67 protein-coding genes (1 of these 67 running past the window's edge) are annotated in these 55633 nt (G+C 47.3%); 6 read left to right on the forward strand and 61 right to left on the reverse strand.

Annotated elements, in window-relative coordinates; genetic code table 11:
- The coding region (gene msrB, locus DW922_RS18000) for a peptide-methionine (R)-S-oxide reductase MsrB (protein WP_243032152.1) at positions 1-504 on the forward strand (504 nt) is incomplete at its 5' end.
- 79 nt (positions 505-583) lie between these two features.
- On the opposite strand, the gene DW922_RS08480 is transcribed toward msrB, so the two are convergent.
- Positions 584-802: a DUF6061 family protein gene (locus DW922_RS08480; RefSeq protein ID WP_118718824.1), complete on the reverse strand. Its 219-nt coding sequence runs from the start codon at positions 800-802 to the stop codon at positions 584-586.
- 45 nt (positions 803-847) lie between these two features.
- On the opposite strand from DW922_RS08480, the gene DW922_RS08485 reads away from it, so the two are divergent.
- Positions 848-1003 carry a hypothetical protein gene (locus tag DW922_RS08485; RefSeq protein ID WP_243032155.1) on the forward strand — a complete coding sequence of 52 codons (156 nt, stop codon included), beginning with the start codon at positions 848-850 and terminating at the stop codon, positions 1001-1003.
- A 197-nt stretch (positions 1004-1200) separates the two neighbouring features.
- Here the strand turns inward: DW922_RS08485 and DW922_RS08490 are convergent, their stop codons facing one another.
- The 20 genes from DW922_RS08490 to DW922_RS08585 all read right to left on the reverse strand — a co-directional run bounded on the left by DW922_RS08490 (position 1201) and on the right by DW922_RS08585 (position 21329).
- Positions 1201-2007: a class I SAM-dependent methyltransferase gene (locus DW922_RS08490; RefSeq protein WP_118718823.1), complete on the reverse strand. Its 807-nt coding sequence runs from the start codon at positions 2005-2007 to the stop codon at positions 1201-1203.
- A 24-nt stretch (positions 2008-2031) separates the two neighbouring features.
- Positions 2032-2847: a class I SAM-dependent methyltransferase gene (locus DW922_RS08495; protein ID WP_118540123.1), complete on the reverse strand. Its 816-nt coding sequence runs from the start codon at positions 2845-2847 to the stop codon at positions 2032-2034.
- A gap of 16 nt (positions 2848-2863) precedes the next feature.
- Complete coding sequence (locus DW922_RS08500; RefSeq protein ID WP_118726347.1) at positions 2864-4597, reverse strand: ABC transporter ATP-binding protein; 1734 nt, start codon at positions 4595-4597, stop codon at positions 2864-2866.
- A gap of 1 nt (position 4598) precedes the next feature.
- Complete coding sequence (locus tag DW922_RS08505) at positions 4599-6371, reverse strand: ABC transporter ATP-binding protein (RefSeq protein WP_118726348.1); 1773 nt, start codon at positions 6369-6371, stop codon at positions 4599-4601.
- A gap of 110 nt (positions 6372-6481) precedes the next feature.
- Complete coding sequence (locus tag DW922_RS08510; RefSeq protein ID WP_347560292.1) at positions 6482-7096, reverse strand: TetR/AcrR family transcriptional regulator; 615 nt, start codon at positions 7094-7096, stop codon at positions 6482-6484.
- Positions 7023-7262: a hypothetical protein gene (locus DW922_RS17635; protein ID WP_182436803.1), complete on the reverse strand. Its 240-nt coding sequence runs from the start codon at positions 7260-7262 to the stop codon at positions 7023-7025. Before DW922_RS17635 ends, DW922_RS08510 begins: the two co-directional genes overlap by 74 nt.
- 461 nt (positions 7263-7723) lie before the next feature.
- Entirely contained in the window at positions 7724-8113 is a 390-nt protein-coding gene (rpsI, locus tag DW922_RS08520; protein ID WP_118540145.1) for a 30S ribosomal protein S9, read from the reverse strand.
- 28 nt (positions 8114-8141) lie between these two features.
- Positions 8142-8576: a 50S ribosomal protein L13 gene (rplM, locus tag DW922_RS08525; RefSeq protein WP_118533980.1), complete on the reverse strand. Its 435-nt coding sequence runs from the start codon at positions 8574-8576 to the stop codon at positions 8142-8144.
- Between the two features lie 204 nt (positions 8577-8780).
- Positions 8781-9974 carry a tRNA pseudouridine(38-40) synthase TruA gene (gene truA, locus DW922_RS08530; RefSeq protein WP_118726349.1) on the reverse strand — a complete coding sequence of 398 codons (1194 nt, stop codon included), beginning with the start codon at positions 9972-9974 and terminating at the stop codon, positions 8781-8783.
- Positions 9975-10125: 151 nt separating this feature from the next.
- Positions 10126-10920, reverse strand: coding sequence for an energy-coupling factor transporter transmembrane component T (locus tag DW922_RS08535; protein ID WP_118726350.1), 795 nt, complete (start codon positions 10918-10920; stop codon positions 10126-10128).
- A complete protein-coding gene (locus DW922_RS08540) occupies positions 10917-11777 on the reverse strand; it encodes an energy-coupling factor transporter ATPase (RefSeq protein ID WP_118726351.1) in 861 nt (286 codons plus the stop codon). The genes DW922_RS08535 and DW922_RS08540 overlap by 4 nt, the downstream gene beginning before the upstream one ends.
- Positions 11778-11789: 12 nt before the next feature.
- Positions 11790-12665 (reverse strand): energy-coupling factor transporter ATPase, encoded by an 876-nt coding sequence (locus DW922_RS08545; protein ID WP_118726352.1) that lies wholly within the window; start codon positions 12663-12665, stop codon positions 11790-11792.
- Positions 12666-12794: 129 nt separating this feature from the next.
- A complete protein-coding gene (locus tag DW922_RS08550) occupies positions 12795-13385 on the reverse strand; it encodes a TIGR01440 family protein (protein ID WP_243032157.1) in 591 nt (196 codons plus the stop codon).
- A 294-nt stretch (positions 13386-13679) separates the two neighbouring features.
- Positions 13680-14351 (reverse strand): GntR family transcriptional regulator, encoded by a 672-nt coding sequence (locus DW922_RS08555; protein WP_118718818.1) that lies wholly within the window; start codon positions 14349-14351, stop codon positions 13680-13682.
- A gap of 19 nt (positions 14352-14370) precedes the next feature.
- Positions 14371-15789 carry a Sapep family Mn(2+)-dependent dipeptidase gene (locus tag DW922_RS08560; RefSeq protein WP_118726353.1) on the reverse strand — a complete coding sequence of 473 codons (1419 nt, stop codon included), beginning with the start codon at positions 15787-15789 and terminating at the stop codon, positions 14371-14373.
- A gap of 14 nt (positions 15790-15803) precedes the next feature.
- Positions 15804-16778 carry an oligopeptide/dipeptide ABC transporter ATP-binding protein gene (locus DW922_RS08565; protein WP_118718816.1) on the reverse strand — a complete coding sequence of 325 codons (975 nt, stop codon included), beginning with the start codon at positions 16776-16778 and terminating at the stop codon, positions 15804-15806.
- Positions 16765-17763 (reverse strand): ABC transporter ATP-binding protein, encoded by a 999-nt coding sequence (locus DW922_RS08570; RefSeq protein ID WP_118718815.1) that lies wholly within the window; start codon positions 17761-17763, stop codon positions 16765-16767. Before DW922_RS08570 ends, DW922_RS08565 begins: the two co-directional genes overlap by 14 nt.
- Before the next feature lie 38 nt (positions 17764-17801).
- The gene (locus DW922_RS08575) at positions 17802-19466 is read right to left on the reverse strand and encodes a peptide ABC transporter substrate-binding protein (protein WP_118726354.1); all 1665 of its coding nucleotides are present in this window, start codon (positions 19464-19466) and stop codon (positions 17802-17804) included.
- A gap of 17 nt (positions 19467-19483) precedes the next feature.
- Positions 19484-20365, reverse strand: coding sequence for an ABC transporter permease (locus DW922_RS08580; protein WP_118726355.1), 882 nt, complete (start codon positions 20363-20365; stop codon positions 19484-19486).
- Between the two features lie 10 nt (positions 20366-20375).
- Positions 20376-21329, reverse strand: a complete 954-nt coding sequence (locus DW922_RS08585) for an ABC transporter permease (RefSeq protein ID WP_118718813.1) — start codon at positions 21327-21329, stop codon at positions 20376-20378.
- A gap of 262 nt (positions 21330-21591) precedes the next feature.
- Between DW922_RS08585 and pepT the strand changes: the two genes are divergently transcribed.
- Positions 21592-22809 (forward strand): peptidase T, encoded by a 1218-nt coding sequence (gene pepT, locus DW922_RS08595; protein ID WP_118726356.1) that lies wholly within the window; start codon positions 21592-21594, stop codon positions 22807-22809.
- A 104-nt stretch (positions 22810-22913) separates the two neighbouring features.
- On the opposite strand, the gene DW922_RS08600 is transcribed toward pepT, so the two are convergent.
- The 37 genes from DW922_RS08600 to DW922_RS08780 all read right to left on the reverse strand — a co-directional run bounded on the left by DW922_RS08600 (position 22914) and on the right by DW922_RS08780 (position 47569).
- Complete coding sequence (locus tag DW922_RS08600; protein ID WP_118718811.1) at positions 22914-23879, reverse strand: uroporphyrinogen decarboxylase family protein; 966 nt, start codon at positions 23877-23879, stop codon at positions 22914-22916.
- A 261-nt stretch (positions 23880-24140) separates the two neighbouring features.
- Complete coding sequence (locus DW922_RS08605; protein ID WP_182436799.1) at positions 24141-25370, reverse strand: N-acetylmuramoyl-L-alanine amidase family protein; 1230 nt, start codon at positions 25368-25370, stop codon at positions 24141-24143.
- Positions 25371-25670: 300 nt separating this feature from the next.
- On the reverse strand, positions 25671-26207 hold the full coding sequence (locus DW922_RS08610) for a L17 family ribosomal protein (protein WP_118533408.1): 537 nt from the start codon (positions 26205-26207) through the stop codon (positions 25671-25673).
- Between the two features lie 211 nt (positions 26208-26418).
- Positions 26419-27378 carry a DNA-directed RNA polymerase subunit alpha gene (locus tag DW922_RS08615; protein WP_118540152.1) on the reverse strand — a complete coding sequence of 320 codons (960 nt, stop codon included), beginning with the start codon at positions 27376-27378 and terminating at the stop codon, positions 26419-26421.
- Positions 27379-27431: 53 nt separating this feature from the next.
- On the reverse strand, positions 27432-28025 hold the full coding sequence (gene rpsD / locus DW922_RS08620; protein WP_118726357.1) for a 30S ribosomal protein S4: 594 nt from the start codon (positions 28023-28025) through the stop codon (positions 27432-27434).
- A gap of 16 nt (positions 28026-28041) precedes the next feature.
- Positions 28042-28443 (reverse strand): 30S ribosomal protein S11, encoded by a 402-nt coding sequence (gene rpsK / locus DW922_RS08625; RefSeq protein WP_118533414.1) that lies wholly within the window; start codon positions 28441-28443, stop codon positions 28042-28044.
- Positions 28444-28530: 87 nt separating this feature from the next.
- The gene (gene rpsM, locus DW922_RS08630) at positions 28531-28899 is read right to left on the reverse strand and encodes a 30S ribosomal protein S13 (protein WP_118540154.1); all 369 of its coding nucleotides are present in this window, start codon (positions 28897-28899) and stop codon (positions 28531-28533) included.
- Between the two features lie 31 nt (positions 28900-28930).
- Positions 28931-29044 (reverse strand): 50S ribosomal protein L36, encoded by a 114-nt coding sequence (gene rpmJ / locus DW922_RS08635; protein ID WP_003497809.1) that lies wholly within the window; start codon positions 29042-29044, stop codon positions 28931-28933.
- Positions 29045-29237: 193 nt separating this feature from the next.
- Positions 29238-29456 (reverse strand): translation initiation factor IF-1, encoded by a 219-nt coding sequence (infA, locus tag DW922_RS08640; RefSeq protein WP_118533418.1) that lies wholly within the window; start codon positions 29454-29456, stop codon positions 29238-29240.
- Between the two features lie 14 nt (positions 29457-29470).
- On the reverse strand, positions 29471-29722 hold the full coding sequence (locus DW922_RS08645) for a KOW domain-containing RNA-binding protein (RefSeq protein WP_118718808.1): 252 nt from the start codon (positions 29720-29722) through the stop codon (positions 29471-29473).
- Positions 29723-29734: 12 nt separating this feature from the next.
- Positions 29735-30484 carry a type I methionyl aminopeptidase gene (map, locus tag DW922_RS08650; protein WP_118718807.1) on the reverse strand — a complete coding sequence of 250 codons (750 nt, stop codon included), beginning with the start codon at positions 30482-30484 and terminating at the stop codon, positions 29735-29737.
- A 1-nt stretch (position 30485) separates the two neighbouring features.
- A complete protein-coding gene (locus DW922_RS08655; RefSeq protein ID WP_118718806.1) occupies positions 30486-31130 on the reverse strand; it encodes an adenylate kinase in 645 nt (214 codons plus the stop codon).
- A 203-nt stretch (positions 31131-31333) separates the two neighbouring features.
- Complete coding sequence (secY, locus tag DW922_RS08660; protein WP_118718805.1) at positions 31334-32653, reverse strand: preprotein translocase subunit SecY; 1320 nt, start codon at positions 32651-32653, stop codon at positions 31334-31336.
- Position 32654: 1 nt separating this feature from the next.
- The gene (gene rplO, locus DW922_RS08665) at positions 32655-33095 is read right to left on the reverse strand and encodes a 50S ribosomal protein L15 (RefSeq protein WP_118533428.1); all 441 of its coding nucleotides are present in this window, start codon (positions 33093-33095) and stop codon (positions 32655-32657) included.
- A gap of 26 nt (positions 33096-33121) precedes the next feature.
- On the reverse strand, positions 33122-33304 hold the full coding sequence (rpmD, locus tag DW922_RS08670) for a 50S ribosomal protein L30 (RefSeq protein WP_118718804.1): 183 nt from the start codon (positions 33302-33304) through the stop codon (positions 33122-33124).
- Between the two features lie 13 nt (positions 33305-33317).
- Complete coding sequence (gene rpsE, locus DW922_RS08675) at positions 33318-33827, reverse strand: 30S ribosomal protein S5 (RefSeq protein ID WP_118718803.1); 510 nt, start codon at positions 33825-33827, stop codon at positions 33318-33320.
- A gap of 16 nt (positions 33828-33843) precedes the next feature.
- Positions 33844-34212 (reverse strand): 50S ribosomal protein L18, encoded by a 369-nt coding sequence (gene rplR, locus DW922_RS08680; protein ID WP_118540161.1) that lies wholly within the window; start codon positions 34210-34212, stop codon positions 33844-33846.
- A gap of 17 nt (positions 34213-34229) precedes the next feature.
- Complete coding sequence (gene rplF / locus DW922_RS08685; RefSeq protein ID WP_118726358.1) at positions 34230-34772, reverse strand: 50S ribosomal protein L6; 543 nt, start codon at positions 34770-34772, stop codon at positions 34230-34232.
- Between the two features lie 93 nt (positions 34773-34865).
- On the reverse strand, positions 34866-35267 hold the full coding sequence (gene rpsH, locus DW922_RS08690; protein WP_118540163.1) for a 30S ribosomal protein S8: 402 nt from the start codon (positions 35265-35267) through the stop codon (positions 34866-34868).
- Positions 35268-35527: 260 nt separating this feature from the next.
- Entirely contained in the window at positions 35528-35713 is a 186-nt protein-coding gene (locus DW922_RS08695; protein ID WP_002566501.1) for a type Z 30S ribosomal protein S14, read from the reverse strand.
- Positions 35714-35728: 15 nt separating this feature from the next.
- The gene (rplE, locus tag DW922_RS08700; protein ID WP_118533440.1) at positions 35729-36268 is read right to left on the reverse strand and encodes a 50S ribosomal protein L5; all 540 of its coding nucleotides are present in this window, start codon (positions 36266-36268) and stop codon (positions 35729-35731) included.
- Between the two features lie 23 nt (positions 36269-36291).
- Positions 36292-36591: a 50S ribosomal protein L24 gene (rplX, locus tag DW922_RS08705; RefSeq protein WP_118533442.1), complete on the reverse strand. Its 300-nt coding sequence runs from the start codon at positions 36589-36591 to the stop codon at positions 36292-36294.
- Between the two features lie 13 nt (positions 36592-36604).
- Positions 36605-36973: a 50S ribosomal protein L14 gene (gene rplN / locus DW922_RS08710; RefSeq protein ID WP_118533444.1), complete on the reverse strand. Its 369-nt coding sequence runs from the start codon at positions 36971-36973 to the stop codon at positions 36605-36607.
- Positions 36974-36997: 24 nt separating this feature from the next.
- Positions 36998-37258, reverse strand: a complete 261-nt coding sequence (gene rpsQ, locus DW922_RS08715) for a 30S ribosomal protein S17 (protein WP_118533445.1) — start codon at positions 37256-37258, stop codon at positions 36998-37000.
- A 16-nt stretch (positions 37259-37274) separates the two neighbouring features.
- Positions 37275-37481 carry a 50S ribosomal protein L29 gene (rpmC, locus tag DW922_RS08720; protein WP_118533447.1) on the reverse strand — a complete coding sequence of 69 codons (207 nt, stop codon included), beginning with the start codon at positions 37479-37481 and terminating at the stop codon, positions 37275-37277.
- Positions 37471-37908, reverse strand: a complete 438-nt coding sequence (rplP, locus tag DW922_RS08725) for a 50S ribosomal protein L16 (RefSeq protein WP_118540164.1) — start codon at positions 37906-37908, stop codon at positions 37471-37473. The genes rpmC and rplP overlap by 11 nt, the downstream gene beginning before the upstream one ends.
- Positions 37908-38564 (reverse strand): 30S ribosomal protein S3, encoded by a 657-nt coding sequence (gene rpsC / locus DW922_RS08730; RefSeq protein WP_118718802.1) that lies wholly within the window; start codon positions 38562-38564, stop codon positions 37908-37910. Before rpsC ends, rplP begins: the two co-directional genes overlap by 1 nt.
- A 12-nt stretch (positions 38565-38576) precedes the next feature.
- Positions 38577-38963 carry a 50S ribosomal protein L22 gene (gene rplV, locus DW922_RS08735; RefSeq protein WP_118533453.1) on the reverse strand — a complete coding sequence of 129 codons (387 nt, stop codon included), beginning with the start codon at positions 38961-38963 and terminating at the stop codon, positions 38577-38579.
- A 30-nt stretch (positions 38964-38993) separates the two neighbouring features.
- Positions 38994-39272: a 30S ribosomal protein S19 gene (gene rpsS / locus DW922_RS08740; protein ID WP_006782235.1), complete on the reverse strand. Its 279-nt coding sequence runs from the start codon at positions 39270-39272 to the stop codon at positions 38994-38996.
- Positions 39273-39293: 21 nt separating this feature from the next.
- A complete protein-coding gene (rplB, locus tag DW922_RS08745; RefSeq protein ID WP_118540166.1) occupies positions 39294-40139 on the reverse strand; it encodes a 50S ribosomal protein L2 in 846 nt (281 codons plus the stop codon).
- A 214-nt stretch (positions 40140-40353) separates the two neighbouring features.
- Positions 40354-40653: a 50S ribosomal protein L23 gene (gene rplW / locus DW922_RS08750; RefSeq protein ID WP_118533457.1), complete on the reverse strand. Its 300-nt coding sequence runs from the start codon at positions 40651-40653 to the stop codon at positions 40354-40356.
- Positions 40653-41273, reverse strand: a complete 621-nt coding sequence (gene rplD / locus DW922_RS08755; protein ID WP_118533459.1) for a 50S ribosomal protein L4 — start codon at positions 41271-41273, stop codon at positions 40653-40655. Before rplD ends, rplW begins: the two co-directional genes overlap by 1 nt.
- A 28-nt stretch (positions 41274-41301) precedes the next feature.
- On the reverse strand, positions 41302-41937 hold the full coding sequence (rplC, locus tag DW922_RS08760) for a 50S ribosomal protein L3 (protein ID WP_118718800.1): 636 nt from the start codon (positions 41935-41937) through the stop codon (positions 41302-41304).
- 51 nt (positions 41938-41988) lie between these two features.
- Positions 41989-42306: a 30S ribosomal protein S10 gene (gene rpsJ / locus DW922_RS08765; RefSeq protein ID WP_118533463.1), complete on the reverse strand. Its 318-nt coding sequence runs from the start codon at positions 42304-42306 to the stop codon at positions 41989-41991.
- Between the two features lie 507 nt (positions 42307-42813).
- Entirely contained in the window at positions 42814-44181 is a 1368-nt protein-coding gene (locus DW922_RS08770; protein WP_118726359.1) for a cell wall-binding protein, read from the reverse strand.
- 290 nt (positions 44182-44471) lie between these two features.
- The gene (locus DW922_RS08775; protein ID WP_118726360.1) at positions 44472-46265 is read right to left on the reverse strand and encodes a PHB depolymerase family esterase; all 1794 of its coding nucleotides are present in this window, start codon (positions 46263-46265) and stop codon (positions 44472-44474) included.
- Between the two features lie 23 nt (positions 46266-46288).
- Positions 46289-47569: an SLC13 family permease gene (locus tag DW922_RS08780; protein WP_118726361.1), complete on the reverse strand. Its 1281-nt coding sequence runs from the start codon at positions 47567-47569 to the stop codon at positions 46289-46291.
- Between the two features lie 134 nt (positions 47570-47703).
- Here DW922_RS08780 and DW922_RS08785 point away from each other — a divergent pair, with 134 nt between their 5' ends.
- Together DW922_RS08785 and DW922_RS08790 are read left to right on the forward strand one after the other, a co-directional pair.
- Positions 47704-48693: a LysR family transcriptional regulator gene (locus DW922_RS08785; RefSeq protein ID WP_118726362.1), complete on the forward strand. Its 990-nt coding sequence runs from the start codon at positions 47704-47706 to the stop codon at positions 48691-48693.
- Positions 48674-49585: a LysR family transcriptional regulator gene (locus DW922_RS08790; protein ID WP_118726363.1), complete on the forward strand. Its 912-nt coding sequence runs from the start codon at positions 48674-48676 to the stop codon at positions 49583-49585. Before DW922_RS08785 ends, DW922_RS08790 begins: the two co-directional genes overlap by 20 nt.
- A 96-nt stretch (positions 49586-49681) precedes the next feature.
- On the opposite strand, the gene DW922_RS08795 is transcribed toward DW922_RS08790, so the two are convergent.
- The 3 genes from DW922_RS08795 to thrC form a co-directional block, all read right to left on the reverse strand.
- Positions 49682-51799: a glutamine synthetase III gene (locus tag DW922_RS08795; protein WP_118726364.1), complete on the reverse strand. Its 2118-nt coding sequence runs from the start codon at positions 51797-51799 to the stop codon at positions 49682-49684.
- 278 nt (positions 51800-52077) lie between these two features.
- Positions 52078-52941, reverse strand: coding sequence for a class II fructose-1,6-bisphosphate aldolase (gene fba, locus DW922_RS08800; RefSeq protein ID WP_118718799.1), 864 nt, complete (start codon positions 52939-52941; stop codon positions 52078-52080).
- 158 nt (positions 52942-53099) lie between these two features.
- On the reverse strand, positions 53100-54587 hold the full coding sequence (gene thrC, locus DW922_RS08805) for a threonine synthase (protein ID WP_118726365.1): 1488 nt from the start codon (positions 54585-54587) through the stop codon (positions 53100-53102).
- A 299-nt stretch (positions 54588-54886) separates the two neighbouring features.
- Here thrC and DW922_RS08810 point away from each other — a divergent pair, with 299 nt between their 5' ends.
- Positions 54887-55633: the 5' portion of a putative ABC transporter permease gene (locus tag DW922_RS08810; protein WP_118726366.1), read on the forward strand. 321 nt of this gene lie beyond the right edge of the window; 747 of the gene's 1068 nt are visible here — the first part of the coding sequence; the start codon lies at positions 54887-54889; its stop codon lies beyond the right edge, outside the window.

Genomic DNA, 55633 nt, shown 5'->3' on the forward strand with positions numbered 1-55633 from the left:
TACTGCCACATCCCGCGCGCGGAGATGGAGCTGTTTTCCCGGCTGCGCATCGATCCGGGCGACTATCAGAAGCCCGCGGTGGAATCCATCCGGGACAAGCTGACGGCGGAGCAGTACCGTGTTACGCAGGAGAGCGGCACAGAGCGCGCTTTCACAGGCGAGTTCTGGGATAAGTTTGAAAAGGGCATCTATGTGGATGTCGTCACCGGCGAGCCGCTCTTTTCCTCCACGGATAAGTACGAGAGCGGCTGCGGCTGGCCGGCTTTCACAAAGCCCATTGAAGAGCCTGCCGTGGTGGAACTGGAGGACCTGAGCCACGGCATGCGCCGTACAGAGGTCAGAAGCCGTGCCGGAGATTCTCACCTTGGTCATGTGTTCACCGGCGATCCGGAGTCCCCCAATGGCGTGCGCTACTGCATCAACAGTGCGGCCCTGCGCTTTGTGCCTTACGCAAAGATGAAAGCAGAGGGTTACGGATATCTTCTGTATCTGTTTGAGGAATGAGTTCGCATAATACAATGATATAATAAGCAGCGGCCCAATCATTATGAACCGGGCCGCTGTCGTTTATGCTCATGTCGGTTTATTCAAACAGGACGTTCAGCTTGCTGTTCAGAATCAGATCGGCATAAGCAAGCGGGTCGTTGTCGATCAGATAATCCAGCTCTGACCACTTGAAGCGGTTATCGGCAACTTCGTTTTCAACGGCGGTGACGTCAATGGAAATCCGGCTTCCATCGTCAAAAACCAGTTCTACGCTGGCTGTGTCGATGTTGAATTGACAGAAAATAAGTTTACTCATAGTCATATCTCCACGATGTTTTTTAGGTGAATCAGGTGGTCAATTTTGTCTGATGATTGGCGGGAATCTGGATACACAGCCGAGCAGATTGCCAGTGCAATGTCCACCGACATCAACCTGGTTGCGCTGAAGGTGGCGCACCTGGCAACACTTGGCTATAATCTGCGCGCACTGGAACATAAGAGCAACTTTTTGAAATAACGTACCTTCGAGGAGCCTGGATTGGCTCCTCTTTTTGTTGCAAATTGTGCAGGCGGCGCTTGCATAATTATCAGCCTAACATCTGCATGTGGTAGAGCTTCACTTTTTCCTCGAACGGCAGTCCCGGATCTGTTTGTTGTAAAATAAAAATGTAGTTGCAAAAAGGACTTGCAAAAATTATTTTGTGTTAAAAAATCTTAGGTTTTTAAACAAATCATCTTTACCATCTTGAATTGATCAGAAACTGCCATACTGACCTTTGTGGATAGCTTTAAACTGTTTTTAGGGATGTAACGATAGTATGGTTCCTCCGTAATCACTTTCACATTATCCCCGATTTTTGCTGCCAGTTCTTCCGCGGAATCCACATAAAAGAACATCTGTGCATCGGCATGGCCGACCTGTTTCATATATTTTTTCTTCATCATGGTCATGCCTCTTTTGTTCACTGTATCAAAAACAACTTCCATATTTCCAAATTGCCCAATCATACGCAGAAGGGCAATGACCTTATGTTCCTCAAAATAATGAAATAATCCGCCTGCAGTAACGAGAATAGGAGCATCAAGTACATCATTGCGAACTTTTTTGATCCAATCCTTTGCAAAGGCATCACCGGAAATATATAATTCCCTCTCTGGTTCGGGAAGAAGATCTCGCCGGTATTCGATCACATGCGGCAGATCCACGGCATACCAGTGTGTCTTTCCGTTATCACATCGGTGATAAGTTGTCTCCAGACCACAGCCCAGCTGGACAATCACACCGTCCGGTCTGCGTTCCAGAAAAGCCCGAATAATCCGATCCATATTAGCAGACCGGGAAGCAGAGGCCAAAAGGGTATACTGGTTCTGCATATTCTGTTCAATCAAGTCTAACGGCAGCCTATTTTTCAATTCCAATGCCTTTTTATCATATAAAATTTGTGGGCAATGCTCAGCAGCATAAATTCTTCCCAGCATAGGGACAAACAGGGTATCCTCCACGACTCCTAACTTGGACATAGCCAAACCTCCTGTTTTGATACATTACTTTCTGCCGACAAGCAGCCGGGAAGACCCCAGCATCATCATGGCAGCCCGACGGTGGGAGCCAAAAGCTTCCTGTGCAGTGTCAACGAGTCGTACTTCCTCATACCCCATATCTCGCAGTTTCTGCGCAAAACCTTCCATGTCACCGTACATCTTTGGTTTCATATCATCGTTGAGTGCAAAGACGCCGCCTTTTTTCAATACCCGCAGGCTTTCCAGCAGCAGTTTCTGCATATCAGCACCCATAACATTGTGATAGACATAGTTGCTGATGACTACATCAAAACTCTCATCAGGAAAATCCAACTGCTTCGCATCACCGTGCTGAAATACACAGCGGGAAGCCACGCCCTCCCTGGCAGCATTCTTCTCGCAGAGTGCTTTGCTGTAATTATACACAGCGCCCCAGTAATCAACACCAATCACTTTTGCTTTCGGCCATGTCAGAGCTGAACGGATTGTCAATGCTCCGGAGCCGCAGCCTACTTCCAGAATCTTCCCCTCACCGTCATAGTCCAGGTGAGAGAGAACGACTCGATGAACCTGTTCCATAATTCCGCCACCGCCAAAGGCATACTGCCGCCTGATCCATGTGATCCAGATCAGAAAAACCAAAATTGCGATTGTGATAACAGTAAACAGAACACCAAGAACAGCGACATGTAATACATAAAAAGAGAGGACAGCCAGCACAGCGGCCAAAACTCCGATTCCGCCAATGATGTAAAAGACAGGGTTGGACATCCAGCTTCCATAGTCTTCTCCGTGGGTGCCAAGTCGGATATTTTCCTGCTTACCATGGTTCTTGTTCATTACATTTCCTCCTTCTTTACGCAAGTTTCCAATTCTGGCTTTCTGTCTGCAGTTTTACCATATGGGCATATACACCATTCTTTTCTTCCAGATCCTTTGGTGATCCTTCTTCTGCCACGGTGCCATCAGAAAGGACAACAATTTTATCTGCTCCTGCTACGGTACGCATCCTGTGGGCGATGACCAGAACCGTTTTATCTGCGATCAGACGGGAAAGGGCTGTCTGTATCAGAGTTTCATTCTCCACATCCAGGGAAGCAGTAGCTTCATCTAAAAGAATGATCGGCGCATTTTTCAGAAATGCACGGGCAATAGAGATACGCTGGCGCTCTCCGCCGGAAAGTTCACAGCCATTTTCCCCGATCTTGGTATTCCATCCATCCGGCAGTTTTTCCGCAAATTCATCCACATTGGCAAGTTTCGCAGCAGCAATGACCTGTTCATCTGTGGCGTCTTTGTTTCCGATTCGGATATTTTCCAGAATCGTATTGTCAAACAGTGTAACATCCTGGAATACGATGGAATACAGAGAAAGCAGTGTTTCCGGGTCAATTCGGGATACATCCATGCCTCCCACGGTAATCTTTCCTCTGTTAATATCCCAGAACCTTGCTGCAAGCCGGGATACGGTTGTTTTTCCGCCGCCAGATGGGCCGACCAAAGCCGTAACCTCTCCCTGTTTTGCCGTAAAGGAAACATCTTTCAATACGGTTTCTCCGGTATTGTAGGCAAACCCAACATGGTCAAAGACAATATCATACCCCTGATTGGAAAGCCTGTCGCTGCCCTGCTGGATCGGATGATCGAGAACTTCATTCATACGGGCAATGTTGGTTCGTGTACTGATGACTGCCGCAAGATTCTGGAGTGCGCCCTGCAGAGGGTCATATAAACGGGATACTACCAGAAGGAACATAAAGAATGTAAGCACGGAGAGGCTTCCTTGCATGAGCAGAACAGCTCCCACCAGCGCAACCGTTGCAATACCAAGCTTCAGCACCAGTGACGCGGAAACCACAAAAGCAGCAAGACCAAATTCATTGAGGATGGAACGATGCTCCACGGCACGAATCTTCTTTTCCAGACCTTTTAAATATGCTTGCTCCGCATTGTTTGCTTTTAGGTCACGAACTGTTTCAATGCACTCCTGTATCCCGTCTGCACAGGCCATCTTCACATCCATGGCTTTCTGATTCAGATTTTCCTGAATTTTTGCGGAAAATCCCACAATCGCAAAGGCAACCGGCAGAACCCATAAGGCAGCCAGCGCCATTCTCCAGTCCGTAAAGAACAGACCAACGGAAATCAGGATCGTAGAAATGATTGAACCTGCAAGCTCAGGGATAAAATGTGAAAAACTCTGCTCTAGGAAGGTACAGTCCGCCATAATCGTACTGGTAAGATCGGCTAAATCCTTTTTCCCGAAAAAGGAAAGGGGGATTTTGCGCAGATGCTCTGCCAGAGTAATGCGGCGGATACCGCTTTCTTTGTAAGTGGCAAAATAGGTCGCATTATATTGAAAGAAAGTGGTCAGCAGAATCAGGCCGATACACACCACGCAGCCTGCCACATAAAATGGAATTTTCCCACCGGGAACACCTCCGTTCATCAGATCGCTGACCATGTAATATAAAAGACCTACCGGAAACATCAAAGACAGATTCTGAAGGACACAGGCCAGGCAGCCTTTGATCAGGTCTTTTGCTCCCTGTTCAGACAGGGCATATTTTTTCTGCAGTTTTTTGATCATATCACTGCACCTCCTTTGTTACCTTCCATTGCACGGAAGTCTGGTAATTTTTCCACATACGGCTGAAAATGCCGTCTTTTGCAAGCAATTCACGGCTGTTGCCGCACTCGGCAACCTGTCCGTTGCAAATGACAAAAATCTGATCCACATTTGTTACGGTAGAAAGCCTGTGGGCAATCATAATCACGGTCTTTCCCTCGGAAAGTCTTGAGAAAGCAGCCTGTACGCGGCTTTCGTTATCCGGGTCAGCAAAGGCAGTGGCTTCATCCAGAATGATGATCGGTGCATTTTTCAGCATTACACGGGCAATGGCAATTCGCTGCTGCTCGCCGCCGGAAAGATAGACACCCTTTGTACCGATAACCGTATCCACACCCTGTGGGAGTTTTTCCAGAATATCATCGCACTGTGCGTGATGAAGAGCAGTCAGAACTTCCTCACGGGTAGCTTTCGGTTTCCCCATACGCACATTTTCCAGAATGGACGCCTTGATCAGACGGCTGTTCTGAAATACGAAAGACACCGTATTCATGAGTTCCTCCTTCGGGATGTCTTTCACATTGACACCACCTATTGTTACCATTCCGCTCTGGGGATCAAAGAATCGGGAAATCAGGTTGGCAAGGGTTGTTTTACCACCGCCGGACGGGCCGACAAAAGCTACGGTTCGTCCTTCAGGAATGGTCAGTGAAATATCTTTTAATACTTCTTTTTCTCCATCATAGCTGAAATGAACCGATTTCAGTTCCACGGAAGCGTTTTGCGGATGCATTGGGTGTTTGGTTTCCTCCAGAGGCTTCAAATGCAAAACGCTGTCAATTCTCTGTAAAGCGTCATCTACGATCATGGCATTTTCACTTTGGAACATGATGCGTGTCAGTGTAACAGAAATAACCGGCGTAATAATGATATAGAAAATGAGATCCAGTAAGAAACCGGAAGTCACACCGTCTTGTGTCAGCAACAGTCCTCCGGCGATCAGTGTGGCAAAAACTCCGTTGATCGCAGCTGTATAGAACATCATCGGTGTCCGAAGCTGCTTGGTATAGGCGATCACCCATACTTTATAGCGGTCAATGGAGTCTTTAAACTTCTTAAAGGAAAAGATCGTCTGACCAAAGGTTTTTACCACCGGAATACCGCGGACATACTCTACCGCTTCATTGGACATATCATCCAGCGCATTCTGGTATTCTTTCATCTTTTCCTGCATCTGCTTTCCGGTCATTGCCATCATAATCAGAAAGCCCAGCACAACCGGAACAAGGCTCAACAGTCCCAGTCTCCAGTCAAACACGAACAACAGCACCAAAAGACCGCAGGGGGTTGCAATGGCATTGGCTCTGTCGGGAAGCTGATGAGCGAGATAGGTTTCGGTGGCTGCACTGGATTCGTTGACGATTTTGCGCAATTTTCCGCTGCCAAAACTCTCGGCAAATCCAAGAGGAAGCTTAACAATATGCTCCATGGTCTGGATACGCAGGTTTGTGGCAATACGAAATGCCCCTAAATGGGAACACATAAGCCCGGCTATGTAGACAAGCACCGCCAGGACAGCAAACAATACTGCCATCCAGCCATTGCCAGTCAGGTTCTGTGCCTGGCCAAAATCTGGTGCCACCTCCAGTACTTCCTTGATCATTTTCCAGATGTAATAGAATGGCACCAGAGCAATCAGGGCACTGATGGCAGAAAGCACCCAGGAAGCATAGGTCAGGTACTTATGGCTGCCTGCAATTTCCAGCAGACGTGATAAATTGGATTGTTTTTTCAAAAAAATTCCTCCTTTTCTTTGTGTTTATGATAAAGAGAACACGTCTATGTTCTTACAATATCCAAATTTAGGTTAGTTACAGCTAACTTACAAACAAAAATTATAAGGCATTACTGCCCCATAATTTTCATCCATCCCGCTGTATAAAAGGCGCGCATTTCTCTGACGTAGTTTTCGGCATCTTTGATCGGCATTTCGTGGATGATCAATTCAAAAAAAGTATGAAACATTCCGGTGATCAGAATATGCTCCAGCGAAGGATCGATATGCGGAGAGGGCCGTCCAAGCTTTCTTAAGACATCCTGATAGGCATGCGTCCCATCTATCTCAATCTCCACCATTTCATCAATTAGCCCGGCAAATTTTGTCCCTTCCGAACAGCAGAGGATCAGTTTACATTCCTCTAAATGTTCGTACGCATAATAGAGAATATCGTACATGCAGATTCCCGAAATATCACTCATGACTTCCGGCTGCTGGGCAGCTGGTAGTTCGGCGAACTCCTGCTGTGCCTTTATAAAACGGTTACGAATATATTCATAATGTTCACCAACGATGGCTTCAAAAAGTTCTTCTTTGCTTTTGTAATATCCGTAAAAGGCTCCGGTAGTCATTCCCACGGATTTCACAATATTCCGCAGGGAAGCGTCTTTATATCCTTTTTCTAAAAATTCTGCTTTCGCTGCCCGTTGGATATTTTCTAAAGTCGTTCCATTTCCGTTTATTTTGCACACCTCCTATATAACACTGATATATAACGCTGTTATAGTTATAATCTCTAAAAATTATTTTGTCAAGAGCAACAAGAAATAGTTGCATAAAAATAGCAATCTCTTTGAATTCCGGGAGAACACCGCATTGTTCCATACCTGCATTTCCATACTGATTCACCTTCTGAACGACCCCCTCGCGTTTCGTTAGGGGACCTCTGCAATGGCGCTTCACTGCGGCGTAGGGATTCACATACCCCAACGCTTTCGCCACATCGCTTGCACAGAAGAAGGTCTTGCCCGCCTCCTGCTCAAATTTGTCTCGCCGGATTTCGGGCGAAAAAAATAGAGCCTCAACCCATTCTCGTTTTCAAAGAATGAGCCAAGGCTCTATGTAAATCAGTCAAGTATGTGTTCGTCCGTTGACGGCAAAATTGGACTTCATTTGCTCCTATTGTCCACCAGTAATTTAACCCATAAGATGTCAAAATGGGCTTGTCCACCAGTAATTTGACCACTATAAACCCATAAATTTCCGTTCAAATTCCATCAAAACCGAACAGTCCAGACAGAATTTTGGGTATAGAAAAAGCCCGGAAAATGGCGTATTTCCGGGCTTTTTTAGCATTATTAAACTGTAGATTATCGCTTGCTGAACTGCGGAGCACGACGTGCTGCTTTGAGACCGTATTTCTTTCTCTCTTTCATACGCGGATCTCTGGTCAGGAAGCCTGCTTTTTTCAGAACCGGTCTGAAATCAGCGTCTGCCTGAAGCAGTGCTCTGGAGATACCGTGACGGATTGCACCAGCCTGGCCGGTGAAGCCGCCGCCGCGAACGTTAACCAGAACGTCGAACTTGTCAACGGTCTCGGTTGCTACTAACGGCTGACGAACAACTACCTTTAAGGTCTCAAGACCAAGATACTCGTCGATGTCTCTCTTGTTGATGGTGATTTTACCGGTACCTGGTACCAGATATACTCTTGCGATAGATTTTTTTCTTCTACCTGTTCCGTAATATTTATTTGCCATGATAACTTCCTCCTTTCAGTACCTTTCCTTAGAATTTGATTTCCAGAGCTTCCGGCTTCTGAGCTGCCTGCTCATGATCCGGTCCTGCATATACATGAAGCTTGGTCATCATGCTTCTTCCTAAAGGTCCCTTCGGAAGCATACCCTTAACAGCAAGCTCAATCACACGCTCCGGCTTCTTAGCCATCATCTCACGCAGAGTGGTCTCTTTCATACCACCTACGTAATCAGAGTGATGATAGTAGATCTTCTGATCTAACTTCTTACCGGTTACTTTGATCTGATCTGCATTAACAACGATCACATAATCGCCGCAGTCGATGTGCGGGGTGTAGATCGGTTTATTTTTACCTCTTAATACTTTTGCTACTTCTGAAGCCAAACGTCCTAAAGTACATCCGGCAGCATCTACTACATACCATTTTCTCTCAATCGTCGCTGGACTAGCCATAAAACTCTTCATTGGTTAACCTCCTGTTAAACTATCTGTTCCTAACGGTCACTTACCGCAATTGTTTTGAAATGTATAGTAAAATGCCTATTCCGGGGCTTTGGCCTAAGCATTTCCACCTAACGTCACAGTTGTATATTATATTATATCCACTGTTTCATGTCAAGCGCTTTTTCCTTGATTTTACGTGATTTTGAAGGGTTTTCCACAGTTTTTTCAATTTTGCGGTGTGTTATCCACAAGCGGAAGGGCAGTTACCCACCGCAGAGCAGTTTCCTTTGCTGATGTTTCTTCTTCCTGTGCTCTATTTCCAGAGGGCTTTGCACATTTCGCACAATCTGGACGTTCCCCGCTGTTCCGAACCAATTTCCGCAGCGCATCTGCCTCTTCTGGTGTGAACGGGTCTTCAGCCTTCTGTTCTGTCTCTTCCAGCACATAACGCCCATGAACATCCCCGGCCTTTAACCGGTCCGGTTTTTCCAGATCAGTCACATAAACCTTCTCAGCCCCATTCTGGAACGCATGATGGATATTTCTCCGGAGGATTCCATCCAGTTCTTCCTCCACGCAGCGGGTGAGCACGAAAAAGGCTGTCTTCTCATCTTTTATATGGGACTGCAGAATATCATACTTCCAGTATTTGTTCTCCCGGTGATGCCAGTCCGGCAGTTCTTTCTGATATTCCATGCTGACCAGGGTCAGTCCTCTCGCCGGTGCCGTGCGTCCCGCTGCCTGGCGGTCCCTGGCATCCAGAATTTCTTCCACATGTTCCGGCGGATAAGCCCCCATTCCAACCTCCAGCAGCGTACCTGCAATAATACGCACCATATTATAGAGAAAACCGCTTCCGCTGATGCGAATGGTGATCATGTCATCCTGCTTTGTAATATCAAGACTGTAGATAGTCCGCACGGTCTCCTCCGCCTGGGTCCGTACAGTGCAGAAGCTCTTAAAATCATGCTCTCCCACCAGATATGCTGCTGCCTCTCTCATTTTGTCAAGATCCAGGTTAAAATAGCAGAAATGGGCATACAGACGCTCCAACGGCATGGAAATCTTCCGATTCAGTACCTTATATTCGTAGGTTTTGATACAGTTAGCCTTTCTGGGATGCCAGTCCGCCGGGACCTCTTCCGAACGCTGCACCCGAATATCCTCCGGCAAACGCTGGTTTAAGGCAAAACAGATCTTATCGGCCGGCATGCGGTTTTCCGTATCAAAAACCGCCACATTTCCACGGGCATGTACGCCGGAATCCGTACGGCTTGCGCCGATAACAGAAATGGATTCTTTTAAAAGAGCAGTCAGTTCCCGGTTCAGCACTTCTTCTATGGTGATGCCGTTTGGCTGAAGCTGCCAGCCGCGGTAGGCAGTCCCGTCATAGGCTACCACCATTCTCACTCGTTTCATCAATGTTATCCTCCCAAAGCATCCCGGCCTAAGATTTCATGATATGCGAAAATCTGCCCTGGCAAATTTTCCTGCCGGATGCGCAAGTCAAAAATTGCTTCCCGGCCATCATGACAGGAAGCAATTTACAGTTACATTTTATTTTATCATCCTACGCACGAAGCAGGATCACGATCATCAGGTAGATCACATACACCAGATATCCCACATGATCACGCTTGGCGTATTTGAGCGGTTTCATCTTGGTACGGCCCTCGCCGCCATGATAACAGCGTGCCTCCATAGCCATGGCAAGGTCCGTTGCACGGCGGAACGCAGAGATAAACAGCGGCACCAGAAGCGGCACCATGCTCTTTGCCTTCTGGATCAGGTTTCCGCTCTCAAAATCAGCGCCTCTTGCCATCTGCGCCTTCATGATCTTGTCGGTCTCTTCTACCAAAATCGGGATGAACCGCAGTGCAATGGACATCATCATGGATATCTCATGTACCGGCACACCTGCCTTATTTAAGAAACCCAGGCTCTTTTCCAGGCCATCCGTCAGCTCATTCGGCGTGGTTGTCAGCGTCATAACTGAGGAACCGATCACCAGATAGATCAGTCGCAGGGCCATAAAGCCTGCGGTACGGATGCCTTCCTGGGTAATCTTAAAGATACCAAACTGAACGACCGGTATTCCCGGCGTCAGAAACAGGTTAAAGCTCACACTGATCAGAAGTAAAAATAAAATTGCCTTTAAGCCTCGCACCATGAAAGAAAACGGTACCTTTGACATGCGGATGGCCATGACCAGAAACAGAGTGGCCGCCACATAGCAGGCAATGCTGTTTGCAAAAAACAAAGAAACAATGAACACCAGCGTTCCAAACAGCTTCGCCCTCGGATCCATGCGATGCAGCACAGAATCCACCGGATAGTATTGTCCTAATGTAATATCGCGAATCATGGTCTTTCATCCTTCCCGAGCAGATGCAGAATCGCATCCCTTGCCTCTGTCACTGTGGTAATATCGTCTGCGATCGGCACGCCATGCTCCTTTAAGCCATGTACAATGTAGGTGATCTGAGGGGCGGCCAGTCCCATGGCCTCCAGCTCCCTGTAATGGCGGAACACTTCCTTCGGCGGCGCGTCAAATATCTTTTCACCATGGTTCATCACCATGATCCGGTCCGCATAGCGGGCAATATCCTCCATGCTGTGAGATACCAGCACAATGGTCATATGATGGTCCCGGTGCAATGCGGAAATTTCATCCAGGATCTCATCACGGCCCTTCGGATCCAGACCTGCAGTCGGCTCATCCAGGATCAGTACCTCCGGATGCATGGCCAGCACCCCGGCAATGGCAACTCTCCGCTTCTGACCGCCGGATAATTCAAACGGTGACTGCTGCCAGAGTTTTTCATCAAGTCCAACCTGGATCAATGCTTCCCTGGCCCGGGCCTCTACTTCTTCTTTTGAGAGGCCCTGATTCTTCGGACCAAAGCATACGTCCGAAAAGACATCCACCTCAAACAGCTGATGCTCCGGATACTGGAATACCAGCCCTACCTTACTGCGCAGAGCCTTCATGTCATAGCCATCCTGGTAGATATTTTCTCCATTATAATAGATTGCGCCGCTGCTGGCACGCAAAAGCCCGTTCAGATGCTGGATCAGCGTGGACTTTCCGGATCCGGTATGACCGATCAGCCCGATAAACTGTCCATCTTCGATCTCAAAACTGACATCCTTTAAGGCATACTGCTCAAAGGCTGTTCCTTCGCCATATATATGATTCAAATGTTCTGCCCTGATCGACATATATGCCTCCTTTTATTTTACCTCTGGAAATTTTTCGTGGAAAATGGGAAGAAGCTTCTCCATCAGCTCATCCATCGTCAGGATTCCATCCGGAAGGTTTACGCCTGCCTGCTTCAGCTCATAGGCAAGCTCCGTCACCTGCGGAACATCCAGACGATATTCCTTCAGTTCCTTTACCCTGGAAAAGATTTCCCGCGGTGTTCCGTCCATCACTAGCTTTCCGTCATCCATAACAATAACACGGTCCGCATCAATGACTTCTTCCATATAATGCGTAATCAGAAGAACCGTGATCTTCTCCTGACGGTTCAGCTCATGAAGGGTCGCGATGACTTCCCTGCGACCATTCGGATCCAGCATGGCAGTCGGCTCATCCAGGATGATGCACTGCGGACGCATAGCCATGACACCGGCAATAGCCACACGCTGCTTCTGACCGCCGGACAGTTTGTTTGGTGATTTTAAACGGTACGCAGTCATGCCGACTGCCTCCAGGCTCTGGTCTACCCTACGCCAGATCTCGTCGGTCGGCACTCCCAGATTCTCCGGTCCAAATCCCACATCCTCTTCCACAATGTTGCCAATGATCTGGTTATCCGGGTTCTGGAATACCATGCCTGCAGTCTTTCGGATATCCCAGATATGAGCATCGTCCGCTGTATTCATGCCGGAAATCCAGACAGTGCCGTCTGTCGGAAGCAGAATGCCGTTCACCTGTTTGGCAAAGGTAGACTTTCCGGAGCCGTTGTGCCCCAGAATAGCCACAAAATCTCCCTGGTTAATGTCCAGAGTCAGATCATCGATCGCACGTTTTACTTCTTCCACATGGTCATCTTCATCCCGGCGGATATAATCATATATTAATTTTGAAGCTTTTATGATACCCATAAACAAATGCTTCCTTTCCTGTGTATCTCTGTATACATTGTCGTTGTTTCATTTTAAGCGAAATTATACACAGCGTCAAGAAAAAATCCATCTGTTATCCACATTGATCTGCAATAGATGCAATTCTTCTTATAACAGATTTTCGTCGTATACGGCTCTTGCACCACCGGTGAACTTCAATCTTGTTCTGGCACAGATCACCCGGGCTGCTCCGATCTGACGCTGCTCAATCCGTACCGGAACCGCCACTTCTTGTAAATGCATGCCGATCAGGGTGTCGCCGATATCCATTCCGGCTGCTGCCCGGATATGCTCCACTGCTGCCGGATGCGTAAAGCTGTGATACGCAGCTGTCGCAAAAGAACCTCCGGCCTTCGGCTGCGGAACCACATTGACCTGCTCATAGCCATAACGTTCTGCTGCTTCCTCTTCCAGGATCAGTGCCCGGTTCAGATGCTCACAGCACTGGGCAGCCAGAAATACCTCCGCTTCCTTAGCTGCCTGGTATATACCGTCAAAAAGTGCCTGACCCAGTTCCGGACTGGAGAAGCTTCCGATCCGCTCACCGGCAACTTCGCTGGTAGAACATCCCACCACCAGAATGCTTCCTTTCTTCGGATGCGCTGCCGTAAGAAGCTGTGAGGCTGCCTCATAAGCCTCCTGCCGAATCTGCATCAGTTCCTGTGTCTCTGCCTTTCTGTCAGACAATCCGTTCCCCATTCTCTGTCTCCTCCATTCTTTCAAATACTGCCTTTCATTATACGCCTTCTTTTCCAAAAGAAAAAGAGAAAAGATGACTGACAAAAGAGGCTGCCGCAAAATGGAATCTGGTACGTTTCCATTTCATGACAGCCTCTCCCTTTTCTCCATTTACTGTAACTGTTCAGTACCCTCACAGTTACGAGCAAAAATCCATTGAAAATTGCCTTCGGCAATAGGATTTTTGCCTGCAAGCCCATGTTTTCGTACGGTCAGCGCAGTGAATGCGCAGACCTACTGAACAGTTACCATTTACTACAGATTAAAAGTTCTCGCGTAATTTGGACAGATGATATCCAGAAAGGATGCAATATCCTTTTTTAAAGCCTGCTCTGCCTGGTCAAATCTGCCTTCCTCCATGCACCGGATAATGCAAAGATGGCCTTCGACATCCACATTCCAGGACCGGTTATCCCGCTGATCCCAAAAGCGCTGTGCATATGCACGAGTCAGAAATCCGGTACTGCTCTCCACCATATGGTAACAGTAATCGTTGCCGCTGTAGGAAATGAGCTTCAGGTGGAACTTCATGTTGTTTTCCCAGTGCTTCAATGCCGGAAGCTCATCTGTCCCATTCCACCAGCATTCCTTCATGGTGAACTCCTTCAGTTCCGCAATATCTTCCGGGGTAAACGTCGGAGCATAAACCCGGAAGCAACCGGTTTCGATCAGAATTCGGAAATCCACGACATCGAGGATCTCCTTCTCATTGATCCGTACCACCTCATAGCCGTAGCGCGGATGGCTGATCAGAACTCCCTCTTTACAAAGTTCGATCAGGGCATCCCGAATCGGAGATTTGCTCACTCCGTACTTGGCAATCAGCTGCTTCTCCGTAATAATTTCGTTCTGTTTGTAAATTCCCTGAATGATATCACTCAAAACAGCTTCATAAATCTCGGCCTTCAAAGATGGCTTTCCACTCATACCGTTTTCTTACCCTTCCCTACATCATTTTATCAAGCTCCAACAACGCAATTATATATGTTTTCAGGCCATTTAGCAACATCTTCAGCGGAACACATTCATCCGGCTGGTGTCCCTGTCCATGACCGCTCTCAAACGGATTGACTGCGTCCGGTACGCCCGGTCCAAAACCGACTGCTACCGGAAGCTTGCGGGAATATGTTCCTCCTCCCATGGTATAAGGCTCGTAATGCTTTCCAAGGACATCATCACAGATATCGCATAACAGCGGAATGTACGGCCGGTCGATTGGCTGGTAAGCCGGTCTGGAAAGCTCCGTTACCCTGAACGAGAAGCCTTTCTTCTCACTGCATGCCCCAAAGCGGCGGCTGACCTCCTCGCCATCTGCCGTAACCGGGTAGCGGACATCAAAAAGAATCTTCATATTTCCGGCTTCCATGCGTACTACGCTTCCGACAGCGGTAAGCTTTCCGGACGCTTCATCCTCAAAGGAGATATCTGCTCCTGCTCCATAAAAGTCAGAAGTCAGCTCTGCCAGGCCTTTCACTGCATCTGCGCAGCTTCCCTGAAGCAGGGTGGTGCCGGATAATGCTGCTGCCAGAACCTGAACCGCATTCACAGCTCCCTCCGGGAATGCTGCATGTCTGGAAATTCCGCTTGCCGTGATCCGCACATGCGGACCATCTGCCTCTGCCGTAAGTGCTTCCTGATCTCCAAGCTGACGTTTTACCTCTTCCAGGGATACATCGGAAAGCAGCACTTCTGCCTTGGAGGGAATTACGTTCACAACGCTTCCGGCATGAAAATCGATCAGATTTCCGTCTGTCCGGAGGTTCAGTTCTGCGCGCAGCAGACCTTTTTCTCCATAGCAGATCGGGAAATTGGTATCGGTGACCAGGCACAGATCCGGAATCTGCTGCGTCTTGCAGAAATACTCGATATCCTTCATACCTGTTTCTTCCGACAATCCAAAATAAATCATGACATCATTTTTTAATTCTATTTTATGTTCTTTTAAATAGCGCAGTGCATAAAGCGCACAGATGGCCGGACCCTTGTTATCCCCTACACCGCGTCCGATCAGAAAACCGTCCTTTAAGGTGCAGCCCAGCGGAGGATACTGCCATCCGTCTCCAAGCGGAACAACATCCAGGTGAGCAAACATTCCGATTCGCTTCGGATGCTCACCGGTACCCGGTACCACACAGCTGCCGCAGTGATATTCATGATTTACTACCGTAAATCCATATCCTCCGGCAATCTCTGTTGCTTTATCCAGTACGTTCTTACATTCTTCTCCAAATGGCCATGGCCCGTCGTTCTCTACCGATATACTCGGTATCGCAACCAGTTTCGCCAGGTCCCTTACAAAATCATTCTGATTCGCCTCAATCCACTGATCGATGCTCTGCTTTAAAGCTTCGTCTGGTTTGTACATTCTGCGCTCCTCCTTTAAGTTAGATGACATGCTACCATATGTCCGTTACCTACATCATGTAATGCAGGACACTCGGTCTTGCAGCGTTCGGTAGCGTACTTACATCTGGTGTGGAAATAGCAGCCAGACGGCGGATTCAGAGGACTCGGAACATCCCCTGTCAGAATTTCCCGTTTCATTTTATTATCCACATCCGGAATCGGGATTGCGGAAAGCAGCGCTTTCGTGTACGGATGCTGTGGATTGTTATAAAGCTCATTTTTCTCTGCGATCTCTACGATCCGGCCCAGGTACATCACGGCAATTCGGTCGGAAATGTACTTTACAACGCTCAGATCGTGGGAAATAAACATATAGGTTAAATGCTTTTTCTTCTTTAATTCCTGAATCAGATTCAGTACCTGCGCACGTACTGACACATCCAGTGCAGATACCGGCTCATCACAGACAACGAATTCCGGATTTAAGACCAGAGCACGCGCGATGACGATTCTCTGTCTCTGTCCGCCGGAGAACTCGTGCGGGTAGCGGTTCATCATATTTTCCGGCATGCCTACCAGTTCCATGATCTCTTTGACTCTCTGGACTCTCTCCTCCATGGTTCCGATCCCGAAGGCCTCAAGCGGGGCCATGATCAGCTCGAGAACGGTCATACGCGGATTCAGGGATGCGTACGGATCCTGGAAGATCAGCTGCATCTTGCGCCGCATCTGGCGCATCTGCTCCTTGTTCAGTTTGGTGATATCCTCACCACGGTACAACACATTTCCAGCCGTCGGTCTGATCAGCTGGAGGATACAGCGGCCCAGTGTGGACTTGCCGCACCCGGACTCACCTACAACGCCGATGGTCTCGCCTTCATAGATGGTCAGATCTACAGAATCCACTGCATGGACAATCTTTAACGGCTTTCCAGTCAGGCTCTTTGATGTTACGAATTCTTTTTTTACTTTTTGAACTTCCAGTAATACCTTCTTATCCTCTGACATCATCCTGACCTCCTTCCGGTGCGTACTTCCAGCAGCGTACCTGTCTTCCATTTACATCGTAAAGCCCCGGCTCCTGCTCCCTGCAGCGTTTGTCTGCTTCCGGACATCTGGTGCAGAAACGGCATCCCTTCGGCATCTCGGACAAATCCGGAACTGATCCCGGAATGTTGAACAGCGGATCATCGGAACTCTGGTCCAGACGCGGAATGGATTTTAACAGACCGCGGGTATACGGATGGAGCGGATCTTTGAAAATACTTCTTACGTCTCCGTATTCCATCTCTTTTCCTGCATACATGACCATGACGTCATCTGCCATCTCTGCCACAACTCCCATATCATGGGTGATCAGCATCAGGGACTTATTCTCCTTTTCCTTCAGCTCCCTCATCAATTCAAGGATCTGGGCCTGGATCGTCACGTCAAGGGCTGTCGTCGGCTCATCTGCAATGAACAGTGATGCATTGCAGGACAGTGCCATGGCAATCATGACACGCTGACGCATACCGCCGGATAACTGGTGCGGAAACTCTTTCAGGCGCTGAGCCGGGGAAGGGATGCCGACTTTCGTCAGCATCTCCTCAGCTCTCGCCCAAGCCTCTTTTTTATCCATCTTACTGTGCGCGGTAATGGTTTCTACCAGCTGCTTACCGATCGTCATAACCGGGTTTAAGCCTGTCATGGAATCCTGGAAGATCATCGCTATCTCATTTCCACGGATCTGACGCATCTCCTTTTCTGACAGCTTTGCCAGATCGCGGCCTTCGAACAGAATCTCTCCAGATGCGATTTTTCCTGTCTGCTTGGGAATCAGCCGCAGGATCGACATACTTGTAACGGATTTTCCACACCCGGATTCACCCACGATTCCAAGTGTTTCTCCTCTCTTTACATGAAAGGATACTCCGTCTACCGCTGTCACGGTTCCATTCTTACCTGAAAACTGAGTAACGAGTTTTTTTACTTCAATTAAATTCTCTGACATTCCAATACCTCGCTTTTCGTATGGTATTTAACAGATGCTTATTTATTTACTTTCCATTCCCATACATTCTTGTTGATGTTGTAATCGATTGCGCCTTCGCGTACATTCTCAAGCTTCTCGTTATATGCAAACAGATCGTTGGTGTGATACAGGAATGCCATCGGCATCTGTTTAAATAACTCTTCCTGATACTGATCGTAGATCTTCTTACGTGCCTCGAAGGTGATTTCCTTTGCACCAGACTCACCGATCTGGCCCAGGGTCGGATCAGATAACTGTGCAAAGTTGTTCATGTAACCTGCAGTTACGTTCGGTACAGACTCAGACGGATCAACGGAACCTGCAGAACCGATGAAGCACAGATCATAGTCACCGTTTCTTGCGTTGGTAAGCAGGGTCGGGAAGTCTAAGGTCTGAATCTTGGTCTTGATGCCGATCTTCTGTAAATCCTGCTGAATCAGGATCGCAGATTTCTCACGAACTTCGTTACCGGTAGATACCAGTACCTGCAGCTCACGGTTGCTGTCCCAGCCAGCAGCCTCCAGCATGGATTTTGCTTTCTCCGGATCATACTCGATCGGCAGCAGCTTCTCATCAAAGTACGGATGATCCTCAGCCAGAGGTCCGATTGCGATACGTGCCTCACCCTGCAGTAGCTGGTCAACGATAACCTGACGGTTGATTGCAAGGCTGATTGCGTGACGGACATCCTCGGTCAGATAATCTCTGGCGGTGTTCATTGCCATGTACTGATATGCAAAGGTCGGTACAGATTTCGTAACGATACCCTGTGTATTCTTAGCTGTTTCCCAGTCTGCTAACGGGATCTGGCTGTTGCCGGACAGAACGTCGATGTCGCCGCTCATTAAGCCGGATAACAGGTTAGAGGACTGTACCTTCTTGAATACCAGACGGTCAAAATCCGGAGCGCCAAGATAGTAGTCTTTGTTTGCCTTGAACTCAATGGATACGCCAGACTCCATGCTGTCGAAGATACATGGGCCGGAGCCAATCGGTTTCTGCCAGAATGCGTCGTTTACCAGATCTGCGTCAGAAATGCTATCCAGCAGATGCTTCGGCATAATAAAGAAGTCACGGTTAACCAGTGCGTAAATGATAGCTGGATCCATCGGGTCCTTTAAGGTAAACTCTACGGTATGATCATCCAGTGCTGCTACCTCGATGCTGTCGGTGCTGGTCTCACAGCCAGTCTCATCGGTTCCTGCAAAGTACTTCATACGGATTCTGCGCAGATAGTTGTACTCGGAAGAAGATGCAACCTGTGCGGAGTAAACAACATCCTCTGCGGTTACCGGTTCTCCATCCTGCCATTTTGCATTCTCATTCAGATGGTACGTGATCTTATCCTGAGCCTCGTTGGTCTCCCAGCTGTCTGCAAGACGCGGCCCAAAGGTACCATCGGTGTTGATGACCATCAGATGGTCAAACATCAGCTCGATTACGTTATCCGCGCCTGCATTGGTGGTGTTCATCGGCATGAACGTATCCCAGTCACCGGTCTGTGCCATGGTAATGACCTTCTCGCCGCCTGTGCTTCCTGCCTCTGCTGCCGCGCTGGTTTCCGCAGAATTACCTGCAGCCGCGGTTGTCTGGCTTGAGCTGCTGGATCCACCGCCGCATGCGGTAAGGAGCATTGCTCCGGCCAAAGATGCAGCAACCACTTTTAACATGTTTCTCTTCATAATATTCCTCCTTTTATTTATTTCTTTTTTATTTTGGTTTTGGCATCCAGAGCATCCCGGATTCCATCTCCTATGAAGTTAATACTGGATACGGTGAGCACCAGTAAGATTCCCGGCGGTACCCACAGCCACGGTCTTGAGGAAAGTACGGTGATGGACTGTGCCGCGTACAGGATATTTCCCCAGGATGCTTCCGGCGGCTGAACACCCATACCCAAAAAGCTCAGTGCAGACTCCTGAATGATCGCCTGCGCTGTACGGAATGTAAAGTTGATCAGGATCGGAGCAAATGCGTTCGGGATCACGTATTTGATCAGTAGCGGGATATCTTTGGTTCCGACTGCCTTGGCAGATTCCACATACTCTTTTTCTCTGACCGACAGCACATTGCCATAGATCAGTTTTGCGAAATCGGTCCAGCCCAGAATACCGATGACCAGGGTAACCGTCCATACAGAAGGTCCGATAACGGATACCAGCACCAGAATCAGGATCATGGACGGGAAGGACATGAAGATATCTGCGGTTCTCATAACGATGGTTTCCCAGATACCTTTATAGTAACCGGCGATCAGACCCAGCGGTACACCGATGCAAAGACTGATGATCGCGGAAAGCAGTCCCACCAGAAGGGAGATCCGGCCTCCGTAAACCAGTCGTGCAAATACGTCACGGCCGGTATCATCGGTTCCTAAAATGTGTCCCGCTCCCGGCTTTGCGCTGAACGCGAGAATATCTGACGTATACGGATCCAGCTTCATGATCATAGGAAGCACAATGACCAGGATCACTTCCAGCAAAATGACCGCAACACCGATCATGGCCAGCTTGTGCGCTGTAAACTTCCGGAGCACGTCACGATAGTATGAATCTTTTTTTTCAACTGTTTTTGTGGACATTTCTCTCCTCCTAACGGCTCTCTCTTATCTTTGGATCCAGTAAGCTGTAAGCAATATCCGTCAGGACGTTGCCAATCAGGACTGCTGCAGCAATCACAACGGTGATTCCCATGATCATTGGGTAATCTCTGGCGTTGATGGACTGGACCATCAGGCTGCCAAGTCCCGGCCAGCTGAATACCTGCTCTGCCACGACCGCGCCGCCGAACATGAACGGGATCATGGTACTCAATACGGTAACAACCGGAATCAAGGAGTTTCGCAAACCGTGAACGATCACGACTCTCGGCTCAATCAGGCCCTTTGCACGGGCAGTGCGGATGTAATCCTCATTGAAGACTTCCATCATGCTTCCTCGTGTCTGGCGGAGAATGCTTCCGATATTAAAAATAGTTAATACCAGACAGGGTAGAATCAAATGATGCGCCGCCGATGCCGCGGTATGGATACCTGCGTCATACATACCGCCCATAGGAAGGACACCCAGCCTTACCGCAAATATGTAGATCATAACCAGACCTGTAAAGAAGGTCGGGGTAGAAGCACCTACAAAAGCCAGTCCGGAAGAAATATAATCCCATGCGGAGTAAGGCTTGTATGCTGACATGATACCAAGCGGTACCGCGATCAGCACAGATAATGCTGTAGAGGAAAGGGTGAGAATCAGAGTCGGTCCCAGTTTTTCCAGAACCTGTCCGAGAACCGGCAGGCTGTTCCGGTATGAGATTCCCAGATTTCCGTGAAGCATGGATACCAGCCAGCGGAAATACTGAATGATGGCTGGGTCATTGAGACCCATCTGCTCTTTTAAGGCCTCCATACTTTCCTTTGTTGCCATTGGATCCGCCATCAGCATTTCCAGTGGACTGCCCGGTGCAAGCAATGAAATTAAATACACCAGGACTGTAATTCCGAAAAATGTTGGAATTGCTACTAATAACCGCTTGATGGTATATTTTAGCATGCGTCTATCGACCTCCGTATTTTCCTGATCATTCCCAAAACCTGTTTTCCGAGTCTCAAGAATATCATTGTTATATTACTGATAATATCACCAATATCTAATTTGTCAATAGTAAAGGGTTTAAAAACATGTTTTTTGTCGAATTCGACTATTTTCTTATTTTTTTCTATACACATCTACCAATCTTTCCATTTTGCCAGGGCCAATCTTGACGAACCTTCCGAAACATGATAAATGTATTTTGACAAGGAGGAAATCAATCATGAATGTAAGTGAAAGATTTTTAAATTATGTACAGTACGGCACCCAGTCTGACATTACCAGCTCCACCGTACCTTCCACCAAAGGACAGCTAGTTCTGGCTGCCCGGCTGGCAGATGAGCTGAAAGCTCTCGGTATTACTGACGCCCACACCGATGAAAACGGCTATGTATACGGCCATATTCCGGCTGCAAAGGGCTGCACCGGCGCCTGTCTGGCACTCATTGCGCATATGGACACTGCCATGGACATGTCCGGTGACAATATCAAACCACGCATCATCCGCAATTATGACGGAAATGACATCGTCCTCAATGAAGAGAAGCACATTGTCACCGCTGTTTCCGTATTTCCGAATCTGAAAACATTCGTTGGCCAGGATCTGATCGTCACCGATGGCACTACCCTGCTTGGTGCAGACGACAAAGCCGGCGTGGCAGAGATCATGACTCTGGCAGAATTTCTGATGCAGAACCCGGATTATCCGCATCCGCCTGTCTCCATCCTGTTCACTCCGGATGAAGAAATCGGCCGCGGACCAGACCACGTAAACCTCGAAGAGGTCGGCGCTGCCTATGGCTATACCATCGACGGCGGCCTGATCGGTGAGTTTTCCTATGAAAACTTCAATGCCGCTTCTGCAGTTGTTACGATTCACGGAGTCACTGCCCATACCGGCTATGCCAAAGGAATCCTGAAAAATGCCATTCAGATCGCCATGGAATATCAGGCACTGCTTCCGGCATATGAAACTCCGGCATGCACAGAGAACCGGGAAGGCTTCTATCATCTGGACAAGCTTCAGGGACGAACCGAAACCGCCGTCATGAACTACCTGATCCGCGACCATGACGAGGCACTGTTCCGGCATCGTCAGCAGATCATGCAGGAGGCAGTCGATTTCATCAACAAAAAATATGGTGCCGGCACTGCAGAGATCACCATCACTGAAACCTACCGAAACATGTATGAGCAGGTCAAAGGCCACGAGAAGCTTATCTCCAATGTCATGACTGCCATGGAGCACTGCGGTATCACCCCGATCGTCACTCCGATCCGCGGCGGCACAGATGGCGCGCGTCTTTCTTATCAGGGACTCCCATGTCCCAACATCTGTACCGGAGGTCAGAATGGCCACGGACGCCATGAATTTGTATCCATTCAGTCCATGGAAGCTATCACCGAAATGCTGAAGGAGCTTGTAAAACTTTTTGCCTGAGATATTTCCTATCATATAAAAAAGAACCCGCACAGAGTCATGAATGCTCACATCTGTGTGGGTTCTTTTCTTACATACTTATTATATAGGTAAATAGGATTTTGTCAACTATTTCTCGCAGCAAGCACTGCGGCCTTTACCTTATCCAGATCCTGTTCTGTTGCCAATGTACAGTCTGCGCCAAGGATCAGGCCTTTTCTTCCGTACTCACGAATCACTTTCTTTACCTCAGCCTCAACCTCTTCTTTGGTTCCATCAACCAGAACTCCGTGACGGTTCGGCAGTCCGCCCATAATGGTCTTGCCCTGGAAGAGCTCTTTTCCTTTTTCCAGATCAAACGGTGCCTCAAATACGCCCCAGTTCACAACATCTGCATACGGAGCATAATCTCTGTAGCGCTCCATATTCAGGTGATCCTTACAGATGTGCAGGAAGCAGTATCCGCCTGCCTCTTTGATAGCCTTCATAACCTGGATATCAAACGGTTTGATCCATTTTGCGAACTCTTCGTCCGTAAAGAACTCATATTCGCCGCCAAGGGATGCATAATAAACAGAATCCAGACCAGCCTCGATGTAAGCCTTTGCCAACAGGCACAGCACATCGGTAATGCGCTGCATAGCGGAAAGCATCTTCTTCTCATCCCATCTGAGGAAATCAACCTGCATCTGTCTTGCTGCATAATAATTGATGCCAGCCTGCTCAATCGGATGAATGCCGGATGCACAGATGCCATGGAGAGTACCCATGGTAAATACATCCTTATCACAGCCCGCCAGGATCTGCCTGGTCAGTTCCATCTGCTTTTTCATGAACTCGTCTTCCATGGTCATAACAGGAATCAGACGGTCATAATCGTCCGGAGTATGGATGGTTCCGAATACCGGTACCAGATTCTCATTCATGATCTTACAGATATCCGCATCTGTATCCCGAAAGAAATCCAGATGTGCCTTCACACATGCCTCTCCCTGCTTCTTGTCTGCCGGGAAATGAAGAGAAAAGCTGGACGGAACACCGTCGATCTCTCGCTGCTCGATTGCTGCAATTACACGCTCTTTTTTCGTCATGTCATTACTCCTTTTCTTTCTTAATGCTAAGCTTAATATATCACTGATATTATCAGCGTGCAATCCATTTTCTGTTTTTTTCTGTTTTCCACATATTTTTCGTTCCGATTTGTACAAGTTTCACAAATGAAAAGGAATGTGCCTTGGCACATTCTCGCGGAGCGTTTTTATATGATAGTACGCAATTTCCTATCATACAAAAAAGGGACTGCTGGAAAAAGGAGTTTTTAATGCTCCTTTTTCCGGCAGTCCTATCTTGTTTTAGTGTACCCAGATTCCCTGCTGATTCACATAAAAGGTATCGATGGTAGTGTTCACTGCCTTGTTGCCCTGTCCCGGATAGAAATAATACCAGTTGCCATCTACCTGGTACCAGCCTTCAACCATGTAACCAACACCGTCCAGATAATAGGTCTTGCCATCGCGGTTCATCCAATGGCCGCATACCAGACAGCCATAGTACTGATCCTGTGTCTCATTCATGTAGCACCAGCGGCCATTCCAGGAAAGCCAGCCTGTTATCATAGCTCCGCTTCCATCCAGGTAATACATCTGACCGTTGCGTACCTGCCAGCCGGTCAGCATTCTTCCGCTTGCGTCAAACAGATACCAGCGCCCGCCTACTTCTGCCCAGCCATTCTTCACATAGCTGCCGTCCGGATAGTAGTAATACCAGGTATTGCCGTACTTGCGCCAGCCTGCGTTCGTATTGCCGGAGGTGCCGCTGTCATTACGGCCACTGCCATCTGATACATCTTCCTTTGCCAGATAGATCTCATCGGACTCTACCCACTCACTGCTCTTGCCGTAATCATCCTGTTTGGATGTCTTGGCGATGGTGCGCACGCGGAACTTATAGGTGCCTGCCTGAGTCATGTATGGATAGAAGTTATATGTTTTGCCGGTAGTCTCTACCGTGTGGATCTTGGAAGAGCCCTTACGCAGCTCTACCTCATACTGACCGGTTCCGCCATTATCCGGTTCTTCCCACTTTGCGGTTCCCTTGGCATTGTCCTTCCAGTACGCATCCTCCGGTGCCTCAAAGGTACCTTTGATCGGTTTCAACTTTGCCTTGATGACCAAATCCCCGCTGCTCTTGCTGGCACTGACAAACTCAGCGCCCTTGACAGTTACGTTGCTGGAACGGTAGGTTCCCTTAAACGCATAATCTGAATCAGTCACTTCCAGGCGGATTTTCAGTTCCGGCTGATATCCCACACTGATTTCTTTAGAAGAAGATGTTGTCCAGTCTGCCTCTTTGATCTGGTAACGGTCAGTAGATCCGGAGATGGCAATACCGCCGCCCGGTGCAGTGGTACTGTCAATGTCAATGGAAGCATCTCCAATCCGATCTCCAACCTCCAGGTCTGTGTAAATCTGCAGCTTTACACTGGAAATTGTTTTTTCAGCCGCATAGGCTGTTGTCATACCTGCTGTGCCTGTACACAGAGCCAGGATCAGTCCCCATACTGCAAACCTTCTCTTTGTCATGCTCATCCCTCACTCTCTTATTTTCAAAATAAATATTGTTTTCTTTTGTAATTTCATTATAAGTGAAAGAAGATGTCCGGTCAACTTACATATTTCTTACTGATTTTCCGCATTTTTGCCATAAACCTGAATATTTTAAACAAATTATTAAGTTTTTTAACGCATGAAAAAAGAATGTGCCTTGGCACATTCTCGCGGAGCGTTTTTATATGATAGGACGCAATTTCCTATCATATAAAAAAGCTCCCGAAGAACAAATCTCCGGGAGCCATAAGCTCATAAAATTATATGATTATACGATTAAACAAGCTCTAACAGCACTTCCATAGCGCCGTCGCCCTTACGCTGGCCGATCTTAACGATACGGGTGTAACCACCGTTACGGGAAACGTACTTCGGAGCAACCTCATCAAAGAGTTTTGCCGGGATATCTACGGACTTGGTGTTTTTCTTCTTACCAGCAGCTGCGGTCGGAACCTCAGTTACATCGTAGAGAACTTTGAGCATCTGACGACGAGCATGAAGTCTGGACGGCTTATCTTTCTTGATTTCCTTCTGAACTTCATCATAAACGGTAACTTTCTTGCCGTTTACTACTTCTTTGACTCTCTTACCCTCAGCGTCCTTTTTAGCAACCTTAGCGGTAACAGTAACGGTCTCGAAGTTGTCTTTCTCTTTCACAGCCAGTGCGATCAGACCCTCAGCAACTTTGCGGATCTCTTTTGCTCTAGCCTCAGTAGTTTTGATGCTTCCATGATACAGCAGTGCAGTTACCTGGCTGCGGATCATTGCTTTTCTCTGGCTGGAAGTTCTTCCAAGCTTTCTATAACCTGCCATTTTATTTTCCTCCATATAATGTGGAGTGCAGTCCCGTGCCCTTTGGTCTTACCGGACCACAGCTTCCAATTTTCATAATGTAGCGGCTCTCTGCCTGATGGACTTACGGAGCCGCCACTCTTTCAGTTTCTAATTGTCGAATTGTTCCTCGCTGACAGGGGAAACTCAAACTCCGTTTCACTTCATTCGAGTATCATCCAAGTTCGTCATTTTACTCCTCACTTGGATTCAGCTGCAGACCTAATTCTTTTAACTTCGCCAGAACCTCCTCGAGGGACTTTCTGCCGAGGTTACGAACCTTCATCATATCCTCCGGAGTTCTGTTGCACAGTTCCTCCACAGTATTGATGCCGGCTCTCTTTAAGCAGTTGTAGGAACGAACAGACAGTTCCAGTTCATCGATGTTCATCTCGAGAACTTTCTCTTTCTCATTGTCCTCTTTCTCTACCATGATCTCAGCGGTCTTGGCATTCTCAGAAAGGTCAATGAACAGATTTAAGTGCTCGCTCAGAACTTTCGCTGCAAGGCTTACAGCCTCGTCTGGAGCTAAGGTTCCATTGGTATACACGTCTAAGGTCAGCTTATCGTAATCGGTAACCTGTCCAACACGGGTATTCTGAATGGACATGTTGACACGCTCAACCGGTGTATAGATGGAATCCACCGCGATCACACCAACTGGCATATCTTCTGTCTTATTCTTGTCTGCGCTCACATAGCCACGGCCCTTGGTGATAGTAAGCTCCATGTAGAACTTGCTGTCTGCGCCGCCGCTTAAGTGTGCGATCACCTGATCCGGATTCATGATTTCGATGTCCGGGTCAGCCTGGATATCAGCTGCAGTAATGACACCCTCACCCTCGAACTCGATGTAAGCGGTCTTTACTTCGTTGCTATCGCTGTTGTTCTTAATAGATAAGCTCTTGATGTTCATGATGATCTCAGTTACATCTTCCTTAACACCCGGAATAGAACTGAACTCATGCAAAACGCCGTCGATTTTCACCTGGCTGACAGCTGCACCCGGCAGAGAAGAAAGCATGATTCTTCTCAGGGAGTTACCCAGCGTTGTGCCATAGCCTCTCTCAAGTGGTTCAACTACAAACTTGCCATATTTCTTATCATCAGAAATCTCAACAATCTCAATGTTTGGTTTCTCAAAATCGAACACGACTCTAGCCCCTCCTTTTGGGTTCTTCTATCGAGGGAAATTGGTACTCTTAATTATTTGGAGTACAACTCGACGATAAGCATCTCGTTTACCGGAACATCAATCTCATCTCTGGTCGGCAGCTCTTTAACAGTACCGCGCAGATTCTCCTGGTCAACATCCAGCCAAGCCGGAACCAGACGTCCTGCAGTTACCTCAAGAGCATCTTTGTATCTCTGAGAAGATTTAGCCTTCTCTTTTACTTCGATCACGTCACCAGCTTTTACCAGGTAGGACGGAATGTTTACGCACTTGCCGTTTACCAGGATGTGCTTGTGATCTACGATCTGTCTGGTCTCACGTCTGGTGCGGCCGAATCCCATACGGAATATAACGTTGTCCAGTCTGCGCTCCAGAAGGATCATCATGTTCTCACCAGTCTGGCCTTCCATTTTCTCAGCCTTGGTGTAGTAGTTACGGAACGGTTTCTCTAATACGCCATAGATGAATTTCGCTTTCTGCTTCTCACGTAACTGGAGACCATACTCACTTACTTTTCTGTTAGCTCTTTTTAATTCTCTGTTTGATTTTTTATCAATTCCTAAATAGATCGGATCTAAACCAAGAGATCTGCATCTTTTAAGAACAGGAACTCTATCTACTGCCACTTTTAGTACCTCCTAATTAGACTCTTCTACGTTTTGGCGGGCGACATCCGTTATGTGGAACCGGAGTTACGTCCTTAATGCTAGTTACTTCAATACCGCATGCGGAAAGCGCACGAATTGCTGCTTCACGGCCTGAACCAGGTCCTTTAACCATAACGTCTACAGATTTTAAACCATGTACTAAAGCTGCTTTTGCGGCAGTTTCTGCAGCCATCTGAGCTGCATATGGAGTAGATTTCCTTGAACCTCTAAATCCCAGACCACCGGCACTTGCCCAGGACAACGCGTTACCCTGTGCATCGGTTAAGGTAACGATGGTGTTGTTAAAAGAAGACTGGATATGTGCCTGTCCGCGTTCAACGTTTTTCTTTACGCGCTTTTTTGTCACTTTTTTTGCAGTGGACACTTTTTTAGCCATTTTAAACTAACCTACTTTCTTGAATTTCCGAATCTTGTTCCTGTTTTTAAAACATGCAACGTGATTCTACATAATGTTACGAATTACTTATTTCTTCTTGTTTGCAACAGTCTTACGAGGACCTTTGCGGGTTCTTGCATTGGTTTTAGTCTTCTGACCACGAACCGGCAGACCTTTTCTATGACGGATTCCGCGATAGCAGCCAATCTCCTGCAGTCTCTTGATGTTCATAGCGATCTCTCTGCGAAGATCACCCTCAACAGTCTGGGTCTCAGCAATAACAGCTGCCAGCTTCTTTACTTCGTCATCGGTCAGATCCTTAACACGAGTGTCAGGATTAACGCCAGCCTCAGCAAGGATACGGTTTGCACTTGTTCTACCGATTCCGTAGATGTAAGTCAGACCGATTTCAACACGTTTTTCTCTTGGTAAATCAACACCTGAAATACGAGCCATTTGCGTCGTAACCTCCTATAACTTTTTGTTTTTAACCTTGTCTCTGTTTGTGCTTAGGATTTTCACAGATTACTCTGATACTGCCTTTGCGTTTGATGATTTTGCACTTTTCGCAAATCGGTTTTACTGATGATCTCACCTTCACGGCAATTCTCCTTTCTACAGTTGCATATATCTGTCCAGATATATTGGTACAGCCGGGCTGGTTTTAGACAAACTTCACCCAGCATCTCAACAAAGTCGCCATGATATTATAACATCATGGTTTCTTTTATGCAAGTGTTTTTACAAATATTTTTTACTATTTTTTATTTATAAAAGCGGCTGCTTTTATAAGCTTATTTATCTCTCCAGATGATTCTGCCCTTGCTTAAATCATACGGAGACATCTCAAGGGTAACCTTGTCGCCCGGCAGGATACGGATATAGTTCATACGCAGCTTACCGCTGATATGAGCCAGCACCTGATGGCCATTCTCTAATTCTACCTGGAACATTGCGTTCGGCAGCTTCTCAACAACAGTTCCCTCGATTTCAATAACATCTGATTTCGACATATAATCAATTCCTCCTAAATACAACCGTGGCGTTCCACCCAGGTCTTGAGCTCGTTTCGGATTTCTTCATCAGTGGGAAGACCGCGAAAAAGCGGTGTCTTCCCTGCCTGAACATGTTTCTTGTTTTTCCGCTTCGGGTCGTCCACCTTGCGGGTGGTTCCATTTGCCATGGTAACGGATTCCCCTTCATCGGATATTACGATATAATACTGGTTTTTGTCATGCCCTGCAAGAGACTTTACCGGACAGTACCGCTCTATCTTCATCGCGCACCGCCTTTACAGAGATAAGATCTCCGGCTCACCGTCAGTAATGAGAATGGTGTTCTCATAGTGGGCAGACAAACTGCCGTCTTTTGTCACAACGGTCCAGTCATCATCCAGCCACTCTACATTCGGGGTACCGATGTTGATCATAGGCTCAACAGCCAGTGTCATGCCAGGAACCAGTTTAATGCCTTTGCGGTTCCGGGAGAAATTCGGCACCTCCGGATCCTCATGTAAGTGGGAACCGATTCCGTGGCCGACCAGATCGCGGACAACACCGTATCCGAAGCTTTCTGCATAAGCCTGGATCGCAGAAGACAGGTCATTGAGATGATTGCCAGCTTTTGCAAACTTAATCCCCTCAAAGAAAGATTGTCTCGTGACATCGATCAGTTTCTGCGCCTCCGGACTGATCTGGCCAACCGCATGGGTTCTTGCCGCATCAGAATGATATCCTTTGTAGATCACACCGGCATCGAGGCTGACAATGTCGCCCTCTTGGATGATATGATGTTTATTCGGAATACCATGTACCACTTCGTTGTTCACGGATACGCAGATGGATGCCGGATAACCGTTATAATTCTTAAAGGAAGGAACACATCCGAATCCACGGATCAGCTTTTCACCCAGACGGTCAATGTCCAGGGTGGACATTCCCGGCTGGATTGCTTTTCCCAGTTCTTCATGCACCTTTGCCAGAATTCTTCCGGCTTCCCGCATAAGCTCAATCTCTCTTGCGGATTTGATCGTTACGGCCATATTACGCCTCCAGGACAGCTTCGATGTCCTCAAATACTTTATTTAAATCCTGGGTTCCATCAACGGATTTCAGGATTCCGGCATTCTTATAGTAGTCGATCAGCGGCTGAGTCTGGTCATGATATACGGTCAGACGTTTCTTTACAGTCTCCGGCTTATCATCATCACGAAGCACCAGCTTCTGTCCGCATGCGTCGCAGACACCCTCTACCTTGGTCGGATTGTAAACGATATGGTAGGTAGCGCCGCAGGAAAGGCATGCTCTTCTGCCGGACATACGGTTGATGATAGACTCATCCGGAACGTCTACATCGATTGCAAAGTCCATCTTCTGTCCCAGCTTGTTCAGTGCTTCCGTGAGGCTTTCTGCCTGCGGAATGGTTCTTGGGAAACCGTCGAGTACATATCCGTTCTCACAGTCTGCCTCCGCGATGCGGTCTAACAGCATACCGATGGTTACATCATCCGGTACAAGCTGTCCCTGGTCCATGTAGGATTTTGCTTTCATACCAAGCTCTGTGCCGCCCTTGATATTCGCACGGAAAATATCTCCGGTGGAGATGTGCGGAATTCCATATTTCGCTGCAATCTTCTTTGCCTGGGTGCCTTTACCAGCACCCGGAGCACCTAACATGATGATCTTCATTCTGATTTATCCTCCTATTAGAACTAAGAAAGAATCCTGCGTTGCAGGATTCTCCGCCTGCGGTGGGTCGCAATGGCGACATGGTTCCTTTCCGCCGCAGTGCGATCCTCGCGGAGCGTTTTTGGTTTCATAGGACGCACTTTCCTATGAAACCAAAAGAAGCTGCTGCCCTTACGCGTGCAGCAGCTTTCTCTTACGAACGCTTAATCATTTAAAAAACCTTTGTAATTTCGAACGATCATCTGGGACTCGATAGCCTTGATGGTCTCCAGGATAACGCTGACGATAATGATCAGGGAAGTACCCATGAAGGAGAGACGGCTTACCGTAAATACTCCGGAAATGATGATCGGGATAATGCTGACAATGATCAGACCGATTGCACCGATAAATACGATGTAATTTAAGATCTTGTCAAGGTATTCAGAAGTCGGTTTACCTGGGCGGATACCCGGGATGAAACCGCCGGACTTCTTCATATTGTTTGCCACTTCCAGCGGATTGAAGGTGATGGATGTGTAGAAATATGCAAAAAGCACGATCAGCACAAGATAGATCACCAGTCCCACAGAATATGCCGGCATTTCCGGTCTGAACCAGTAAGAAGAGTTCAGAACCATCAGGATCTTACCACCGATGGTGGTGTAGTCCGGATGGAAAAACTGTGCGATTACAATCGGGAAGGACATGATGGAGGAAGCAAAGATTACCGGGATGACACCTGCGGTGTTCACCTTTAACGGAATGTGGGAAGCCTGGCCGCCCACTAACTTTCTGCCTACCATCTTTTTTGAATACTGAACCGGGATTCTGCGCTCGCCATCCTGAAGGATGATTACGAACACAACCATAGCTGCAAGGATCGCAAGCATGATGAGCACGATCAATACAGTAGATCCGATGTTCTTGCTGTTGCTTAAAAATCTGGTGTACAGGGTGTTCACATCCTGCGGAAGGGAGGATACGATGTTGAACAGCAGGACGATGGAGATACCATTGCCTACGCCCTTCTCCGTAATACGCTCACCGATCCACATCAGGAATGCACTTCCTGCAGTCATGGTAGCGACTGCAATGATCACGCTCCATACATCATAATTGATCAGAAGTCCCTGGCCGCCAAAGCCGACAGACATACCAATGGACTCGATCAGTGCAAGTGCAACCGTTAAGTAACGGGTGTACTCTGCAATCTTCTTCCGGCCATCCTCGCCGTCACGCTGCATCTCTTCCAGTTTTGGAATTGCGATCGTGAGCAGCTGCATGATAATGGAAGATGTAATGTACGGGGTGATGCTCAATGCGAAAATGGACATGGAGGAGAAGGATCCGCCTGTCATCGCATTGAAAAATCCAAATGCGTCAGTGGACTGGTTTGCAAAAAAGTTTGCAAAGAAGTCCGTCTTTACTCCAGGAATCGGCAGTTCAGATCCGAAACGGATGACTACCAGCATGAGGAAGGTGAAGATCAGTTTTGTTCTGATCTCCTTAACCTTCCATGCATTTCGGAGTGTCTTTAACATATTAGATCACCTCGCAGGTTCCACCTAAAGCTTCAATCTTAGCCTTTGCACCCTCACTGAATGCATCTGCCTTTACGGTCAGCTTTTTGGTCAGTTCTCCGTTACCCAGGATCTTAACGCCATCTCTCGGATTCTTAACGATTCCGCTCTCAAGAAGAGTCTCAACAGTAACAACTGCATCGTTCTCGAAGCACTCTAAAGCGCTTACGTTGATACCAACGATAACTTTGGTGTTACGATTCTTGAAGCCTCTCTTCGGGAGACGTCTGTATAACGGCATCTGGCCACCCTCGAAACCAGGTCTCGGTGCGCCAGAACGTGCTTTCTGACCCTTGTGGCCCTTACCAGCGGTTTTACCGTTTCCGGAAGCGTGACCGCGTCCTCTTCTGAAATTATCACTATGCTTAGAACCTACAGCAGGCTGTAAATTGGATAAATCCATTGCACTGCACCTCCTTACTTCTATAATTAGATTTCTTCTACCTTAACTAAATGCTTTACGTGCCAGATCATACCTCTGACAGCCTCGTTATCCGGAAGCTCAACAGTCTTGTTGAGTTTCTTCAGGCCCAGAGCCTCTACGGTAGCTTTCTGCTTCGGGATAGCACCGATCGGGGATTTGACTAACGTTACTTTTAACTTCTCTGCCATTTCATTACCCTCCTTAGCCTAAGATCTCTTCAACAGATTTGCCGCGAAGTTTTGCATACTCTTCCGGAGTCTTAAGCTGAGTCAGACCGTTGATCACTGCAAGAACAACGTTGGTCTTGTTGTTGGAGCCTAAAGACTTAGCACGGATGTTCTTGATACCAGCAAGCTCCAGTACGGAACGAGCCGGACCACCAGCGATGATACCGGTACCTTCCGGAGCCTTCTTTAACAGTACAGAAGAGCTGCCGAACTTGCAGATGTGGTCGTGCGGGATACTCTTGTTCTCGTCAACCGGGATCTCTACCAGGTTCTTCATAGCTGCTTCTCTTCCTTTGCGGATTGCTTCCGGAACCTCACCAGCTTTACCAAGACCTGCACCTACGTGACCATTGCCATCACCTACTACTACCAGAGCAGAGAATCTCATGGTACGTCCACCTTTTACGGTTTTAGATACACGCTTGATTGCTACTACATTGTCATTTAATTCAAACTGACTTGGGTCAATAATTGTACGCTTCATGCCGTTCTCCTCTCTACTAGAATTTCAGACCAGCTTCACGAGCTGCGTCTGCAAGTGCCTGGATCTTACCCTGGTAAATGAAACCGCCTCTATCGAAAACGACTTCCTCAATACCCTTCTCCAGAGCTCTCTTAGCGATCAGAGTTCCAACATAGGTTGCTGCTGCAGTATCATTGGTGTGCTCAAGCTCAGCCTTAACTGCCTTCTCATTGGTGGATGCTGCTACCAGAGTATTGCCGACTGTGTCGTCAATAATCTGAGCATACATATGATTATTACTTCTGAAAACAGCCAGACGCGGTCTCTCTGCAGTACCTGCAAAGCGATTACGTAATCTGGTATGCTTTTTAACGCGAATTTCGCTTCTTGATTTCTTACTAACCATCTTTGTACTCTCCTTAATTATTTCTTACCAGTCTTACCAACTTTACGTCTGATAGTCTCATCAGCATACTTGATACCCTTGCCCTTATACGGCTCAGGTCTTCTCTTATCTCTGATCTCTGCAGCGTACTGGCCAACTTTTTCTTTATCGATACCTTTAACCGTGATCTTATTCTGGCCGTCCAGAACAGTCTCAAGACCTTCCGGATCTTCCATCTCTACCGGATGGGAGTAGCCCAGGTTAAGGGTTAATTTCTTGCCCTGCTTAGATGCTCTGTAACCTACACCGTTTACTTCCAGAACTTTCTCGTAGCCAGCGGTAACACCAACTACCATGTTGTTGATCAGGGTTCTGGTCAGACCATGTAAAGATTTCATCTTCTTTAAGTCATTCGGTCTGGTTACAACAATATGTCCATCTTCTTCCTTGATGTCCATCTCTACCGATAACTCTCTCTCAAGGGTTCCCTTAGGACCTTTTACAGTCACTTTATTATTCTCTGCAATCGTTACAGTTACGCCTGCCGGGATTGCGATTGGCATTCTTCCGATACGTGACATGCCATTTACCTCCTACTTAAATTTTCGGAAAACGCTCTGTGCGTTTTCTGTTTTCAGTTACATAATATATAGAAGTAGCTTCGTGGCAACGAATTACCAAACGAATGCTAATACCTCTCCGCCTACGCCCAGACGACGTGCTTCCTTATCGGTGATAACGCCCTGGTTGGTAGAAATGATTGCGATTCCCAGACCGCCAAGTACTCTCGGAAGGTCCTCTTTGTTAGCGTATACACGCAGACCCGGTTTGGAAATTCTCTTGATGCCGCTGATGATCTTCTCATTCTTATCTGCACCGTACTTTAAGGTGATGCGGATGGTCTTGAATGCGCCGTCCTCAACGATATCGTATTTTGCAATGTAACCCTCTTTTACCAGGATGTCTGCGATAGCAAGTTTCATCTTGGAAGACGGTACGTCAACAGTGTCATGTTTAGCAGTGTTTGCGTTACGGATTCTTGTAAGCATATCTGCGATCGGATCACTCATAGTCATGATGGATAATTCCTCCTTAATATTGTTAGTTGGTTTCCTTTTTGTTGGACCTCACTCCTTCGAAACTTACGAAGCCGCCGGGGCTCATAAGTTTCGGGAGGGACATCTGCTGATTTGTTTTGGCTGTGGTGTTTCCACGTGAGCCACAGCGTCACTCAACTAAGCTCATGCGGCGCTGCGTGGCAGCTTGCATTCGCTAAGGTTCGTGACGGGCTTTCGCACTAAATTCGTGCTCTGCGCACTCATTAAGTGCTCAATGCCTACCAGCTTGCCTTCTTAACACCCGGGATCTGGCCCTTATATGCCAGCTCACGGAAGCAGATACGGCAGATGCCGTACTTTCTTAAATATGCATGCGGACGTCCACAGATTCTGCAACGATTGTACTCTCTGGTGGAGAACTTCGCCGGACGCTGCTGCTTAATCTTCATTGAAGTCTTAGCCATGGATCTTTCCTCCTGTTATTTTGCAAATGGCATATTGAATAATGTCAAAAGTTCACGAGCTTCTTCATCAGTCTTGGCAGTGGTAACGAAGATGATATCCATACCTCTTACCTTGTCAACTTTATCGTATTCAATCTCAGGGAAGATCAACTGCTCTTTGATACCCAGAGCGTAGTTACCTCTGCCATCAAATGCGTTCGGGTTAACACCGCGGAAGTCACGTACACGCGGCAGAGCCAGGTTGATCAGACGATCAACGAACTCGTACATCTTCTCACCACGAAGGGTAACTTTACATCCGATCGGCATACCTTCTCTGATCTTGAAGTTTGCAACGGACTTTTTAGCCTTAGTGGTAACTGCTTTCTGTCCGGTAATCAGCTCTAAATCTCTAACTGCAGAATCCAGAACCTTAGCATTGTCTTTTGCCTCACCAACGCCCATGTTGATAACGATCTTATCAAGCTTCGGGACTTCCATGATGTTCTTGTAACCAAATTTCTTAATCAGTGCGTCAACCATCTCGCTCTGATACTGTTCTTTTAATCTAGCCAACTCTCTGTTCCTCCTCTCTGCAATTAGTCGATTACTTTACCGGTTGCCTTAGCAACGCGGACTTTCTTACCATCTTTTACTTCAAAGCCAACACGGGTAGCTTTGCCATCAACAACCAGCATAACGTTGGAAATATCCATTGCTGCTTCCTGATTTACGATGCCGCCCTGCGGGTTTGCAGCGTTCGGTTTGGAGTGCTTGGTAACCATGTTGCAGCCCTCAACCAGAACTTTACCGCCCTTAACGCTCAGGACTTTACCGGTTTTGTCTTTATCTTTACCTGCGATAACCTTTACCAGGTCGTCTTTTTTAATTTTCTGCACAGCCAATACCTCCTTACAGTACTTCCGGAGCCAGAGATACGATCTTCATGAACTGCTTCTCACGTAATTCTCTTGCTACCGGTCCAAAGATACGGGTTCCTCTTGGGGTCTTGTCATCTTTGATAATAACTGCTGCGTTCTCATCGAACTTGATATAAGAACCGTCTTTTCTGCGTGCGCCCTTAACGGAACGAACAACAACGGCCTTAACAACATCGCCTTTCTTTACAACGCCACCTGGTGTTGCATCTTTAACGGAAGCGACGATTACATCACCAATGTTAGCATATCTTCTTGTAGAGCCACCCATAACACGGATGCAAAGTAACTCTTTTGCTCCGGTGTTATCAGCAACCTTCAGTCTGGTTTCCTGCTGAATCATGCCTGATACTCCTTCCTGGATAACTTATTTAGCCTTCTCGATAATCTCAACCAGTCTCCATCTCTTGTCCTTGGACAGCGGTCTGGTTTCCATAACTTTAACGGTATCACCCTTGCCGCACTCGTTGTTCTCGTCATGAGCTTTTAACTTAACGGTCTTTTTTACGATCTTGCCGTATAAAGGATGTTTGATGTGGTCCTCGATTGCTACAACGATGGTCTTGTCCATCTTGTCGCTTACGACTTTACCTACGCGGGTTTTTCTTAAATTTCTTTCCACGGTCATGTTCTCCTTTCAAACCTTAAGCCAGTTTAGATTTCTCTGTAATAACAGTCTGAATTCTAGCGATATTCTTGCGAACCTCTTTGATTCTGCTGGTATTATCTAACTGGTTGGTTGCATTCTGGAATCTTAAGTTGAAAAGTTCTTTCTTTGCAGCTACTAATTCTTCCTGTAACTCAGCCGCTGATTTTGCCTTTAAACCTTCTACGAATTTATTAGTTTTCACTGTTATCACCGCCTTCTAAATCTGCTTTAGCAGCAATCTTACATTTGCATGGTAACTTGTGCATAGCAAGACGTAATGCCTCACGCGCGGTCTCCTCCGGAACACCAGCGATCTCGAACATTACTCTGCCCGGTTTAACAACTGCTACCCAGTACTCCAGAGCGCCCTTACCGGAACCCATTCGGGTCTCAGCCGGCTTAGCGGTTACCGGTTTGTCCGGGAAGATCTTGATCCAGACTTTACCACCACGTTTGATGTAACGGGTCATAGCAACACGGGCTGCCTCGATCTGGTTAGATTTGATCCAGCACGGCTCGGTAGCAACCAGACCGTACTCACCATAGTTAATTTTATTTCCTCTTAAAGCCTTACCGGTCATAGTTCCACGGAACTGTTTGCGGCGCTTTACTCTCTTAGGCATTAACATTATTTATCGCTCCCTTCCTTGTTTCCCTTAGTAGGAAGTACCTCGCCTTTGTAGATCCAAACCTTAACGCCAAGCTTGCCGTAGGTGGTATCTGCCTCAGCGAAACCATAGTCAATATCTGCTCTTAATGTCTGTAACGGAATGGTGCCCTCGCTGTAGAACTCGGTACGAGCGATATCAGCACCGCCAAGACGTCCGCCAACAGCGGTCTTGATTCCCTTAACGCCAGCCTTCATGGAACGACCCATGGTAGACTTCATAGCACGACGGAAGGAAACACGGTTTTCCAGCTGCTGTGCGATGTTCTCAGCTACTAACTGAGCATCGCGGTCCGGTCTCTTAACTTCTTTGATGTCAATAAATACTCTCTTGTCGGTGAGTTTCTGAACTTCTCCTCTGAGCTTCTCGATCTCAGCGCCGCCCTTACCGATTACAACGCCCGGTTTAGCGGTGAAGATGATGATCTTCACTCTGTCAGATGCTCTTTCAATCTCAATTTTGGAAACGCCAGCGCTATACAGTTTCTTCTTGAGGAATTTACGAATGTTGTAATCCTCAACGAGGCAATCAGCGAAGTTGCCTTCTGCATACCACTTGGAATCCCAGTCTTTAATAACACCGACTCTTAAGCCGTGCGGATTAACTTTCTGTCCCATAATTGCCTCCTCTTATCTCTCATTCAGCACAACAGTGATGTGGCTCATTCTCTTTTCGATTCTGTAAGCTCTGCCCTGTGCTCTCGGTTTTACTCTCTTCATGGTCGGTCCCTTGTTAGCAAAGCACTCCTCTACGTAAAGTTTTGCCGGATCCATGTTGTTGTTGTTCTCTGCATTAGCAATTGCAGATTCCAGTAATTTTTTAATTAAAGAAGAAGCATATCTTGGGTTGTAAGTTACAATACCAAGTGCGGTCTGTACATCTTTGCCTCTGATGGCATCTAATACGAAGCAAGCCTTCTGAACAGAAACACGTGCGTAAGATAACTTTGCGCTCGGTCTGGTGTCCTTCTGGGCATTTCTCTCTCTCTTAATCTGACTTCTATGTCCTTTAGCCATTGCTAATTAACCTCCTTTCAATCCTGACGATTATCGTTTGGATTTCTTCTCGTCTTTTCCATGTCCTCTGTAAGTTCTGGTAGCTACGAACTCACCCAGCTTGTGGCCAACCATATCCTCGGTAACATATACCGGAACATGCTTTCTGCCATCGTGAACTGCGATTGTATGTCCAACCATCTGCGGGAAGATTGTGGAACGGCGGGACCAGGTCTTGATTACCTGATGCTGTCCTGCTGCGTTCATTGCATCAACTTTTTTCAGTAAGTGTGCATCTGCAAATGGTCCTTTTTTTAATGAACGTGCCATAGGTTTTGTATCCTCCTTGAATTATTTAATGGTCTTGCCGTCGCGTCTTCTTACAATCAGCTTATTAGACTGCTTGTTTTTCTTTCTGGTCTTCAGACCCAGAGCAGGCTTGCCCCACGGAGTAGAAGGACCCGGACGACCGATACCAGTCTTACCTTCACCACCACCGTGTGGATGGTCATTCGGGTTCATAACGGAACCGCGAACTGTAGGACGGATACCCATATGACGTTTTCTACCAGCCTTACCAAGGTTAACAAGATTGTGCTCACCGTTGCCAACAACACCGATGGTTGCGCGGCATACGATCGGAACCATTCTCATCTCGCCGGAAGGAAGTCTTAAGGTTGCATATTTGCCTTCTTTTGCCATAAGCTGAGCAGCGTTACCAGCGGAACGAACCAGCTGACCACCCTTGCCCGGATACAGCTCAATATTATGAATCTGCGCACCAACCGGAATGTTTGCCAGCGGTAAGCAGTTACCAACTTTAGCCTCTGCAGTCTCGCCGCTCATAACCTTCATGCCGTCGGTTAAACCAGCCGGAGCCAGGATATAAGCTTTCTCGCCGTCTGCGTAGCAGATCAGTGCGATGTTTGCAGTTCTGTTCGGATCGTACTCGATACCGATAACGGTTGCCGGGATACCATCCTTGCTGTTTCTCTTGAAATCGATGATTCTGTATTTTCTTCTGGAACCGCCACCACGATGTCTAACGGTGATCTTACCCTGGTTGTTACGGCCAGCATTCTTCTTTAAAGAAGTAACCAGAGACTTCTCCGGGGTGGACTTGGTGATCTCACTGAAGTCAGAACCGGTCATATGTCTTCTGGAAGGTGTATATGGGTTGTATGTTTTAATTCCCATGACTTGAACTCCTTTCAATTCCGTACACGTCCGTGCGTTTTCAACGCACTCGCGTGTATCTCTTTATCACGGCGCAGTATATTCTTTTCACTGGCTGCCGTATAGTTTCTTTTCATTTCATCGCTCAACTAAGCTCGGCTTTCAGCCTCGCTAAGGTTCGCGATGGGCTTTCGCACTAAATTCGTGCTCTGCGCACTCATTAAGTGCTCAATGCCTACAGACCTGCGAATACCTCGATCTCTTTGCTGTCCTCAGTTAACTGAACGATAGCTTTCTTGGTAGCAGCGGTCTTGCCGAAGGTCATACCACGTCTCTTGTTCTTGCCTTCGCTGTTCATGGTGTTTACACTCTTAACTTTGGTTCCCGGGAACATCTTCTCAACAGCCTCTTTGATCATGGACTTGTTCGCATCGGTGTGAACCAGGAAAGTGTATTTCTTCTCGCTCATTGCGTTCATGCTCTTCTCGGTAACAACCGGTTTCAGAATGACATCATAGTACTGAACGTTAGCCATTATGCGTACACCTCCTCGATATTTGCAACAGCAGCCTTGGTAGCTACTACGGTGTTGTATTTCAGAATGTCATATACGTTGATGGTATTGACATAAGCGGTCTTTACAGACTGAATGTTCTTAGCGGACTTAACAACGTTATCGCTGTTCTCGTCAACTACTACCAGAGCCTTGTTAACCTTTAAGTTATTCAGAACGTTCTGGAATTTCTTGGTCTTGATCTCATCAAGTTTCAGCTCGTCAACAACGATGAACTTGTTTTCAAGCACTCTGCTGGTCAGTGCAGACTTCAGAGCTGCTCTCTTCTCTTTCTTGTTGAGTCTGATTGTGTAATCTCTTGGAGTCGGAGCGAATACGATACCGCCGCCGGTCCACTGCGGAGCTCTGGTTGAACCCTGACGTGCATGTCCGGTTCCTTTCTGTCTCCACGGTTTTCTACCGCCACCAGATACCTCAGAACGGGTTTTTGCTTTCTGAGTACCCTGACGATTGTTAGCAAGCTGTGCAACGACTGCCATGTGTACTAAGTGCTCGTTAACCTCAACACCGAATACAGCATCGTTTAAATCCATCTTGCCTACTTCATTACCTTCCATATTGTAAACAGATACGTTTGCCATCTGTGTGTTCCTCCTTTCTCGTCAAAGCTTACTTGGAAGCTTTCACTGTTTCTTTGATCGTTACTAAAGATTTCTTCGGTCCTGGAACAGCGCCCTTAACCAGAAGCAGATTGTTCTCAACGTCTACGCGGACAATCTCAAGGTTCTGAATGGTAACCTGCTTGGAACCCATATGTCCCGGCATGCCTTTACCCTTGAATACCTTACTCGGATCAGAACAAGCACCGTTGGAACCCTGATGACGATGGAACTTAGAACCATGAGCCATAGGTCCTCTGTGCTGACCATGTCTCTTGATCGCGCCCTGGAAACCTTTACCTTTGGAAACAGCGGTTGCATCCACCTTATCGCCGTTAGCGAAGATGTCAGCTTTGATCTCGTCCTTTACAGAATAGTCTTCTGCGTTCTCGAAACGGAACTCGCGGACGAATCTCTTGTAGGAAACACCTGCCTTGTCGAAGTGTCCCTTAACCGGTTTGCTAACCAGTTTTTCTCTCTTGTCTACAAAACCAACCTGAACTGCTTTGTAGCCATCGTTCTCAACGGTCTTAACCTGGGTTACTACACACGGGCCAGCCTGAAGAACGGTTACCGGAACTAACACGCCATCTTCGTTGAAGATCTGAGTCATTCCGACTTTGGTAGCTAAGATAGCTTTCTTCATTTCAATTTCCTCCTTACAGCGGATTACCTTTTACGGCAATCATACTAAAGCTTATTTCTGTTTCATTTTGATGTCGATATAAACACCAGCCGGCATTTCCAGTTTGCTTAATGCATCAACTGTTTTCTGGCTCGGAGTGGTGATATCGATAAGTCTTTTGTGAGTTCTCTGCTCGAACTGCTCTCTGGAATCTTTGTACTTGTGTACCGCTCTCAGAATAGTTACTACCTCTTTCTTGGTCGGTAACGGTACCGGTCCACTCACCTGAGCCCCTGTCTTCTTTACGGTCTCGATGATTTTTCCAGCAGACTGATCAACTAACTGGTGATCATAAGCTTTTAATGTGATTCTCATTACTTGACTTGCCATAAAAAAAGTCGCCTCCTTTTCGCACTTTTGTTTGAAGTACGACAAGCGGTGACTGTACACATCTCCGTGTGTGTCGCGCGGACTACACACTGCGTTACTGCAATTACTCTTTTACTACAGCTGTTAAATTGGTACAGTGACTTGTCGTCAGTTTCCTAACTTGACATTCGCTCCACGGAAAACCTGCCATCTAGGCAGCAACCTCACGCTTCATCGCTATCATGTCACAGCCTTTGTATAATATCATAGTCTTTCCATAAAAGCAAGTATTTTAGCCATTATTTTTATGTTTTTATTCACATACAATCCTGTTTCTTTATTTTCAGGCAAAACGTGTTTCTTCTATATAAAAATGCGTGTCAGCAGCGCAGGCTTCGGTTCGCTGCCCGCAAAATACAAAAGGGAAACCTTACAGTCTCCTGACTGTCAGTTTCCCTTTCATGATCATTCCTATTCACACACATATATATGATGTTTGGGACAAAAGGTTTTTTAACCCCGGATTTTTTAATCGTTATCCCAATCCGGTTCTTCCGGGCTGCGGTAGCTTCCGCCATCTACGCTCTCGTCATCCTCCTTGACCAGGATGCCGCCACTGTTGGTTTTATATTTTGTACCATTGCTGTCTTTCACAGTCGTATTTTTTGCGATCTTTCCAGATGTGTTGACTACATAATTCTTGAAGCTGTTGCCACTCGGAATACTGTATACCTCATACTTGCTGCCGGAATCTGCCTTCTGGAGCTTGCCCATATAGTAAAGGTAATTATCATATACACCCGTATAGCCACGGCCAGTAGAATTAAAATAGTAAGGCCAGGATACACCGCCCTCCGTGATGTTGTACTTTCCTTTCAGCATGCTGCTCTGTGCGTAGGTGCCAAAGTAATAAGCAGTGTATTCACCGCCGCTGGTATAAACCTTCTGGATTCCGTATACCGGGACACCATACTCATTGAACAAGTAAGTATTGCTGTTGATGCGTTTTAAGTCACTGGTTTTTGCACTGCCCTTCGCAGGACCAGTTTCCGGAACTCCCTTGGAATTAAAGTAGAACCATTCTACATCGTGATCGTAATGTCCCTGAAGATATTCCGGCGGTTCCGTAGAATACCACCCTGTCCGCACCTTACCGTCCGTGTCGACCAGACGGTAATCTTCGATGTTGTCGGATTCATCTCCGGTAACGCAGACCCAGCCAGTCTGGAGTGCGCCATCCTCCCGCAGGCAATAATAAGTTCCATTGATCTTTTTCTGTTTTACGTTAGTTCCATTCTCATTCGGAACGACTTTCTTTCCGTTTGTTCCAAAATAATACCAGTACTGGCCATCACTCGCAGTCTCAAACGGACCTGTATGGGTATCAGCATCCTGATACTCCTCCGGCGGAGTCAGCTTTTTCCAGCCAGTCACCATAACGCCAGAATCATCGCAGTAGTACATATCATCCAGGATCCAGCCGGTCTCCATAACACCGCTGTCACCAAAATAATGATACTGGCCGTCGATCTGTACCCACTTATCTTTGGAGCACTTGCCATTGTTTCCAAAATAATACCAGTCGTAACCGGAAGCTTTCCGGCTGTTAGCTACCTGCAGCCACTTATTTGTGATCATGATACCGCTGGCATCCACATAGTAATCGTCGTTATCGACCCACTTATTGGTTGCCATGGCACCACTGCTCTCCAGATAACGCCAGGTTCCGTCCTGCGCCTGACGCCATGCATTGGTGACCTTGCTTCCATTATTATTGTAATAAACCCAGTTGCTGCCCTCCTGTGCCCAGCCGGTTGCCGCAAACGCAGTGATTCCAGCCGTCCCAAGGCTCAAAAGTGCTGCCAGTGTAAGCATTGCCAAATTCTTTTTCTTCATATTATAAAGCTCCTTCGTATCGTCGCGCCGCCGTTTTTTTGCCGGTGTACCTATACCCTGGCAAGTATCCTTGTCCAAACGGCTCTTATGCTTTTCATTTTAGCAATAATACACAGATTATTCAACCAATTCACATGAAATAGATTCTTACAAATTTCTGTTAAATAGCAAAAAGCATACATGTTCCCGGAACTCTCTTGTTTCATAGAACATACTTTTCCATAAATACAAAAACTTCCAGAAGCAGGGGTTTCCTGCATTTCTGGAAGTTTTCAATCAGATTATTTTTATTAAACAAGCTTTCCTTCGTAAAAAAGCTCTTTTGTCTCATGATCTTTTGTGAATTTCGTAAAGAACTCTGTCCAAACCTGTTCGCACTCGCTCGGCCAGGTTGCATGTGCCTTGGTATCCGTTTCCGTCAAATGAAGCATCGGCACCTGTTTTGCATTTTCAAAAACATAGTGGGTCATCAGTCCTTCCCGATAGCTGCAGCATGTCCCATCCGACATATAGGAATAGTCTGCCCAGTGTTTTGTCAGATTATAACGGTCACACCAGTAATCAATCAGCTTTTGTGACTGGGTGAATCCCCCCTTAAATGCCGCGTCACAGCAGCCAAGATTGGCCCGGATCGGAATCAAAGAACCTTCCACTGGCGGATTTTCTTTTTCTCCTCTAAGCACTGCCTCAATATCAATATCTCTGGCAGAAAACGGTGCTACAGCAGCAAAGTAATCCGGCCGGTAAGCAGCACAGGCCCAGCCCATCATTCCACCTGAAGACTGTCCACTTGCATAAATCCGGTTCAAATCCACGGAATAATGTTCTGGAAGCCACTGGTACAGGAAATCGATAAACCGAAAATCCTCTGGCCGCTCCGGCTGCGGATTTCCAGTATTCCACATTGCACGGAAAATGTTATTGGTACGTATGTCGCTGATCTCACGCACCTCATTCGGCTCAGAAGCAGATGGCATGATGATCAAAAAGCCATATTTTTCTGCAACATAGCTCCAGCCGATCCGGTCTGCAATCTCGTCTCCGCCGCCGCCTGCACCATGAAATACAAAGACTGCCGGGACCGGCTGATCTGCCGGCGCTGACTCCGGGCGGTATACATACCATTCTCTGCGATAGGTATCTCTATGGTCCGTATAATATCCACCCCAGATATCTGCAGTATACTTTTTGAAGCCACGCTCATAGATGTTTTCTGCTCTTCTCAGCGCTCCATTGTTATTGCCAGGATACCGGTAAATTCCGTCAAATAATTCTGAGAGAATTGCTTCACTGTAATCCCGGTTCACACACTCTGTCCAGGCCAGCTGATCCGCAATCACGTTTGCACACCAATGCTCATCCACGGTACCACCAACCTGCGGAAGCCAGGTTGTTCCAAACCTTCCCTTCACGCCATTTTTCTGGCTGTGATTTGCACGCCGGTAATAAGAAACCATACGTTCCGTATTCTCATTCTGATTCTCATAAACCAGCCATACCGGCCACTGCACATCTGCACACATCACTCCCGGCACTCGTGTTTCCGTACCAGCCAGTTCTTCTGCCTCTGCACTGTCAAGGCCGCTCGTGCCAATCAGCGCCACTGCCGCATAGGCTCTCGATGCTCTTCTGCTCTGCTTTCCAATCACATCTGCTGCATCGCCATATCCTACCGCATAGAAGTTTGGCTGGAATGCACAAAACATCGGACGAAGTGACAGATCATTGTTCAGTGCATTCAAATATGCCAGGTCTTCTTCATCGTTTTTCCAGCCAGCTTCGTCCGCAGCCTCCATGAGTACCAGATAAAGTCCATACTGGTCCGAAAGTGCTTTCCATCCGCTCTCTACGATAAACTCCCACGGATTTTTCTTTCCCGGAATTCCAAGAAATACGGTAGGCTGATTGTAGATAGAACCTTCCGGAATATAAAACTTTGTAGAACGGGTTACTTCTTTTGTCACTACACAGTCAAACTGATAATATCCATGTAAAAACTGTCTGTAATAATGTTTCCGGTCAATTGTTGCCTCGGCAGCATCCGGCAGCTTCTGTGCTACCGGCTCCATTAAATATGATCTCATAAGCCTCTCCTCTTCCTATTAAATTATGCCGGATATACCGGGAAGAAAACGCTCGCAGAAATAGCCAGGGTCACAACTGCGATCAGCAAATACGGAAACGTATATTTCAGCAGTTTTCCCGGCTGATGCTGGCCAATTGCAAATGCCAGGGCGCACTCAGCAGAACCACTTGGGAATGCAACAGCCATAACGGAAGCGATGTTGATAACAAGTACAATACCACGCGGATCCATACCTGCAACCAAAGACAGAGATGCCGCGATCGGGGTCAGCACTGCAGCAGTTCCAGTATTGGACATAAACGTAGTCATGACAATAGATGCTACCGCAAATACAACCAGTACCAGCAATCCAGACGGATGATCTCCAAGAATCTTTAACAGGCTGTTTCCGATCAGATCACCAACTCCGGATTTTCCGATCGCATCTGACATTACCAGAACACCGGCGATCATCCATACCATGTCTGTCGTCAGGGAATTTACAGCTTCCTTTGCAGTCAGAGCCTTGGTGTAGATCAGTGCAAGAACACCGATCACCGGGATAATATACATAAGATTGCCAATCTTTGCGCCAAAAATAAATCCAAGAATCACTGCAACAAACACTACATTAATGATCATTTCTTCCCGCGGATCGATGGCAGCCGTTGCTTTCACTTCTTTTACCCCGTCCGTGCTGATGGAATGCTTTGGAATAAGCTTCCATGCAAGCAACGCATATACGGTAAGTGCTACGCAAGGAATAAAGGATACTTTGATAAAGTCAGTCGGAAGAAGCATTAAGGCCGGATTGTTGATGATTCCCTCATAATACGCATTTGCAGTCGCAGATGATGTTGCTCCGAGACCGATTGGCAGCTTCAGGCTCCACGCAGCCAGAACAGAGAAGGCTGCAAAAATCATGCGGGAGCCGCAAATCTCATCATTATCATCCAGGGAAACCAGAAACAGTGCAATGATCGATACGATTGCAGTTCTTCCCATCAGCTGGGCAAGAACAATCGTCACAAGAAACAGGAAAATAATAAAACCAATGCCACTCTTTTCTTTAATTTTTTCCATTCCTGCACGGATCTTATTGATCAGGCTGGTCTTGCCAAATGCATAGGCGATTGTGAACATGCAGGCAACCAGAATTGTCGTCCTGTTTGCCAATCCGGAAAACGCGGTCGGAATATCAAATATTCCGGTAAGGGCAAGAACCGCGCAACAGGTCATGGTAGTCACTCCATATGGAACTTTGTTGATGAAAAACATGATGATCATGAATACCAGAAGCCCCAAAACAATGTACATCTGCATAATGTTACCTCTCCTCTTTAAGTAAAATTTATTATGTCAAGAGTATAATACACCCCGTTTCTCTTGACAAGTTTCGAATATTCATGCTATTTTTAAGTAAAAGTTATGAATCAACAAGAAAAGAGGAGGCTGCCATGCTTTTAAAAGACCAGCTCTACATGACGGTTTTGGCCAATGAAAATTCACTTACACGTGCTGCTGCCAAACTGAACATTTCCCAGCCTGCGCTCTCTAAATGGCTGAGTCATCTGGAGGCAGAACTTGGAACCCCTCTGGTCATCCGTTCCCGCCAGGGACTCATCTTCACAGAAAGCGGACAGATATACCTGGATGGCTGCAGAGAATGTATGGAGGTTGCCAGAAATGTGCGGGATGAATTGGATGCACTGTCCCACAAATCTGTCCAGACGATCATTCTTGGCGGAAGCCCGATCCGCGGCGCGCAGGCCTTCGCAAAAATATTTACTGATTTTCGCGAACATTATCCCGGTGTCGAACTGCAATTTATTGGCGAAAAAAATTTTCAGCTTAAAGAACTTCTTCTAAACGGTGAGATCACCATGTCGCTGCTCGGTTCCCCAAGTCCAGGTCTTCCCGAACTGGAATATTTAAAATTTATGGACGAAGAACTTCTTCTTTTGCTTCCTCCGGGGCATCCGCGATCCTACGATCCAGCTTCGCTTCCACTGGGAAAGCCTTACCCGGTCATGGATCTGAGCACACTTACCGGCACTCCATTTCTGGCAAATCTTCCGGAAACTTCCTATTCTGAAATGGTTCTGGAGCTGCTTCGAAATGCCGGACTGGAAAACAATATTATATTTCGTTCCAACATTGTTCCACTGCTTTACGAGATGGTTCTAAATGGGGTTGGAGCCGCTCTGATTCCAGATGCTTACTATAACCCGGCGGATGGCATCTGTGCTTACTCTATATCTCCCCAAATAACTGCTCATCAGGGAATCGGTATCCGGCGCGGACATCCCCTGTCCAAGGCAGAAGAATACCTGATCCACCTGCTCATGAATAACTGGGGCAGTCCCTACTATATGCACCAATATGCAGATTACTATATGGCCGAACGAAAAAAGAGGTTTTACACTTATGAATACAAGCAATTATGAATATCTTCTGACACTGGAAAAAACAGGAACCATAAGCGAAACTGCCAGGCGCTTCTACGTCTCACCCTCCGCGATCAGCCAATGTTTGAAAAATGCAGAAAAACAGCTTGGCTATCCCCTCTTTTACAGGGAAGACCACCGCATGCTCCCGACCAGAGAAGGAAGCATTTTTTTGCGGGGCGCACGCCAGATCCTGGATATCCGGGAAAAAACATATGAAAAGCTAAATGTTGTATCGCAAAGACATGCATCGATCCGCATTGCGGTCGTTCCTATGCTCTACGACATCGTCACATCCGATGTCCTGTCTGTCTTAAGCAACAATTTTCCAGATTCCAGCATTGAGCTCATGCGTACCGATACCAGAATCGGTCTGGCCTACCTGCTTAACGGTTTGGCAGATCTGGGGATTTTGGCAATTCCAGTTCTTGAAAACCCGCTCTTATCCGAACATATTCTCGGAAACGAATCCCCACGTCTGCTGGTTCCGAAAGCATATCTGCGGGGACGCGTTTCCGGTACTCCCACTCTGGAAGACTGTAATAACTTACCCTTTATTCTGTTAAAAAAAGGCACCTACACACGCGAATTTCAGAACCAGGTTTTATCCAAAAACCACGTTTCCCTAAATAGGATCTATGAAGTCAACGACCATATCATGACAAGAGATTTTCTAAATGAGGGACGCGGTGCGGCTTTTCTTCCTACTTGTCTGATCCCAGCTGACGCTGAAAAGCAGTTCTATATTCTAAAAATCAAGGACAGCTATCACTTCCGTTTTTCCCTGATCTGGTCCAACCAGACCAAAATGGACAAAACAAAGAAGCAAATGATCGCATGTATCACTGATGTCTGGAAAGGCTTAAAAACAGATCGTTTTTCCTTGACCTAGAAGCAATTGAATACATCATGCAAAAAACAAAGGAGTTCCGGACATAACCAGAACTCCTTTGCTTTATAAAAATATAGTAGTTTTAAATTTTTCGGATTATACCTCAAACATCAGATCACCGTAGCTCGGGAATGGCCACAGGTCCTTGTCTACGATCATTTCCAGTTTGTCGGCCGGTGCACGGAGTGCTGCCATAGCCGGAACAACCTTATCGTGGTAAGCATGGGCCTGAGCCTCTGCACCGGAAACACCTGCTGTTTCCTCCGTAATGTCGGTCAGTGCTGCCAGAGCCACTTTCATGTCAGACAGCAGTGCAGAAGTTTCGGTAAGCAGTTCTGTCTGCACACTGGTATCTGCCTCTGGACATGCAGCCTTGACTGCTCCCAGGGAACCTGCCAGCTGGGTTGTGTACTTGATAACTGCCGGGATGATCTGCTTGCTTGCCATATCGATCATGGTCTTTGCTTCAATGTTGATCATCTTGGAATATGCCTCGTACTCAACCTCGGCGCGGGACTCCAGCTCTGCCTTGGTGAATACGCCAAAGGATTCATACAGCTTCACAGCCTTATCGGTGGTGATAGCCGGGATTGCATCCACCATGGAGCGGATGTTCGGAAGGCCGCGTCTCTCTGCTTCTTCTACCCATGCATCGGAATAGCCGTTGCCGTTGAAGATGATGCGCTTATGATCGCGGAACAGCTTCTTGATCATGTCATGAACTGCAGTATCAAAATCCTCTGCCTTTTCGAGTTCATCTGCTGCTTCCTTAAATACCTCAGCCACAATGGTATTCAGCACTACGTTTGCCGGAGCCACAGAATCCGAAGATCCCACCATACGGAACTCAAATTTATTTCCGGTAAATGCAAACGGTGAAGTACGGTTACGGTCGGTTGCATCTTTGTCCAGATCCGGAAGGGTTGCAACGCCGGTCTTTAAGGTACCGCCGGTCTTGGAATGGGTTGCCTCACCGGTGCTGCACAGCTGATCGATGACATCCTCCAGCTGCTCACCTAAGAATACAGAGATGATGGCTGGCGGTGCCTCATTTGCACCCAGACGATGATCGTTTCCGATATCGGCTGCGGATTCACGAAGCAGGTCTGCGTGGGTATCAACTGCCTTTAAGATGCAGGCCAGAACCAGAAGGAACTGGATATTTTCATGAGGGGTATCACCCGGATTTAACAGGTTCACGCCGTCATCGGAAGTCAGGGACCAGTTGTTATGCTTACCGGAACCATTGACACCTGCGAACGGTTTCTCATGAAGCAGGCAGGTAAGGCCCTGACGGCCGGCAACCTTCTTTAAGGTTTCCATGACCATCTGGTTGTGGTCTACTGCCAGGTTTGCCTGATCGTAGATCGGAGCCAGCTCATGCTGTGCCGGAGCAACCTCATTGTGCTGGGTCTTGGAGGTAACACCAAGCTTCCAGAGTTCCTCGTTGACTGCCTTCATGTAAGCACCAATACGCTCACGGATCGCACCAAAGTAATGGTCATCCAGCTCCTGTCCCTTAGGAGGCATTGCGCCAAATAAGGTACGGCCGGTGTAGATCAGGTCTTTTCTCTGTAAATATTTCTGACGGTCTACGATGAAATACTCCTGCTCCGGACCAACAGATGGACATACACGCTTTGCAGTGGTATTGCCAAAGAGTCTTAAGATTCTTAAGGACTGCTCGTCAATCGCCTGCATGGAACGGAGAAGCGGGGTCTTCTGATCCAGTGCTTCACCGGTATAAGAACAGAATGCAGTTGGGATGCAAAGAGTTACGCCACATGCATCTTCTCTTAAGAATGCCGGGGAGGTGCAGTCCCATGCGGTATAGCCTCTTGCCTCGAAGGTAGCACGCAGACCGCCTGAAGGGAAGGAAGATGCATCCGGCTCACCTTTGATCAGCTCTTTGCCGGAGAATTCCATGATTACCTTTCCCTCTGAATCTGGTGCAGAAATGAAGGAATCATGCTTCTCAGCAGTTACACCAGTCAGCGGCTGGAACCAGTGGGTATAATGGGTTGCTCCTCTTTCGATGGCCCAGTCCTTCATTGCATGTGCAACTACATCTGCAATGGATGGATCCAGCTCAGCACCATCTTCGATGGTCTTTTTCATTTTCTTGAAAACGCTCTTTGGTAAGCGTTCTCTCATAACGGTTTCGTTGAAGACGTTCTTGCCAAAAATCTCAGCTACATTTACGATTTCGCTCATAGACTTTTCCTTCCTCTCATTCAGAATTGCCGTTCCCGGTCTCCTCATCCTGCCCGACTGTTTTTTATCGATGAGCAGCTATTCTCACAGCTGCATGTTTTTTCAAGCCAGGCTTGGGTTAACCAACGGATGCGCCAAAGGCGCTTCCTTGATAGTTATGTAAAAAAAATGGTGCTCTTCCTTATTGGAAGAACACCATCGTTCCCTACCTAAAATAACCCATCGGGTAAGAAAATGCAAGTATTTTTTCGCATTTTCTTTTATTTTTTTGCAAGGTCTCAGGCTTTTCCAACAGAACCGAACAGTTCCATCTTCTCTTTTACAGTTGCTTTAATAGCCTCTGCGCCAGGTGCGAGCAGCTTACGCGGGTCAAAGCCCTTGCCCTCTAAGTCCTTACCTGCCTCGATGTATTTGCGGGTAGCATCTGCGAAGGATAACTGACACTCGGTATTTACATTGATCTTTGCAACGCCGAGGTCGATCGCTTTCTTGATCATGTCAGCCGGGATACCAGTACCGCCGTGCAGAACTAACGGCAGATCGCCAACCTTCTCTTTGACTGCTGCCAGAGTCTCAAAGCTTAAGCCCTTCCAGTTTGCCGGATATTTACCGTGGATGTTGCCGATACCTGCTGCCAGGAAGTCCACACCGAGATCTGCGATCATCTTGCATTCGTTCGGGTCTGCGCACTCGCCCATACCGATTACGCCATCTTCCTCGCCGCCGATGGAGCCTACCTCAGCCTCAATGGAAAGTCCCATGGCATGGGCAACCTTTACTAACTCTTTGGTCTTCTCTACGTTTTCCTCGATCGCGTAGTGGGAACCATCGAACATGATGGAGGAGAAGCCAGCCTTAATGCACTTGTAGCAGCCATCGTAGGTGCCGTGGTCTAAGTGCAGGGCTACCGGAACGGTAATGTTCATTTCCTCGATCATGGCCTTTACCATAGCGGAAACAGTCTTAAAGCCGGTCATATATTTGCCTGCGCCCTCAGATACACCCAGAATGACCGGGGAGTTTAACTCCTGTGCGGTTGCAAGGATTGCCTTGGTCCACTCCAGGTTGTTAATGTTGAACTGACCTACTGCATAGTGTCCTTCTACTGCCTTCTTCAGCATTTCTGTTGCAGATACTAACATGTTCAAAACCTCCGTTTTCTATAATTTTGCCGCAATGCCTGTCCCAAAGCAGACACCATCCGGTAACTGTCTTGTTTTCCTGTTACCGCGGCTACTGCTTCTATTATAGTACAAAAACTGATTTTTGTGAAGCATATAACATTCCAATTACAAGCCAATTACAGTCCAAGAATTTCAGCTACCGTATTCTCCATATCGGCTGCGTCGCACTCTCTGGTATGGCGGATCTTGGCATTGCGGATCTCTTCCACCGCACGCGGGATTGCCACGCCGGATGCTTTGCACAGTGCATCGATGGATGCAAACTCATCGGTGTCTGCTTCCTTGCCAGTTACTGCTGCCATAACGCTGTGGGAGAACTTGTACGGGCTTGCGGTAGATGCAATGACCGCCGGGGTCTTGTCTCCGGTCTCCTCCACATACTTTTTATATACGCAGGAAGCAACTCCGGTATGCGTATCAATGATGTATCCGGTCTCATCTGCCAGATGCTTAATGCCTGCAGCATTCTCTGCCTCGGTTGCATAACCGCCTACAAAGTCCTTCATGAAGGCTTTCATGGAATCAGTTACCGTATAAGCACCCTTAGTGCTTAAATCTTCCATAAGCTTCTTGTTTGCAGCTGCATCACAGCCGGTGCTTAAGTAGATCAGGCGCTCTAAGTTGCTGGAGATCAGAATATCCATGGACGGGGAGTTGGTCAGGATAAACTCTCTCTTGCGGTCATAGGTACCAGTCTTAAAGAAGTCGTAGAGAACCTTGTTGTCGTTGGATGCGCAGATCAGGGTCTTGACCGGAACACCCATCTGCTTTGCCAGATATGCAGCCAGGATGTTTCCGAAGTTTCCGGTCGGGACCGTCACGTTGATGAGATCACCGTTCTTGATCTCACCATTCTGTACCAGCTTCGCATATGCATAAACATAGTAAACCACCTGCGGGACCAGACGGCCGATATTGATGGAGTTAGCTGAGGAAAGCTGGAAGCCCTTTGCTGCCAGTTTTGCCGCAAACTCTTTATCGCCGAAAATTTTCTTAACGCCGGTCTGGGCATCATCGAAATTGCCGTGGATAGAAACAACTGCTGTGTTTTCGCCCTTCTGGGTTACCATCTGCAGCTCCTGTACCTTGCTGACACCGCCCTTCGGATAAAATACAATGATGCGGGTTCCCGGTACATCCGCAAAGCCAGCCATAGCAGCCTTTCCGGTATCGCCGGAGGTTGCTGTCAGGATCACGATCTCATTTTCCACATGGTTCTTCTTTGCAGAGGTTGTCATAAGATACGGAAGAATGGACAGCGCCATGTCTTTAAATGCGATCGTGCTTCCGTGGAACAATTCCAGATAGTACGCGCCGTCTGCCTTTACAAGCGGAGCGATCTCCTCTGTATCGAACTTGCTGTCATATGCGTGATCGATACAGTAACGCAGCTCCTCCTCTGTAAAATCAGTTAAAAACTGTTTCATAACCTGGTATGCAGTCTCCTGGTAGGTCATGCCTGCCAGCTCTTCCATGGATACATCCAGCTTCGGAATAGAAACCGGCATAAACAGTCCGCCATCGTCTGCCAGACCCTTTAAAATAGCCTGGGATGCTGTCAGCCCGCTCTCGCCGCCTCTGGTGCTCTGATATGTTAAATTCATAGCTCTTTCCTTTCTCCCTCTGCAAATAAGGTTGCTGTTCTCGCGTTGCGCAAACATAAATATGCACAGGTTTTTGTAACAATTATTTTTGTTGATTGTAGCACAGGCAAATACGGTTTGTCCATGATTTATTATGGTTACGATTCAAAAAATTCCTGTCCCCGGGCGATAAGAGAAGCACAATCTCTGTACAATGCAGCATCAGATGTGTATTGAAGGTTAGGTTCGGATATGCTAAACTAAATGGAAATTAAAAAACCCGGAAATTATCTTACTACACAAATTAAGGAGAAGCTGCAATGTACACTTACGCCTGGTATCACTGGCTTACTTTCTTCTATATCTATTGCTTTTTCGGATGGATCTTTGAGTCCACCTATGTGTCCTTAAAGAAGCACCACTTTGTCAACCGTGGATTTTTGCGGCTTCCCATGCTGCCCCTGTATGGAACCGGCGCAGTTATGATGCTCTGGGTTTCTCTCCCGGTCAAAAATAACCTGTTTCTTGTTTACTGCTCCGGTGTTGTGGCAGCCACTTTATTGGAATATGTGACCGGCTATGTAATGGAACGTCTGTTTAAGGTACGCTACTGGGATTACAGCAACCAGAAATTTAATATTCACGGTTATATCTGTCTGACCTCTTCCATTGCCTGGGGATTCTTAACCATCCTCATGACGGAGGTCATCCACAAGCCGATCGAGCACCTTGTGCTGAATCTGCCGCCGGTACTCGAATGGTGCCTGCTTGGAGCCGTCAGCGGCTGCTTTGTGATGGATACCATCCAGTCCACGAAGGAAGCCCTGGGACTGGCAAAGGCTCTGGAAAGCGTTGCAAAGCTGCGTGCAGACCTGGAGGATATGCAGGTGCAGCTTGCACTGTTAAAGGCCGAAACCATGCAGAATGTAGAAAATGCGAAGGAAGAGCTGCTGGATGCTGTTGCTGAAAATGTAGAAAACAGCAGGCAGCTGGCTGCCGCGCGGAAAGAAATGCTGGCAACCGCTGCCGAGATTCACCGGGAAGCCATTGCTGCACGGAAAGAAGAA

Source organism: Clostridium sp. AM42-4 (assembly GCF_003480105.1).
Lineage (GTDB): Bacteria > Bacillota > Clostridia > Lachnospirales > Lachnospiraceae > Brotaphodocola.

What these genes read in the sequence shown, in the direction of transcription:
- DW922_RS08480 (WP_118718824.1), bottom strand. Translation starts at nt 802, where the DNA reads ATGAGTAAACTTATTTTCTGTCAATTCAACATCGACACAGCCAGCGTA.
- DW922_RS08490 (WP_118718823.1), bottom strand. Translation starts at nt 2,007, where the DNA reads ATGTCCAAGTTAGGAGTCGTGGAGGATACCCTGTTTGTCCCTATGCTG.
- DW922_RS08495 (WP_118540123.1), bottom strand. Translation starts at nt 2,847, where the DNA reads ATGAACAAGAACCATGGTAAGCAGGAAAATATCCGACTTGGCACCCAC.
- DW922_RS08500 (WP_118726347.1), bottom strand. Translation starts at nt 4,597, where the DNA reads ATGATCAAAAAACTGCAGAAAAAATATGCCCTGTCTGAACAGGGAGCA.
- rpsI (WP_118540145.1), bottom strand. Translation starts at nt 8,113, where the DNA reads ATGGCAAATAAATATTACGGAACAGGTAGAAGAAAAAAATCTATCGCA.
- rplM (WP_118533980.1), bottom strand. Translation starts at nt 8,576, where the DNA reads ATGAAGAGTTTTATGGCTAGTCCAGCGACGATTGAGAGAAAATGGTAT.
- truA (WP_118726349.1), bottom strand. Translation starts at nt 9,974, where the DNA reads ATGAAACGAGTGAGAATGGTGGTAGCCTATGACGGGACTGCCTACCGC.
- DW922_RS08535 (WP_118726350.1), bottom strand. Translation starts at nt 10,920, where the DNA reads ATGATTCGCGATATTACATTAGGACAATACTATCCGGTGGATTCTGTG.
- DW922_RS08540 (WP_118726351.1), bottom strand. Translation starts at nt 11,777, where the DNA reads ATGTCGATCAGGGCAGAACATTTGAATCATATATATGGCGAAGGAACA.
- DW922_RS08545 (WP_118726352.1), bottom strand. Translation starts at nt 12,665, where the DNA reads ATGGGTATCATAAAAGCTTCAAAATTAATATATGATTATATCCGCCGG.
- DW922_RS08550 (WP_243032157.1), bottom strand. Translation starts at nt 13,385, where the DNA reads ATGGGGAACGGATTGTCTGACAGAAAGGCAGAGACACAGGAACTGATG.
- DW922_RS08555 (WP_118718818.1), bottom strand. Translation starts at nt 14,351, where the DNA reads ATGAGTGGAAAGCCATCTTTGAAGGCCGAGATTTATGAAGCTGTTTTG.
- DW922_RS08560 (WP_118726353.1), bottom strand. Translation starts at nt 15,789, where the DNA reads ATGTACAAACCAGACGAAGCTTTAAAGCAGAGCATCGATCAGTGGATT.
- DW922_RS08565 (WP_118718816.1), bottom strand. Translation starts at nt 16,778, where the DNA reads ATGTCAGAGGATAAGAAGGTATTACTGGAAGTTCAAAAAGTAAAAAAA.
- DW922_RS08570 (WP_118718815.1), bottom strand. Translation starts at nt 17,763, where the DNA reads ATGTCAGAGAATTTAATTGAAGTAAAAAAACTCGTTACTCAGTTTTCA.
- DW922_RS08575 (WP_118726354.1), bottom strand. Translation starts at nt 19,466, where the DNA reads ATGAAGAGAAACATGTTAAAAGTGGTTGCTGCATCTTTGGCCGGAGCA.
- DW922_RS08580 (WP_118726355.1), bottom strand. Translation starts at nt 20,365, where the DNA reads ATGTCCACAAAAACAGTTGAAAAAAAAGATTCATACTATCGTGACGTG.
- DW922_RS08585 (WP_118718813.1), bottom strand. Translation starts at nt 21,329, where the DNA reads ATGCTAAAATATACCATCAAGCGGTTATTAGTAGCAATTCCAACATTT.
- pepT (WP_118726356.1), top strand. Translation starts at nt 21,592, where the DNA reads ATGAATGTAAGTGAAAGATTTTTAAATTATGTACAGTACGGCACCCAG.
- DW922_RS08600 (WP_118718811.1), bottom strand. Translation starts at nt 23,879, where the DNA reads ATGACGAAAAAAGAGCGTGTAATTGCAGCAATCGAGCAGCGAGAGATC.
- DW922_RS08605 (WP_182436799.1), bottom strand. Translation starts at nt 25,370, where the DNA reads ATGACAAAGAGAAGGTTTGCAGTATGGGGACTGATCCTGGCTCTGTGT.
- DW922_RS08610 (WP_118533408.1), bottom strand. Translation starts at nt 26,207, where the DNA reads ATGGCAGGTTATAGAAAGCTTGGAAGAACTTCCAGCCAGAGAAAAGCA.
- rpsK (WP_118533414.1), bottom strand. Translation starts at nt 28,443, where the DNA reads ATGGCTAAAAAAGTGTCCACTGCAAAAAAAGTGACAAAAAAGCGCGTA.
- rpsM (WP_118540154.1), bottom strand. Translation starts at nt 28,899, where the DNA reads ATGGCTCGTATTTCAGGTGTTGATTTACCAAGAGAAAAACGTGTTGAA.
- infA (WP_118533418.1), bottom strand. Translation starts at nt 29,456, where the DNA reads ATGTCGAAATCAGATGTTATTGAAATCGAGGGAACTGTTGTTGAGAAG.
- DW922_RS08645 (WP_118718808.1), bottom strand. Translation starts at nt 29,722, where the DNA reads ATGAAGATAGAGCGGTACTGTCCGGTAAAGTCTCTTGCAGGGCATGAC.
- map (WP_118718807.1), bottom strand. Translation starts at nt 30,484, where the DNA reads ATGGCCGTAACGATCAAATCCGCAAGAGAGATTGAGCTTATGCGGGAA.
- DW922_RS08655 (WP_118718806.1), bottom strand. Translation starts at nt 31,130, where the DNA reads ATGAAGATCATCATGTTAGGTGCTCCGGGTGCTGGTAAAGGCACCCAG.
- secY (WP_118718805.1), bottom strand. Translation starts at nt 32,653, where the DNA reads ATGTTAAAGACACTCCGAAATGCATGGAAGGTTAAGGAGATCAGAACA.
- rplO (WP_118533428.1), bottom strand. Translation starts at nt 33,095, where the DNA reads ATGGATTTATCCAATTTACAGCCTGCTGTAGGTTCTAAGCATAGTGAT.
- rpmD (WP_118718804.1), bottom strand. Translation starts at nt 33,304, where the DNA reads ATGGCAGAGAAGTTAAAAGTAACGTTAGTCAAATCCCCGATCGGTGCT.
- rpsE (WP_118718803.1), bottom strand. Translation starts at nt 33,827, where the DNA reads ATGAAGCGTACAATTATTGACCCAAGTCAGTTTGAATTAAATGACAAT.
- rplR (WP_118540161.1), bottom strand. Translation starts at nt 34,212, where the DNA reads ATGGTTAGTAAGAAATCAAGAAGCGAAATTCGCGTTAAAAAGCATACC.
- rplF (WP_118726358.1), bottom strand. Translation starts at nt 34,772, where the DNA reads ATGTCACGTATCGGAAGAATGCCAATCGCAATCCCGGCAGGCGTAACT.
- rpsH (WP_118540163.1), bottom strand. Translation starts at nt 35,267, where the DNA reads ATGACTATGAGTGATCCGATCGCAGATATGCTTACAAGAATCCGTAAC.
- DW922_RS08695 (WP_002566501.1), bottom strand. Translation starts at nt 35,713, where the DNA reads ATGGCTAAGACTTCAATGAAGATTAAGCAGCAGCGTCCGGCGAAGTTC.
- rplN (WP_118533444.1), bottom strand. Translation starts at nt 36,973, where the DNA reads ATGATTCAGCAGGAAACCAGACTGAAGGTTGCTGATAACACCGGAGCA.
- rpsQ (WP_118533445.1), bottom strand. Translation starts at nt 37,258, where the DNA reads ATGACCGTGGAAAGAAATTTAAGAAAAACCCGCGTAGGTAAAGTCGTA.
- rplP (WP_118540164.1), bottom strand. Translation starts at nt 37,908, where the DNA reads ATGTTAATGCCTAAGAGAGTAAAGCGCCGCAAACAGTTCCGTGGAACT.
- rpsC (WP_118718802.1), bottom strand. Translation starts at nt 38,564, where the DNA reads ATGGGACAGAAAGTTAATCCGCACGGCTTAAGAGTCGGTGTTATTAAA.
- rplV (WP_118533453.1), bottom strand. Translation starts at nt 38,963, where the DNA reads ATGGCTAAAGGACATAGAAGTCAGATTAAGAGAGAGAGAAATGCCCAG.
- rpsS (WP_006782235.1), bottom strand. Translation starts at nt 39,272, where the DNA reads ATGGCACGTTCATTAAAAAAAGGACCATTTGCAGATGCACACTTACTG.
- rplB (WP_118540166.1), bottom strand. Translation starts at nt 40,139, where the DNA reads ATGGGAATTAAAACATACAACCCATATACACCTTCCAGAAGACATATG.
- rplW (WP_118533457.1), bottom strand. Translation starts at nt 40,653, where the DNA reads ATGGCTAACGTTCAGTACTATGATGTCATTCTGAAACCGGTTGTTACC.
- rplD (WP_118533459.1), bottom strand. Translation starts at nt 41,273, where the DNA reads ATGGCAAACGTATCTGTTTACAATATGGAAGGTAATGAAGTAGGCAAG.
- rplC (WP_118718800.1), bottom strand. Translation starts at nt 41,937, where the DNA reads ATGAAGAAAGCTATCTTAGCTACCAAAGTCGGAATGACTCAGATCTTC.
- rpsJ (WP_118533463.1), bottom strand. Translation starts at nt 42,306, where the DNA reads ATGGCAAGTCAAGTAATGAGAATCACATTAAAAGCTTATGATCACCAG.
- DW922_RS08770 (WP_118726359.1), bottom strand. Translation starts at nt 44,181, where the DNA reads ATGAAGAAAAAGAATTTGGCAATGCTTACACTGGCAGCACTTTTGAGC.
- DW922_RS08775 (WP_118726360.1), bottom strand. Translation starts at nt 46,265, where the DNA reads ATGAGATCATATTTAATGGAGCCGGTAGCACAGAAGCTGCCGGATGCT.
- DW922_RS08780 (WP_118726361.1), bottom strand. Translation starts at nt 47,569, where the DNA reads ATGCAGATGTACATTGTTTTGGGGCTTCTGGTATTCATGATCATCATG.
- DW922_RS08785 (WP_118726362.1), top strand. Translation starts at nt 47,704, where the DNA reads ATGCTTTTAAAAGACCAGCTCTACATGACGGTTTTGGCCAATGAAAAT.
- DW922_RS08790 (WP_118726363.1), top strand. Translation starts at nt 48,674, where the DNA reads ATGAATACAAGCAATTATGAATATCTTCTGACACTGGAAAAAACAGGA.
- DW922_RS08795 (WP_118726364.1), bottom strand. Translation starts at nt 51,799, where the DNA reads ATGAGCGAAATCGTAAATGTAGCTGAGATTTTTGGCAAGAACGTCTTC.
- fba (WP_118718799.1), bottom strand. Translation starts at nt 52,941, where the DNA reads ATGTTAGTATCTGCAACAGAAATGCTGAAGAAGGCAGTAGAAGGACAC.
- thrC (WP_118726365.1), bottom strand. Translation starts at nt 54,587, where the DNA reads ATGAATTTAACATATCAGAGCACCAGAGGCGGCGAGAGCGGGCTGACA.